General features: G+C 72.5%; 45 protein-coding genes and 1 tRNA gene (1 of these 46 running past the window's edge). 17 read left to right on the top strand and 29 right to left on the bottom strand.

The annotated features are described in order from the left end of the window. The first annotated feature begins 183 nt into the window (after positions 1-183). Positions 184-257: transfer RNA gene (locus Van01_RS10920), tRNA-Ala, on the top strand. Between the two features lie 6 nt (positions 258-263). Here Van01_RS10920 and Van01_RS10915 read toward each other — a convergent pair. After that, positions 264-881: a response regulator transcription factor gene (locus Van01_RS10915; protein WP_204005303.1), complete on the bottom strand. Its 618-nt coding sequence runs from the start codon at positions 879-881 to the stop codon at positions 264-266. A gap of 144 nt (positions 882-1,025) precedes the next feature. Here Van01_RS10915 and Van01_RS10910 point away from each other — a divergent pair, with 144 nt between their 5' ends. The 4 genes from Van01_RS10910 to Van01_RS10895 all read left to right on the top strand — a co-directional run bounded on the left by Van01_RS10910 (position 1,026) and on the right by Van01_RS10895 (position 7,105). Beyond that, positions 1,026-2,903, top strand: coding sequence for an ABC transporter ATP-binding protein (locus Van01_RS10910; RefSeq protein ID WP_239098992.1), 1,878 nt, complete (start codon positions 1,026-1,028; stop codon positions 2,901-2,903). Then, positions 2,890-4,695: an ABC transporter ATP-binding protein gene (locus tag Van01_RS10905; RefSeq protein WP_204005299.1), complete on the top strand. Its 1,806-nt coding sequence runs from the start codon at positions 2,890-2,892 to the stop codon at positions 4,693-4,695. Before Van01_RS10910 ends, Van01_RS10905 begins: the two co-directional genes overlap by 14 nt. Positions 4,696-4,783: 88 nt before the next feature. Continuing rightward, the gene (locus Van01_RS10900; protein WP_204005297.1) at positions 4,784-5,920 is read left to right on the top strand and encodes an acyl-CoA dehydrogenase family protein; all 1,137 of its coding nucleotides are present in this window, start codon (positions 4,784-4,786) and stop codon (positions 5,918-5,920) included. Positions 5,921-6,034: 114 nt separating this feature from the next. Continuing rightward, the gene (locus Van01_RS10895; protein ID WP_204005295.1) at positions 6,035-7,105 is read left to right on the top strand and encodes an acyl-CoA dehydrogenase family protein; all 1,071 of its coding nucleotides are present in this window, start codon (positions 6,035-6,037) and stop codon (positions 7,103-7,105) included. Here Van01_RS10895 and Van01_RS10890 read toward each other — a convergent pair. Continuing rightward, positions 7,086-7,484, bottom strand: coding sequence for a VOC family protein (locus Van01_RS10890; protein ID WP_204005292.1), 399 nt, complete (start codon positions 7,482-7,484; stop codon positions 7,086-7,088). The two genes, Van01_RS10895 and Van01_RS10890, sit on opposite strands and share 20 nt — an antisense overlap. Before the next feature lie 179 nt (positions 7,485-7,663). Between Van01_RS10890 and Van01_RS10885 the strand changes: the two genes are divergently transcribed. Genes Van01_RS10885 through Van01_RS10870 form a run of 4 tightly spaced genes read left to right on the top strand, consistent with a single transcriptional unit; the run spans position 7,664 to position 10,586 of the window. Continuing rightward, positions 7,664-8,599, top strand: coding sequence for an ABC transporter ATP-binding protein (locus tag Van01_RS10885; protein WP_204005290.1), 936 nt, complete (start codon positions 7,664-7,666; stop codon positions 8,597-8,599). Next, the gene (locus Van01_RS10880; protein ID WP_204005288.1) at positions 8,600-9,376 is read left to right on the top strand and encodes an ABC transporter permease; all 777 of its coding nucleotides are present in this window, start codon (positions 8,600-8,602) and stop codon (positions 9,374-9,376) included. Further along, positions 9,376-10,161: an ABC transporter permease gene (locus Van01_RS10875; RefSeq protein WP_204005333.1), complete on the top strand. Its 786-nt coding sequence runs from the start codon at positions 9,376-9,378 to the stop codon at positions 10,159-10,161. The genes Van01_RS10880 and Van01_RS10875 overlap by 1 nt, the downstream gene beginning before the upstream one ends. Positions 10,162-10,196: 35 nt before the next feature. Continuing rightward, positions 10,197-10,586 carry a VOC family protein gene (locus tag Van01_RS10870; RefSeq protein WP_204005285.1) on the top strand — a complete coding sequence of 130 codons (390 nt, stop codon included), beginning with the start codon at positions 10,197-10,199 and terminating at the stop codon, positions 10,584-10,586. A gap of 4 nt (positions 10,587-10,590) precedes the next feature. Here Van01_RS10870 and Van01_RS10865 read toward each other — a convergent pair whose 3' ends face one another. Continuing rightward, positions 10,591-11,676, bottom strand: a complete 1,086-nt coding sequence (locus Van01_RS10865) for a class I SAM-dependent methyltransferase (RefSeq protein ID WP_204005283.1) — start codon at positions 11,674-11,676, stop codon at positions 10,591-10,593. Between the two features lie 79 nt (positions 11,677-11,755). Between Van01_RS10865 and Van01_RS10860 the strand changes: the two genes are divergently transcribed. The 6 genes from Van01_RS10860 to Van01_RS10835 are packed head-to-tail and all read left to right on the top strand — an operon-like array spanning position 11,756 to position 15,900. Continuing rightward, positions 11,756-12,736, top strand: a complete 981-nt coding sequence (locus Van01_RS10860) for a TauD/TfdA family dioxygenase (RefSeq protein ID WP_204005281.1) — start codon at positions 11,756-11,758, stop codon at positions 12,734-12,736. A gap of 31 nt (positions 12,737-12,767) precedes the next feature. Next, positions 12,768-13,163 carry an MmcQ/YjbR family DNA-binding protein gene (locus tag Van01_RS10855; RefSeq protein WP_204005272.1) on the top strand — a complete coding sequence of 132 codons (396 nt, stop codon included), beginning with the start codon at positions 12,768-12,770 and terminating at the stop codon, positions 13,161-13,163. A gap of 4 nt (positions 13,164-13,167) precedes the next feature. Continuing rightward, the gene (locus tag Van01_RS10850; RefSeq protein ID WP_204005270.1) at positions 13,168-13,926 is read left to right on the top strand and encodes a thioesterase II family protein; all 759 of its coding nucleotides are present in this window, start codon (positions 13,168-13,170) and stop codon (positions 13,924-13,926) included. Beyond that, positions 13,923-14,195 (top strand): acyl carrier protein, encoded by a 273-nt coding sequence (locus Van01_RS10845; RefSeq protein WP_204005268.1) that lies wholly within the window; start codon positions 13,923-13,925, stop codon positions 14,193-14,195. Before Van01_RS10850 ends, Van01_RS10845 begins: the two co-directional genes overlap by 4 nt. Continuing rightward, positions 14,195-15,298 (top strand): LLM class flavin-dependent oxidoreductase, encoded by a 1,104-nt coding sequence (locus Van01_RS10840; RefSeq protein WP_204005266.1) that lies wholly within the window; start codon positions 14,195-14,197, stop codon positions 15,296-15,298. The genes Van01_RS10845 and Van01_RS10840 overlap by 1 nt, the downstream gene beginning before the upstream one ends. Then, positions 15,295-15,900, top strand: a complete 606-nt coding sequence (locus Van01_RS10835; RefSeq protein WP_204005257.1) for an NADPH-dependent FMN reductase — start codon at positions 15,295-15,297, stop codon at positions 15,898-15,900. Before Van01_RS10840 ends, Van01_RS10835 begins: the two co-directional genes overlap by 4 nt. 32 nt (positions 15,901-15,932) lie before the next feature. Here Van01_RS10835 and Van01_RS10830 read toward each other — a convergent pair whose 3' ends face one another. From Van01_RS10830 to Van01_RS10820, 3 genes are read right to left on the bottom strand one after another with little or no spacing between them, the layout of a single operon-like run. Continuing rightward, positions 15,933-17,534 (bottom strand): (2,3-dihydroxybenzoyl)adenylate synthase, encoded by a 1,602-nt coding sequence (locus tag Van01_RS10830; protein WP_204005254.1) that lies wholly within the window; start codon positions 17,532-17,534, stop codon positions 15,933-15,935. Further along, on the bottom strand, positions 17,518-24,384 hold the full coding sequence (locus Van01_RS10825; protein WP_204005252.1) for a non-ribosomal peptide synthetase: 6,867 nt from the start codon (positions 24,382-24,384) through the stop codon (positions 17,518-17,520). Before Van01_RS10825 ends, Van01_RS10830 begins: the two co-directional genes overlap by 17 nt. Then, on the bottom strand, positions 24,381-25,736 hold the full coding sequence (locus Van01_RS10820) for an LLM class flavin-dependent oxidoreductase (protein WP_204005250.1): 1,356 nt from the start codon (positions 25,734-25,736) through the stop codon (positions 24,381-24,383). Before Van01_RS10820 ends, Van01_RS10825 begins: the two co-directional genes overlap by 4 nt. Before the next feature lie 122 nt (positions 25,737-25,858). Between Van01_RS10820 and Van01_RS10815 the strand changes: the two genes are divergently transcribed. Continuing rightward, the gene (locus tag Van01_RS10815; RefSeq protein WP_239098991.1) at positions 25,859-27,328 is read left to right on the top strand and encodes an aldehyde dehydrogenase family protein; all 1,470 of its coding nucleotides are present in this window, start codon (positions 25,859-25,861) and stop codon (positions 27,326-27,328) included. Here the strand turns inward: Van01_RS10815 and Van01_RS10810 are convergent. The 21 genes from Van01_RS10810 to Van01_RS10710 all read right to left on the bottom strand — a co-directional run bounded on the left by Van01_RS10810 (position 27,325) and on the right by Van01_RS10710 (position 46,255). Continuing rightward, entirely contained in the window at positions 27,325-28,548 is a 1,224-nt protein-coding gene (locus tag Van01_RS10810; protein ID WP_204005246.1) for a cytochrome P450, read from the bottom strand. The genes Van01_RS10815 and Van01_RS10810 overlap by 4 nt on opposite strands. A gap of 60 nt (positions 28,549-28,608) precedes the next feature. Continuing rightward, positions 28,609-29,751 carry an acyl-CoA dehydrogenase family protein gene (locus Van01_RS10805; protein WP_204005244.1) on the bottom strand — a complete coding sequence of 381 codons (1,143 nt, stop codon included), beginning with the start codon at positions 29,749-29,751 and terminating at the stop codon, positions 28,609-28,611. Positions 29,752-29,757: 6 nt separating this feature from the next. After that, entirely contained in the window at positions 29,758-30,048 is a 291-nt protein-coding gene (locus tag Van01_RS10800) for a phosphopantetheine-binding protein (protein WP_204005242.1), read from the bottom strand. After that, complete coding sequence (locus tag Van01_RS10795; RefSeq protein WP_204005240.1) at positions 30,048-31,379, bottom strand: condensation domain-containing protein; 1,332 nt, start codon at positions 31,377-31,379, stop codon at positions 30,048-30,050. Before Van01_RS10795 ends, Van01_RS10800 begins: the two co-directional genes overlap by 1 nt. A 59-nt stretch (positions 31,380-31,438) precedes the next feature. Then, complete coding sequence (locus Van01_RS10790; RefSeq protein ID WP_204005331.1) at positions 31,439-31,657, bottom strand: MbtH family protein; 219 nt, start codon at positions 31,655-31,657, stop codon at positions 31,439-31,441. Further along, complete coding sequence (locus tag Van01_RS10785; protein ID WP_239098990.1) at positions 31,657-32,922, bottom strand: cytochrome P450; 1,266 nt, start codon at positions 32,920-32,922, stop codon at positions 31,657-31,659. The genes Van01_RS10790 and Van01_RS10785 overlap by 1 nt, the downstream gene beginning before the upstream one ends. Continuing rightward, positions 32,919-34,436, bottom strand: coding sequence for an AMP-binding protein (locus tag Van01_RS10780; protein WP_204005237.1), 1,518 nt, complete (start codon positions 34,434-34,436; stop codon positions 32,919-32,921). The genes Van01_RS10785 and Van01_RS10780 overlap by 4 nt, the downstream gene beginning before the upstream one ends. Positions 34,437-34,446: 10 nt before the next feature. Beyond that, positions 34,447-35,193, bottom strand: a complete 747-nt coding sequence (locus tag Van01_RS10775; protein WP_204005235.1) for a class II aldolase/adducin family protein — start codon at positions 35,191-35,193, stop codon at positions 34,447-34,449. Then, positions 35,186-35,863: a 2-hydroxychromene-2-carboxylate isomerase gene (locus Van01_RS10770; RefSeq protein WP_204005233.1), complete on the bottom strand. Its 678-nt coding sequence runs from the start codon at positions 35,861-35,863 to the stop codon at positions 35,186-35,188. The genes Van01_RS10775 and Van01_RS10770 overlap by 8 nt, the downstream gene beginning before the upstream one ends. Beyond that, the gene (locus tag Van01_RS10765; RefSeq protein ID WP_239098989.1) at positions 35,863-36,774 is read right to left on the bottom strand and encodes an acyl-CoA thioesterase family protein; all 912 of its coding nucleotides are present in this window, start codon (positions 36,772-36,774) and stop codon (positions 35,863-35,865) included. Before Van01_RS10765 ends, Van01_RS10770 begins: the two co-directional genes overlap by 1 nt. Then, positions 36,771-37,553, bottom strand: a complete 783-nt coding sequence (locus Van01_RS10760; protein ID WP_204005224.1) for an alpha/beta fold hydrolase — start codon at positions 37,551-37,553, stop codon at positions 36,771-36,773. Before Van01_RS10760 ends, Van01_RS10765 begins: the two co-directional genes overlap by 4 nt. Next, positions 37,550-38,329, bottom strand: coding sequence for a beta-ketoacyl synthase N-terminal-like domain-containing protein (locus Van01_RS10755; protein WP_204005222.1), 780 nt, complete (start codon positions 38,327-38,329; stop codon positions 37,550-37,552). The genes Van01_RS10760 and Van01_RS10755 overlap by 4 nt, the downstream gene beginning before the upstream one ends. After that, entirely contained in the window at positions 38,323-39,438 is a 1,116-nt protein-coding gene (locus tag Van01_RS10750) for a beta-ketoacyl synthase N-terminal-like domain-containing protein (protein WP_204005221.1), read from the bottom strand. The genes Van01_RS10755 and Van01_RS10750 overlap by 7 nt, the downstream gene beginning before the upstream one ends. Beyond that, positions 39,429-40,454: a beta-ketoacyl synthase N-terminal-like domain-containing protein gene (locus tag Van01_RS10745; RefSeq protein WP_204005219.1), complete on the bottom strand. Its 1,026-nt coding sequence runs from the start codon at positions 40,452-40,454 to the stop codon at positions 39,429-39,431. The genes Van01_RS10750 and Van01_RS10745 overlap by 10 nt, the downstream gene beginning before the upstream one ends. After that, on the bottom strand, positions 40,451-41,659 hold the full coding sequence (locus Van01_RS10740; protein ID WP_204005217.1) for a beta-ketoacyl-[acyl-carrier-protein] synthase family protein: 1,209 nt from the start codon (positions 41,657-41,659) through the stop codon (positions 40,451-40,453). The genes Van01_RS10745 and Van01_RS10740 overlap by 4 nt, the downstream gene beginning before the upstream one ends. Before the next feature lie 3 nt (positions 41,660-41,662). Beyond that, the gene (locus tag Van01_RS10735; protein WP_204005215.1) at positions 41,663-41,935 is read right to left on the bottom strand and encodes an acyl carrier protein; all 273 of its coding nucleotides are present in this window, start codon (positions 41,933-41,935) and stop codon (positions 41,663-41,665) included. Positions 41,936-41,972: 37 nt separating this feature from the next. Continuing rightward, entirely contained in the window at positions 41,973-42,863 is an 891-nt protein-coding gene (locus Van01_RS10730) for a 3-hydroxyacyl-ACP dehydratase FabZ family protein (protein WP_204005213.1), read from the bottom strand. Next, on the bottom strand, positions 42,860-43,597 hold the full coding sequence (fabG, locus tag Van01_RS10725; RefSeq protein ID WP_204005211.1) for a 3-oxoacyl-ACP reductase FabG: 738 nt from the start codon (positions 43,595-43,597) through the stop codon (positions 42,860-42,862). The genes Van01_RS10730 and fabG overlap by 4 nt, the downstream gene beginning before the upstream one ends. A 116-nt stretch (positions 43,598-43,713) precedes the next feature. Further along, positions 43,714-44,898, bottom strand: coding sequence for a CaiB/BaiF CoA transferase family protein (locus tag Van01_RS10720; protein ID WP_204005209.1), 1,185 nt, complete (start codon positions 44,896-44,898; stop codon positions 43,714-43,716). Positions 44,899-44,900: 2 nt separating this feature from the next. Continuing rightward, positions 44,901-46,097: a steroid 3-ketoacyl-CoA thiolase gene (locus Van01_RS10715; protein WP_204005207.1), complete on the bottom strand. Its 1,197-nt coding sequence runs from the start codon at positions 46,095-46,097 to the stop codon at positions 44,901-44,903. Next, entirely contained in the window at positions 46,061-46,255 is a 195-nt protein-coding gene (locus tag Van01_RS10710) for a ferredoxin (protein WP_204005198.1), read from the bottom strand. The genes Van01_RS10715 and Van01_RS10710 overlap by 37 nt, the downstream gene beginning before the upstream one ends. 48 nt (positions 46,256-46,303) lie before the next feature. On the opposite strand from Van01_RS10710, the gene Van01_RS10705 reads away from it, so the two are divergent. Beyond that, a complete protein-coding gene (locus tag Van01_RS10705) occupies positions 46,304-47,929 on the top strand; it encodes an AMP-binding protein (protein WP_239098988.1) in 1,626 nt (541 codons plus the stop codon). Here Van01_RS10705 and Van01_RS10700 read toward each other — a convergent pair. Continuing rightward, positions 47,863-48,615 carry a thioesterase II family protein gene (locus Van01_RS10700; protein WP_204005196.1) on the bottom strand — a complete coding sequence of 251 codons (753 nt, stop codon included), beginning with the start codon at positions 48,613-48,615 and terminating at the stop codon, positions 47,863-47,865. The genes Van01_RS10705 and Van01_RS10700 overlap by 67 nt on opposite strands. After that, positions 48,608-49,138, bottom strand: the 3' portion of a protein-coding gene (locus Van01_RS10695) for a Gfo/Idh/MocA family oxidoreductase (RefSeq protein WP_204005194.1). The gene runs 588 nt beyond the window's last position; the window shows 531 of its 1,119 coding nt (coding positions 589-1,119); its start codon lies beyond the right edge, outside the window; it ends in the stop codon at positions 48,608-48,610. Before Van01_RS10695 ends, Van01_RS10700 begins: the two co-directional genes overlap by 8 nt.

Below are 49,138 nucleotides of genomic sequence, written 5' to 3'. Positions count from 1 at the left end.
CGACAACATCCCCGATGTTGCTGCATCGGGCCGCGCCGGAGGCAGCAACATCGGGGAAACTGCGCGGATCTTGTGGGGCCGGGGTGGCGGGGTGGTTCGCGGCGGGAGCGCTCGACCTGTTAGCCTTGTCGCCGGCCCGCCCGGTGAAAGCCGGGTGGGACCGACGCCGGTTTGACCGGCGGAGGGGCTGTGGCGCAGACCGGTAGCGCACCTCGTTCGCATCGAGGGGGTCAGGGGTTCAAATCCCCTCAGCTCCACCCGGTTCAAAGGCCGTTCCCGTAAGTCGGGGACGGCCTTTCGTGATCTTGCACTGTGGGGCTGGGCAGTGGTCGGCCGAGCAGGGCGGCACGGGTCAGCTCGGCCTTGTTGCCCACGCCGAGTTTGGCCCGGATGCGTTTGACGTAGGTGTCGACAGTGTTCGGGCTGAGGCCGAGCCGGGTGGCGATCTGCCAGTGGGTCAGCCCCTGGGAGATCTGCGTGAGGACCTGATTTTCCCGTTCGGACAGGGTGAGGCCGGGGCCGGGTGGCATCTCTCGGACCTGGGTGACCTGGCCGAGCGCGCGTACCGCGTCGACGATGTGGCCTGTCGGTGCGTGCCTGTTGATCACCTTGTGCGCGCCGGCGCGGAGGTAGGCGCCGGTGTCGGCGGCGCCGTCGTCGAGTACGAGGACGAGCATCCGGCGGGCGGTGTCGGTGATCGCGCCGAGGTCGTCCGGGGCAGGGAGTCCGTCGACGTCGACGATTGCGGCCTCGGCGGTAGCGGCCGGTTCCTCGTCGGGTGACCGGCGTACGCCGACGACCTCGACTCCGGCGGCGGCCAGCGTGTGGACGAGACCCACTGTGTAGATGGGCGAGCGGACGAGCAGATCGGTCCGGATCACGTATCACCTGCCTCGATGCCTGCTCCGGCTTATCTGGGATACAGGTGTGGGGTGGTCGCGGGCAAGCCGTTCGAGCGGTGGCGGGTCGCGGGTACACGCCGGCGTGGCCTGACGGTCCGGCTGATCGGTGGCATCATCCCCATCGTGACCCTCTCTGCACGGCAGAATGCGGGCCGGCTGCGCCAGCGGCAGGAGTGGCAGTTCTTCGCCACCACGTTCCGGGCCCGGCCGGGGCTCGCCGGGCTGTGGTGGGGGATCGTTGTACTGCGCGGCGTGCTACCGGCAGGCTTCGCCGTGGCGATGGGCGTGCTGATCGGGGCGATCGACGACGGAGCGCCGCTCGTCGCCCCGCTGGCCCTCACTGGTGTGATTTTCCTGGGCATGCAGGTGCTCGGTCCGATCCACATGGCACTGAGCCGCAACATGGGCGACCAGACCGCTGCCTGGCTCTACGACCGACTTACCGACTACTGCCTGGAGCCGGCCGGCCTCGGGCACCTGGAGAACCCTGGGTTGGCCGCTGACCAGGCGGCTGCCCGCGACTTCGACCTCGGCCAGAGCGCGCCGCCGCTGCGGCTGTCGATGGGGTTCATCGCGGACGGCATAGTCTCGTTCGTCAGCGGCGTCGCGTGTGCGCTCGTGCTCTTCGGTTACGTCTGGTGGGCACCGCCGATCCTGGCCGGCTGCTGGTTGGCCACGCACTGGTTGTTGCGGGAGAGCGGGATCTGGCGGGACCGCAACACCGACGAGGTACGGCGGGCGCAGCAGGACGCCGAGTACCACTACCGGTTGGCAGTTGATCCGGCCCCGGCCAAGGAGATCCGGCTCTTCGGTCTGGCCGACTGGGTGCTGAATCGTTTCGTACTGCGTCGGCGCCGGCTTCATGAGCTTCAGTTCGAGGCGACCCGGCTGCGTGAGCGGTCGGTGCTGCTGAGCCTAGCCGTCGTGCTGACCGGCAACCTGGCCGTGTTCGGGGCGATCGGCCGTGATCTGGTCGGCGGCGGGCTGGCGCTCGGCGCGGCTGTGACATTCACCCAGGCGGCGATCGGGGCTGTCGCGATCGCGTTCGGTGGACTCAACTGGTCGCTCGACTCGGCTGCCGCCCCGGTCGCCGCCGTGCTGCGGTTGCGCGAGCCGATGGCCACCGCGGGTGCGCTGCCCGCCCCGTCAGGCCCGTCATGCCCGTCAGGCCCGACGGGCTCGTCCGGTCGGCCCGGCTCGGCCGGTCCGCTGACTGCGCAGACCGGCTCCGGTGCCGGAGAGTTGCGGCTGCGCGGCGTCACCTTCGGCTACCCGGGTACCGGCACGACGGTGCTGCGGTCGTTGGACCTGACGGTGCCGGCCGGCTCGTCGGTGGCGATCGTCGGCCGCAACGGTGCCGGCAAGACGACACTGGCGAAGCTGATCTGCCGCCTCTACGACCCCGACGAGGGCAGCATCGAGTTCGACGGCGTCGACATCCGGCGGTTCGAGGTCGAGGCATGGCGCGCGCACATATCCGCCGTGTTCCAGGACTACATCCGGTTCGAGTGGCCGCTGCGCGACAACGTCGCCCCGACCGGTGCCCCCGACGACATGGTGCTGGCCGCGCTGGAGGCGGCTGGTGCGCACGGTCTGGCCGATCTCGACACCGTGTTGGCCAAGGGTTATCCGGGCGGCATCGACCTCTCCGGTGGCCAGTGGCAGCGCGTCGCGTTGGCTCGTACGTTGGTTGCGGTTCGTGGTGGCGCCGGGGTGGTCCTGCTCGACGAGCCGACCGCGCAACTCGACGCGCGCGGCGAGTTGGAGATCTTTTCGCGGGTGTTGGCCGAGACCCGCGGCCGTACGACAGTGTTGATCTCCCACCGGTTCTCCACGGTCCGGATGGCCGACCTGATCTGCGTGGTCGAGGACGGCGCGGTGGTCGAGGCGGGCAGTCACGACCAGCTCATGCGCGCGAATGGGCGGTACCGCACGATGTTCGATCTCCAGGCCCAGCGCTTCGACGAACCGCAGGAGGTCGGTGGCGATGTCCTCGCCTGAGCGGGAGGTCCCGCTGCCGCCGCCGCTGCGGTCGATGTGGCGACTGTGCCGGTTCGGCCTGCGCCACGAGCCCCGGCTGATGCTCGCCGCGCTGGCCATCGCGCTGGTGGCGGCGGTGCCGGATGCACTGTTCGCGCTCTGGCTGAAACTGCTGAGCGACGGCGTGCAGACGGGTGACGATCGGCTGATCTACGCCGCACTGGCCGGGCTCGGTGTGTCGGCGGCGCTTACCTGGTTCCTGTCGGTGATCTCGGCCCGGGTGCAGCGTCGGTTCCGCGACCGGGTGACCATCGCGCTGGAATCGCACGTCGCCCGGTTGCAGGCCCGGGTGGCCACCATCGCGCATCACGAGCGACCGGACTACCTCGACCGCCTGGCGGTGCTGCGCGACCAGGTCTTCGTCCTCGATCACATGTACCTGTCGGTGTTCACCACGCTGGGCTGGATACTGCGGCTGACGATCACGCTCGTGCTGCTCGCCACCATCAGCCCGGTGCTGATCCTGCTGGCGTTGTTCGCCATACCGACGCTGGCCATGGCGGGTTGGCGTCCGGCGGTCGAGCAGGCCGCCCACGAGCGGGCGGCCGCCGCCGGTCGGCTGGCCCGCCACCTCTATGTCACCGCGACCACCGCCGAGCCGGCCAAGGAGGTACGGGTAGGCGGCGTCGGTCCGCGACTGCGGCGAGAGCGTCGCGCGGCCTGGGATGAGTGGTACGCGATCGTCGCCCGCCCCCGTAACCGGTCGGCGGTGTGGCACTCGCTCGCCTGGATCGTCTTCGGGCTGGGCTACGTGGGCGCCATCGCCTACGTCGCGGAGGTGCTACGGGCACCGGCGGGTGACGTGCTGCTGGTGCTGGCGGCAGGTGCCCGGCTGTCGGCCTACGTCAGCGCCACCGTGGGGGAGATCGGCTTCCTGCGGGGCATGTGGATCGACGGGGCCCGCCGGTTCACCTGGCTGGAGGACTACGTGGCGTCCTTCGACAGGTCCGCCGACGCTCCCGCTCCCGATCGACTTGTCGACGGGATCCGATTGGAGCACGTCTCGTTCGCGTACCCCAACAGCGACCGGCTGGCGCTCGACGACGTGACGTTGCGGCTGCCCGCCGGGTCGGTGGTGGCGCTCGTCGGGGAGAACGGTGCCGGCAAGAGCACGCTCATCAAGTTGCTGTCGAAGTTCTACCGGCCGACAAGCGGTCGCATCCTGGTCGACGACCGTGACCTGGCGACCGTGTCGGCGGAGTCCTGGCGTACCCGCCTGGCCGGCGCGTACCAGGACTTCTACCGGTTCGAGTTACGGGCCGGACAGTCGATCGGCGTGGGTGACCTGCCGCGGGTCGAGCAGGAGCCGGCGATCGTCGGCGCGGTGACGCGGGCCGGTGCCGACGCGGTGGTCTCCGCGCTGCCCAGGGGCCTGGACACCCAACTGGGCAGGTCGTGGCCGGAGGGCGTCGAGGTCTCGTTCGGACAGTGGCAGAAGGTCGCCCTTGCGCGGGGGTTCATGCGGGATCATCCGTTGCTGCTGGTGCTCGACGAGCCGACCGCGGCGCTGGACGCGGAGACCGAGCACGCCCTGTTCGAACGGTACGCGGCCGGCGCGCGCCGGGACACCACGTCCGGTCGGGTCACCGTCCTCGTCTCGCACCGGTTCTCGACGGCGCGGATGGCCGATCTGATCGTGGTCCTGAACGGGGCCCGGGTGGTGGAGGTCGGCAGCCATGAGGAGCTGATGGCTGCCGGTGGCCGTTACGCCGAGTTGTACACGATCCAGGCCGCCGGCTACCGCAGCGGCTGACCCGGGCCGGCCAGACCGAACCGGCCGGTGACCGTGCGTACCCGAACGGATTCCCGCACACCTGGGGGTTCGCCTAGCATCGGCCGCCATGCGGCTGCACGACGACGAGCAGGAGGCGGAGTTCCGGGCGAGCCTGCGGGTCTGGCTGCGCGAGCACCTGCCGCCGGTGCCGGAGGTGGGGGCGCGCCGATGGACCCCTGCGGAGCTGCGTGGGTGGAACCGGACGCTCTGGACGGGCGGGTACGCCGGGATGTCCTGGCCGGTCTCGTACGGTGGCTGTGGTGCGCCGCCGGCCGTGCAGGAGATCTTCGTCGCGGAGTCGGCCCGGGCCGGCGCGCCCGACCACGCCAACCTCATCGGGCTCAACATGGTGGGGCCGACGGTGATCCGCCACGGCACGGCGGTCCAGCGCGACACCTACCTGCCGGGGATCCTGCGTGGCGACACGTTGTTCTGTCAGGGCTTCTCGGAACCGGAGGCCGGCTCGGACCTGGCCGCCATCCGCACCCGAGCGGTTCCGGCGCCCGACGGCGGCTACCGCATCACCGGCGAGAAGATCTGGTCCTCGTACGCCGACACCGCCGACGCCTGCCTGCTGCTGGCCCGCACCGACGGCCCGCCGGGCCGGCACGACGGGCTCACCTGCTTCCTCGTCGACATGTCGACCCCGGGGGTGACGGTCCAGCCGCTACGTCAGATGTCAGGTGACGCCGACTTCAGTCGGATCACCCTCACTGACGTGGCGGTGCCCGAGTCGGCGGTGGTCGGCCCGGCGGGCAGCGGCTGGCGGGTGGCGATGACCACCCTCGCCCACGAGCGCGGCACTCTCGCCGTGACCCTCGTCGCGCGGCTGGCCGTCCAGTTCGACCGGCTGCGGCGAACCGTCGTCGCGGCGGGTGCCGACCGGGACCGGTCCGTCCGCGACCAGCTGGCGACCCTGCACGTCGAGGTGGAGGCGCTACGGTGCACGGCGCACCGGGCGGTGGCCACCGCGCAGGGCGGCGATCCGGCCCCTGAGGCGACGGTGCTCAAGCTCCGCTGGTCCGAGGTGGACCAGCGGGTGTGCGCCCTCGGCTTCGACGTGGCCACCCCGCGGTCGCCGTGGCGGGCCTACTGGGAGCGGGAGCGGCTGCGCAGCCGAACGTCGACGATCGAGGGAGGAACGTCCGAGATCCTGCGCGGCATCGTGGCCGAGCGGGTGCTCGGCCTGCCTCGATCGCGCTAGCGCGGTGTCCGGAAACCGTGCCGGCGCGGCCCGGTGCGGGTTTCTGCACATCGTCAGGTCGCCAGCATCGTGCGACATTCCTGGACACGGCAATGAGCAGCCGGAGGTGGACTCGTGGACCTGACTCTCACCCGCGATCAGCTCGACCTGCGGGAGGCGGCACGCCGGTTCCTCGGTGCGGTCTGCCCGCCCGCAACCGTCGCCGAACTGGCCGACCGCCGGGAGTGGGCCAGCGGCACCTGGCCGGAACTGATCCGGCAGGGCTGGGCGGATCCCGACCTTTCGGCTGTGGAGTTGGCCCTGCTCGCCGGTGAACTCGGCTACGCGCTGCTGCCGGTGCCATGGTGGACGACTGTCGGGCTGGCCCTGCCTGTGTACCAGGCGGCGGGTGAGCCACTGCCCGGGCCGGCGACCCTGGTGGACCGGCCGGACGGTTCGGACACCCCGCTGCTGGCCGCGAGGCGGGGCGCCGCCGGCTGGCGGATCGACGGGGTGGCGTCAGCCGTCGACGCCGGTCCGGCGGCCGAGTTCGTCGTCGCCGCCAGTACCGACGGCGAGGTCGGGCTCTTCGCGGTGCCGGCCGGCCCGGTGCACGTGCCGACCGAGGGCATCGACCCGCTCCGGGTGCTCGGCAGCCTCACCTTCGACAGTGTGCCGGCGCGGCTGCTCGTCGGTCCGCCCAACGCCGCCGGACTGCTGGCGCGGGTCCGGGACCGGGCGGCCATGCTGCTCGCGGCGGAGGCGGTGGGGGTGGCCGAGCGGGCGCTCGGGTTCGCCGTCGAGCACGCCAAGCTCCGCGCCCAGTTCGGTAGGCCGATCGGCTCCTACCAGGCGGTCAGTCACCTGTTGGCCGAGTGCTATGCCGAGGTGGAACTCGCGCGGTCACTTGTCTGGCGTGCCGCCGCAGCCCACGACGGGCCGGCGGGTGGGCCGGCGGACGCCACCGCCAGCGCGGTCCTCGCTGGCCGCCGAGCGGCGGTGCAGAGCTGTGAGGCGGCCGTCCAGGTCTGCGGCGGCATGGGCGTGACCTGGGACTTTCCCGTGCACCGCTGGTATCGCCGTGCCCTGTGGCTGGACGGGTCCACCGAGACGTTGGCCGCGATCGCCGACGTCGTGTTCGCGGTGGGAGAGTCCGGTGGCCCGCCCGGCCGGGTGGTGCGGGAGGTCAGGAGAGAGCTTTCATGAACGACCAGAGGTGGCCCTCCGGATCCCGCGCGCTGTACTCGCGGTAGCCGTACTCCTGGTCGACCGGCTCGTGTTCGATCATGGCGCCCTTCTCGCGGGCGTGCCGGAAGTGAGCGTCGACGTCGTCGACGAGGATGGCCATGCTCGCCGTCGCCGCGCCCACTTCGTTGGGCGGGGCCAGCTTCATGTCCTCCTGCACCGGGTGCAGCCAGATGACGCCGTCGCCGGCGGTCACCTCGCCGTGGTCGACCCGGTCCTGGTCGTCACGGATCACCACACCGGCCTGGAGTCCGAAGACCTCGACCAGGTAGTCGTGGGCTGCCGCGATGTCGGCGTACATCATCAGCATGATCCGGCCGCGTACGATCGTGTCCGGCATGGTCGATCCTTCCCAGTCGGGGCGGTGACAGGCCGCCACGGTACGGCCGCCCACCGGGCACCCCGCAAGCGTCGGTGCCGAACGCGCGAGCGGCCGGGACGGGGTGTTCGACTGCGCCGGCTACGCAGTCGAACGTTCACCTTGACCACCGGTACCGGTTCCGGTTGAGCATGGATGCCATGAGCATCGAGTCACCTCTGGTCAGATCCCGCGGACTCGTGAAGCGGTACGGCGACCGGGTAGCCGTGGCCGGTATCGACCTCGATGTCGCCCGAGGCGAGGCCGTCGGGATCCTCGGACCCAACGGTGCCGGCAAGTCGTCCACCATGCGCATGATCGGCTGCGTCACCGACGTCACTGAGGGCGAGCTGAGTGTCCTCGGGCTCGATCCGCGCCGCGACGGACCGGCGATCCGGGAACGTCTGGGGGTCTGTCCGCAGGAGGACAGCCTCGACATGGACCTGTCGGCTCGTGACAATCTCGTCACGTACGCGCGCTACTTCGGCTACCCGCGATCGGTGGCCCGTGAGCGGGCGGACGCGCAGCTCGAATTCATGCAGCTCGCCGACCGGGCCGACAGCCGGATGGACCAGCTCTCCGGCGGCATGCGTCGCCGACTGGCGATCGCCCGCGCGTTGGTCAACGACCCCGAACTGCTGATGCTCGACGAGCCGACAAGTGGTCTGGATCCGCAGGCCCGGCACCTGCTGTGGGAGCGGCTGTTCAGGCTGCGGCGACGCGGCGTGACGCTGCTGCTGACGACCCACTACCTCGATGAGGCGGAGCAGCTGTGCGACCGGGTGGTGGTCATCGACGAGGGACGCATCGTGGCCGAAGGCCCACCAGCGGCCCTGGTCGCGGAGCATGCCCCACGGGAGGTGGTCGAGCTGCGCTTCGACAGCGACGACCTCGACGCCCACGCCGACAAGCTGGACCAGGTCGGCCACCGGATCGAGGTGCTGCCCGACCGCATCCTGCTCTACGTCGACGACGGCGACGCCGCCGTGCCGGCCGTCTACGCCCGTGGGGTGTCCCCGACCGGGGTGCTGGTCCGTCGGGCCAGCCTTGAGGACGTCTTCCTCAAGTTGACCGGCCGCACTCTGGTGGAGGCGTAGATGGCGACAACCGCCGTGGTCCGCAGCCGAGCGGTGTTCGAGTACCACCTCGCGTGCTACCGGCAGACCTGGCGCGGCACGCTTGCCAGTTCCTTTCTCACTCCGGTGCTCTTCCTGCTGGGGCTCGGCGTCGTCCTCGGCGGGTACGTCGACCGCACGCCGGTGCTCGGCCTGCCGTACGCCGAGTTCGTCGCGCCCGGTCTGCTGGCCCACACCGCGATGCAGGTGGCCATGATGGACTCGGCCACCCCGGTGATGAACAACTTCCGGTGGCAGCGGATGTACCACGTCATCGCCGCCGCTCCGCCCGGACCATCCGACCTGGTGCTGGGCCACCTGGTGTACGCGGCGCTGCGGGTGCTCGCCGCGACTGTGGCGTTTCTCGTGGTGATGGTGGTGTTCGGCACCGTCTCGTCCTGGGGCGCGTTGCTGGCCCCGCTGGTCGGGCTGCTGGTCGGCCTGGCGACAGCCGCGCCGATGTGCGCGTTCTCCGCCACCGCCGAGGATCCGGGCGTGATGGCCATGGTCAACCGGTTCGTGCTGCTGCCCATGATGCTGTTCGCGGGGATCTTCTTTCCGGTCGGCGAGATACCCGGGGTGTTGCAGCCGTTGATCTTCGCGACGCCGCTGTGGCACGGAGTCGAGCTGGCCCGGGCCGCGACAGCGGCCGCCGGCACCGCCTGGCCGGTGCCGGTGCACGTGGGCTATCTGCTGCTCTGGGCGGTCGGCGGGTTCCTGCTGGCCCGGCGCCAGTTCGCCGAACGCTTGGGGGCGTGATGCTGTCGACAGCGATCCTGGCCCGGTCCGCCGCGGTGACCGGGCGCAATGTCCGGGTGCTGCGTACGAAGCAGGGCTACTGGCTCCTGGTGGCCTCGGCGTTCGTCGAGCCGCTGCTCTACTTCGTGGCGCTCGGGTGGGGGGTCGGTTCCCTCGTGGCGACAGTGCCGCTCGGTGACCGCTCCGTCTCCTACCTGACGTTCATCGCCCCGGCGATGCTCGCCGCGTCGGCGATGAACGGCGCGGTCGCCGAGGCGACCACGAACTTCTTCACCAAGGCCAAGTACGCGCGACTCTACGAGGCGGCCCTCAACACGCCGCTACGGCCGGTGGAGGTCGCCTGGGGCGAGCTGGGGTGGGCGACCGTCCGGGGCACTCTCTACAGCGTGGCGTTCCTGGTCGTGATGACCGCCCTCGGGGTGACCACACCGCTGCGGGCCCTGGTGGCGCTGCCGGCCGCGCTGCTGGTCGGCGTGACCTTCGGTGCCGTCGGGCTCGCCCTGGCCACCTACATGAAGAGCTGGCAGCACTTCGACTACGTGACGCTGGCCCAGATCGCGCTGTTGCTCTTCTCCGGCGCGTACGTGCCGGTGAGCACCTATCCGAAGGTGTTCGAGGTCGTGGTCGCGTGCACCCCGCTCTACCATGGCATCGAACTCCTGCGCGGCGTCACCGTCGGCTCCGTGGGTTTGTCGACAGCGCTCAGCGTCCTCTATCTGCTCGTGCTCGCGCTGGTGGCGGTCGGCGTGGCCGGCCGCCGGACGGCTCAGTTGCTCCGGCGCTGAGCCGCGGCGAAGTCAACCGCGGTAAGGAGAGAAGAATGTCCTCGACAGTCATCCACGTGCTGGCCTACCACGACGCACCGAAGGCGATCGACTGGTTGGTGGAGGCGTTCGGCTTCGAACGACGCCTGGTGATCGACGCCGGTCCGGGCAAGGTGGCGCACGCCGAGCTGACCTACGGCCCCGGCATGTTGATGATCGATTCCACCACCGACGAGGCCGCACCACTCGACGCCGACCAGAACAGGCCGGGCGGGGTCTATGTGATCGTCGACGACGTCGACGCGCACGCGGCGCGGGCGTCGGCAGCCGGCGCACGCATCGTCGACGAGCCGGCCGACCAGCCGCACGGTGGTCGGGCCTACTCGTGCGCCGACATTGAGGGCTACGTGTGGGGGTTCGGTTCCTACGACCCCTGGAAGGTCTGACGGCTCAGGCCATCAGCCGGTAGAGGCGGTGGAAGCGGTCCGGGACCGGCACGACCACGGCAGCGGCGTAGCCGGCCCGGGCCGCCATCGCCCGTACGTCGTTGGGACGCAGCACCGTGCCGTGCCCACCGCCGTCGGCCAACCTGGCCGCCGGCAGGCAGTGCAGCACACTCGTCGCGTACTGGAACTGCTCCACGTCGTCGCCCGGCGCGGTGAAGACCGTGGCCACCTTCGCGTCCATCACCAGCACAGTGCCGCCGTCAGCACTCAGCTCACGGCAGGCGGCCAGCACCCCCACCGGGTCGGTCAGCTCGTGCAGCGCGTCGAAGAGGCAGACCAGGTCGTACCCCTGCGCGTCGGCCCGGCCGGCGGCGTCGCCGACAGTGAAGCGCACCCGGTCGGCGACGCCGGCTTGGGTGGCGTTCTCGCCGGCCAGGGCGATCGCACTGTCGTTGATGTCGATCCCCACCACGCGTAGCCCGGGGTAGGCCCGGGCGAGGGCGATGCTCGACCAGCCGACCCCGCAGGCCACGTCGGCCACCCGCCGGCCCGGCTCGGAAAGCCGCGCGTGCAGGTCGGGGAGGTACGTCTCGATCCAGCCGGCCAGCTGGTGCCGGTAGAGGGCGCGGTTGGCGCCGGAGTGGCCGTGCAGCCAGTCGTCGCCGAAGACCTCGTCGGCGACCCGGGCACCGGTGCGGTAGGCGTCGAGCAGGTGGGGCAGCGCCGTGGCGATACCGCCAACCGGCAGCACGGCCAGCGCCGCCATGGACGCCGGGTCGTCCGACTCGGTGAGCACCGTGGCGTGGGCTGCCGGTAGCGCGTACCGCCGGTCCTCGGGGTCGTCACCGGAAGCTGCGGATGCGACCAGAATGCCCGCTGTGGCCTGCTGCTCCAGCCACTCCCGGGCGTAGCGCGTGTCGACCCGCGCGGCCGAGGCCAACTGCCCGGGGGTACGGGGCTCACCGTCGCGCAGGGCGTCGTACAGCCCTAGCCGGACACCGAGATAGACGGTGAACATCTCCTGGGTGGCGAGCATCGTGCGGAACAGCCGCAGCGAGAACGTCAGGGTGCGGGGATCGGGTTGCGTCATCACGGCCTCACGGAATCCCGGACTAGGGTGTCCACCGTGCACCAGCGCCGTCGATACGACCAGGGTAGCGAGGTGGACGATGACCTACCGGCCCGTCACTGTCGATGTCCCGCGGGGCTCGGGCGGCGTGGACTGGGTACGACACCGGCGTCCGGAACTGCTGGCACTGCTGCACACCGGCGGAGCGCTGTGGTTGCGCGGACTGCCGCTGCGCGACGCCGCCGACGTGGCTGCGGCACGCGCCGCGCTCGTCGATGTCCCGGCCGGATCGCACGAGCCGTTCGCGCCGCGTCCCGCCCGTGGCGACGGCATCCACTGCGAGTTCCAGTGGCCGCCCGACCGGGAGCTGTGCCCGCAGCACGAGCAGAGCTACCGGCTCACAGTTCCCCGGGTGGTGCTGCTCGCCTGTCTGCGCCCCGCCGACTCCGGTGGGCAGACGGTGCTGGCCGACGCCCGCCGGGTGCTCGCCCGGATCCCGGCCGAGGTCCGGCACCGGCTGCGTACCCACGGCTGGCTGCTGACGCGCACGTTCCGGGAGCGGATCGGGGTCAGCTGGCGGGAGGCGTTCGGCGTCGACACGCCAGCGGAACTGACCGCCGCGCTACGCCGGGAACTCATCACCCACCGCTGGCTCGACGACACGACCCTGCGGACCGTACGGCGACGGACCGCCGTCGTGCATCACCCCGACACCGGTGAGCAGTGCTGGTTCAACCACGCGGGGTTCCTCAACGAGTGGGGGCTCGACCCGATCGAGCGACGGGTGATGCGCCAGGCGTTCGGGGAGGACCTGGCGTTCAACACCCGGGCCGGTGACGGGTCGCCGCTCACCGCCGACGAGGTCGCCGGCATCGAAGCCGCCTACGCCGAGGTCTCCGTCGACGTACCGCTGGCCGCCGGTGACGTGCTCGTGCTCGACAACATCCTCATCGCGCACGGCCGGCGCGCCTACCGGGGACCCCGGGACGTGGTGTGTGCCTGGGGTGAACCTGTGGACATCGCCGACTGCCGGCCCACCACAGTGGTGTCATCGGCGATGGTCTGCTTCGATACCGAGTGACCAGGGCGGCGAGACGACTCGAGGTGCAGACGTGACCCTCCCCGTGCCCAATCCCTCCCAGAACCTGCGGCGACTCGCCGAGATCGCGGCCGAGTTGCCGGAGTCCGAATGCGTCGTCGTCGAGGGCTGGGGCGGCGAGCCCACCTTCCGGGTACGGGGCAAGGTGTTCGTGTTCGTGTCGCCGCCGGGCACCACGATCTGCGTCAAGCTGCCGCGCGACGAGGCGGAGGCGGTGGTCGCGAGCGACGAGTCAGTGGTGCCGATGCGCTTCGGCCTCGGCCGGCACGGCTGGATCCAGGCGAGCGTGCGTGCCGACGAGGACGACGAGAGGCGCTGGCAGGAACTCACCGAGTGGGTGCGGATCTCCTACACCCTTGTCGCTCCCAAGAGCCTGGCCAGGCGCGTCGACGACACGCCGCCCCGGTGACGGCATGTCGGTAGCCCAGTTCACCGCCGAATCGCCCTACGTGCGCCGGGCCCGGCGGGACGCACCCAGCCACCGGCTGTTCTGCCTGCCGTTCGCCGGTGCCGGCGCGTCGGCCTACCGGGACTGGCCGGATGCCCTACCCGCCCACATCGAGGTCGTGGCGATCCAGCTACCGGGGCGCGAGGACCGGCTCCGGGACCGGCCGTTCACCCGGATCGAGCCGCTGGCGCGGGCGGTCGCCCAGGTCGTGCGCCCCTACCTCGACCTGCCGGCGGTGTTCTTCGGGCACAGCAGCGGCGGGCTGCTCGCGTACGAGGTGATGCGGGTGCTCGCCGGTCGGTTGCCGGCCGACGGTCCGGACCTGCGCCTCATCGTCTCCGGCTGCCCGCACCCGCGCCGTCGGTCACTCGGCCGTCCGGTGGCCGACCTGCCCGAGGACGAACTGGTGGCGGAGATCGCCGCGCTCAACGGCACCGCCGTCGAGGTCGTCGACAACCCGCAGTTGCTCGCTCTCGTGGTGCCGGCGCTGCGCGCCGACGCGGCGATGGCCGAGTCGTACCGGTTCCGGGCCGGTACGCCGTTGCCGTGGCCGGTCACCGTGTTCGGCGGCGAGTCGGACCCGCACGTCGACCCGGCAGACCTGGCGGGCTGGGACGACTACACGAGCGCGCCCTCGCAGGTGCGGCTCTTTCCCGGGGGCCACTTCTTCCTGAACGAATCCGCCGCGGCGGTGCACGCCGCTATCGCATCGGAGTTGACGTGAGCGAATCGCCGTCCGAGCCGGAGTCGGTGACCGTCGACGAGGTCGCCGCCGAGATCGTGTGCCCCGTGCTGGGCGTGCCGAGCGTCGCGCCGGACGAGGACTTCTTCGACCATGACGCCACAAGCCTGCACCTGGTGCGGATGGCGGCCGACGCGTACCAGCGCTACGGGGTGGAGCTGCCACTTCCCGAACTGTTCGACGAGCCGACCGCGCGCGGCCTGTGCCGGCTGATCCGCGAAGAGCTCGGAGCGGCTGCCGGGGCGCCGTGATGAGCCTCGCCATCTACTGGTTCATCCCCGCCCACGGCGATGGCCGCGACGTGGCCAAGTCGGCGGCCGGCGAGACACTGACCCGGCCGCCGCGACGGGACCCGAACGTGGCCTATCTGGCCCAGGTGGCTCGGGCTGCCGACGGGCTGGGGTTCACTGGTGCGTTGGTGCCGTTCGGCATGTTCTGCGAGGACCCCTGGCTGGTCAGCGCCGCACTGGCCGCACAGACGGCCCGGCTGCGGTTCATGCTGGCGCTGCGGACCGGGCTGATCTCGCCGCCGCTTGTCGCCCAGATGGCCGCGACCCTGCAACGGATCAGCGGCGGCCGGCTGCTGTTCAACGTGGTGACCGGCGGGGACCACGACGAGCAGCGGCGCTACGGCGACGCGCTGCCACACGACGAGCGCTACGCGCGGACGGCCGAGCTGCTCGAGGTGCTCGACCGCGCGTGGGCCGGGGACGAGTTCGACTTCCGGGGCGAGCACTACCAGGTCGACAGGGGTCGGGTGGTGCGTCCATACCCGCTGCGTACCCCCGTCTTTGTCGGCGGTTCCTCGCCGGCCGCGCAGGCGGTGGCCGCCCGTTACGCCGACGTCTACCTGGTCTGGGGAGAGTCACCAGCCGGCCTGGCCGAGCTGATCGGCGCGGCCCGTCGGCTCGCCGAGGAACACGGCCGCGCGCTGGCCTTCGGCACCCGCTACCACGTCATCGCCCGGGACACCGCCGCCGAGGCGTGGCAGGTCGCGCGGGAACTGCTCGACGGGATGGAGCCGAGCCGGATCAGGGAGGCGCAGGCCCGGTTCCGGCGCTCGGAGTCGGTGGGCCAACGCCGGATGAGCGCGTTGACCGAGGGCGCTGCGGGTCTCGAGACCTACCCCAACATCTGGGCCGGCTACGGCCTGGTCCGGCCGGGGGCCGGCGCGGCGCTTGTCGGCAGCCACGACGAGGTCGCCGACCGGATCGCCGAACTGCACGGGATGGGCATCGACCATCTGATCCTGTCGGGGCAGCCGCACCTGGAAGAGGTCTACCGGTTCGGCGAGGGAGTCCTGCCCCGGCTGCGGACCCGTGGCCTGCTCGCCGAGCTGGAGCCCGCGCGATGACCGCCGTCCGCGCCGAGGTGACCACCGCCGCGTCCACCACGGTGGCGTCGCCATTCCGGCTGGCGGTGTTGGTGGGCAGCGCCCGGCCAGGATCGCGTACCCGTGCGGTGGCCCTCTCGCTCGCCGCCGCGATCCGCGCGGGCCTGACGCCGGCGAACGCCGGTGCGCTCGACGAGCGTGACGTCATCGACCTGTCCGAGCTGCTGCCCGTGCTCGGTGTCCACGTCCCCGGGGTCGACCCGACCGCCGCCGACCCGGTCACCCGGGCGCTCGCCCGCACCCGGGCCCCGGAGCTATTGGTCGTCGCCAGTCCCACGCTCAAGGGCAGCTACTCCGGAGTCCTCAAGCACTTCCTCGACCTGTTGCCCCGGACCGGGCTCGCCGGCACGGTCGCGGTCCCGATGATGACGGCCGCCAGCGCCGAGCACCGCTTCGCCGTCGACCTGCACCTGCGGGCGCTGCTCGTCGAACTGGGTGCCCGGGTGCCGACCCGGGGCCTGTCCGTGCTGGAACGTGACTTCGAAAGCCTCCACACCCACCTGGAGCGGTGGCTGACCGAGAACCTGCCGACATTGTCGGCAGTGCTCACCGCGCCGCGCTGACGCAGCATCGGGGCCCACCGCTCTGGAGTGCGTCAGACGTCCCGGTCGGTGACCGTGGCGACCAGGGCGGCCTTGTCGATTTTGCCCACCCCGGTGCGGGGCAGCCCGGTGACGACGACCAGGCGATCCGGCAACTTGTAGTCGGCGACCCCGCGTCCGGTGAGCCAGTCACGTAGCTCCGCGAGCGTCGGCGGCTCACCGGCGGCCACCACGACAGCGCAGGTCTTCTCGCCTAGAACGGCGTCGGCGACTCCGATCACCGCCGCCTCCCGCACCTGCCCGTGGGTCAACAGGTGCCCCTCGACCTCCTCGGGCGGCACCTTCTCGCCGCCCCGATTGACCACGTCCTTGATGCGCCCCAGCACCACCAGCCGGCCGTTCTCGTCGAGGCGGACCCGGTCACCGGTGCGCAGGAACCCGTCGGTGGTGAACGCGCGGACGTTGTAGTCGGCGGCCCGGTAGTAGCCACGCAGCACTGTTGGCCCGCGGGCGAGCAACTCGCCGCTCGTGCCGGGGGGTACCGGGCGGTCCTCGTCGTCGACCACGAGGATCTCGTCACCGGCGGACAGCGGAAGACCCTCGGTGCCGGTACGCACCTCTAGCGGTTCGTCACGCCGGGTGAAGACCAGCAGCCCCTCGGCCATGCCGAACCACCTGGTGATCGTGCAGCCGAGCGCCGCCTCGGCCCGCTGGGCGACGGCCGGGGCCAGTGGCGCGCCACCCACCTCGATGGTCACCGCCGACAGGTCGGCGCGGAAGATCCCGGCCAGGTCGGCCCAGAGTGGGAGGTACGCGGGCATGAGCGTGGTCAGGGTGACCTGTTCCCGGGCGACAAGCGGGAACACCTCGTCGGGGCTGGGGCTCGACGCCAGCACGACCCGCCCGCCGGCGCGCAGCGCACCGAGCAGGCCCGGGCAGCCGAGGGCCGCGTTGTGGCTCACCGGCAGGGCGGCCAGGTAGACGCCGTCCGCGTCGAAGCCCATCTCGGCCGCCGTCGCACGGATCTGGAAGTCGTAGTCGCGGTGAGTACGCGGGATCAGCTTCGGTGTCCCGGTAGTGCCTCCGGAGAGCAGGAAGAAGGCCACCTCGGCCGGGTCGACCTCGGCCGGTACCGGTGGACCGTCCACAACCGACAGCGGCGTGAACTCCCCGGCGTCATCGTCGGCGATCAGGACATGACGCAGGCCGGGCACCTCCCGCCGTACCTCGGCGGCGAGCTGCCGGTGGTCGAAGCCGGCCGCCGTCCCGGTGGTCAGGTAGGCGACGGCGTCGGTGTGCGCGCAGAGGTAGGTGATCTCGCTGCGGCGGTGGGCCGGCAACGCGAACACCGGAAGGGCGCCGAGCCGGAACGCGGCGATGGCGACCGCCGCGAACTCCGGGACGTTCGGCAGTTGCACCACGATCCGGTCGCCGCGCCGGATGCCCAGCCGGTACAGGCCACCCGCCAGGCGGTCGGCCCACGCGTCCAGGTGGGCGTAGCTGACCGTCCGGGAACCACAGACCAGCGCCACTCGGTCGCCGTCGGTGGCGGCCACCTCGCGGAGCAGGCTGGCCAGCGTCTCATCACCCCAGTAGCCCGATCGTCGGTAGCGCTCGACCGCCTCCGGCGGCCACGGCTCACAGCCTTCCAGCACCCTGCACCCCCTCCGCCGGTTGCCGGGCGTCGGTCGACAGCACCCAGGTGAGAGCGTCGGGCAGGTGGTCCTGCCAGGTGGCGAAGGTGTGGCCGCCGGGCCCGGCGACGTAACGGGCCGGGTTGCCGGCGGCGGTAAGTTCGTCGGCCAGCCGCACGCTCCAGGCGCGGATGCGCGGATCGTCACCTTCGGCCGCGTACACGTGGAACCGGGTGCCGTGGGCGGCGTCCGCCCGGCGCAACAGCCAGCCGGGCTCCTCCCCGGGCGGTGACCACCACAGTGGACCGGACAGGGCCACCACGCCGTCGACGGTCAGCGGGTGCCGCAGGGCGGCGGTGACGGCGGCGACGGCACCGAGGCTGGCGCCGGCCGCGACGACCCGTACCCGATCCGGATCGAGCCCGAGCCATTCGCAGGCCAGCGGCACCGCCTCGGCCACCAGCGCGTCGACGAACCCGACCCCCTCCGACAGCTCGGCCTGGCGGGTCGACCAGTCCGGGTGGGAGACGAACAGTGCCGGAGTCGGCGGTATCCGGCCGCTGTGGATGAGGTCGTCGAGGACACCCGGTGCCCGCATCACGTCGACGAAGTCCGACCCGTCCGGGGCGACAAGCAGGGTGTCGGTGTCCGACGGCGTGAAGCCGGCCGGCACGTACAGGTCGACCCGCCGGTTGCTGCCCAGCAGCTCGCTGTGCCACCGCCGTTGGTGGACGACGCCTGCGGGCCGGTCACCGGCGTGTCGCAGGCGGTCCAGCGCGGCGGCGTACCGGGCCACCGACGGGTGGTCGAAGAGCAGCCGTAGCGGCACCTCCCACCCCAGGTCGGCGCGGAGCCGGTCGGTGGCGTGCACGACGAGCAGCGAGTGGCCGCCAGCGGCGAAGAAGTCGTCGTGGACCCCGATCCGCCGGCCGAGTACCGCCGACCACACGTCCGCCACCTCGCCCTCCAGCGAGGTACGGGGTGGGCCGGAGTCCGGTGCCGCCTCGATCCGTGGCTCGGGGAGGGCGTCCCGGTCGAGCTTGCCGTGAATCGACAGCGGCAGCGCAGGCACCGTCTCCACCACAGCTGGCACCGCGTACGGCGGCAGCAGGTCGGCGAGGTGCCTGCGGATCTCCTCCGGCTCCGTGGCGGCGGTCCCCTCCTCCGGCACGTAGTAGCCGACGAGGACCGGTCCGGTCTCCGCGCGGTGCACCTTCGCGGCGGCGAACCGCACGCTCGGGTGTGCCCGTATCGCGTGCTCGATCTCCTCCAACTCGATCCGGTACCCCCGGATCTTCACCTGGGTGTCCGCCCGCCCGCCGAACTCCATCACCCCGTCCGGGCGTTGCCGGCCCAGGTCACCGGTGCGGTACATGCGGGAGCCGGGCGGGCCGAAGGGATCGGGCAGGAAACGGTCGGCAGTCAGGTCGGGCCGGCCCAGGTAGCCGCGCGCGACGCCCGCGCCGCCGATGAAGATCTCGCCCCGGGTACCACGGGGAACCGGACGGAACCGGGAGTCCAGGACGTACCAGTGGACGTTGGCGACCGGCCGGCCGATCGGCACCGGCCCGGTCAGCTCCCGGTCGTCGAGGTCGTCGCCGGTGAGGACGGAGGCGATCACCGAGGTCTCGGTCGGGCCGTAGACGGGCATGAGCCGCCGTGGTGGCTGGCCGCAGTGCAGGGTGTTGAAACTCGACGTGGCGATGACGTCGCCGCCGGAGACGATCCGGCGCAGCGGGGCCAGCTCCGCCACGCCCCTGTCGATAGCCAGATCCAGCAGGGGCGGGACGAGGAAGACGACTGTCACCTGGTACCTGCGGACCAGGGTGCCGAGGTCGTCGGCGAGCACGTCGACAGGCGCGCTGACGGTGGCCGCACCAGCGCACAACGGTGCCAGCAGCTCCAGCGTCGCGACGTCGAATGTGTGCGGCGCGAGCTGGAGCATCCGGTCGCCCGGTTCCAGGGCGAGCCAGTGCCGGGACCCGTGGAAGAAGTTGGCGAGGGCACCGTGCGGTACGGCCACCCCCTTCGGCGTACCTGTCGAACCGGACGTGAACAGCACGTTGGCCAGGTCGTCCGGGCCCAGCTCGACAGCGGGTGGCGTGGCCGGCTGACCGGCCATGGCCGGGTCGTCGGGGTGGTAGTCCCGGACCGGCACCGGACCGGTGGCGAGCTGGGTGCCGAGATCATCGGCGACCAGCAGCACCGGACGGGCCTGATCGAGCGCGTGCTGAATCCGGCGCGGCGGATGCGTGGGGTCCAGCGGAAGATACGCGGCACCCGCCTTGAGGATGCCCAGCAGCACGACGACCCGGTCGGCGTCGCGCCGCCGGCACACGGCGACCACGTCGCCCCGGCGGATCCCCGTCGCGCACAGGTGCCGGGCGTAACGGTTGGCCCGCGTGACCAGCTCGGCGTACGAGAGGTGACCGGACTCGTCGACGACGGCCACCGCGTCGGGCCGCCGTGCCGCCTGATCATCGATCATGGCAACCGGCGAGTGGAACGGGACGGGCTCGGTCGGCCCGGCGGACAGCCGTGGCTCCGGCCGCTCCGCTGGACGAACGTCGGACAGGGGCTTGTCGGGTTGGTGGACGACCGTGGCGGCGAGCGCACCCAGCCGATCGAGCAGCGCCCGCATGTCGGCGGTGTCGTAGCTGGCCGACCGGAAGATGACGACGAGCGCGAAGGTGTCGTCGAGCAGGGTGGCGTGCACCTCCACCCCGAACCGGGGCCCCACCGCCATCGGCGGCTCGTCGCCGGGTCGGTCGAGAGCCGCCGCCAACTCGTCGCCGGAGTGCGCGGTGTACACCAGCAGGACGTCGGAGAGCGGGTTGCGGCCCCCGTCGGACTGCCCGCCCATCGCCGGGACGACCAGCTCGTAGGGGGTGTCCTGGTGCTGCTGGGCGGTCATCGTCTCGGCGCGCATCCGGCGCAGCAGCGTGCGGAACGACGGGTCGTCGGTCGCGTCCGCCCGCAGCATCACCGTGTTGGTGAGCAGACCGACCAGGTCGGTCATCTCGGCCAGCAACCGGCCGGTCAGACTCGACCCGAAGACCACGTCACCGCCGGTGGTGTAGGGCGCCAGGCAAGCTGCCAGGAGGCTGGCGACTGTCGCGTACGGGCTTACCTGTTCGGCGGCGGCCAGCCGGAGCAGGCCGGCGGTGACCTCGGGCTCCCACCGGGCCGTCACCATCCCCGCCGGTGCCGAGGGCCGCCCGGACGCCCGCCGGGTACCTGTCGGCAGCTCCAGCGGCGGGGCGCCGGCCAACCGTTCCCGCCAGTACCGCAGCTTCTGGTCGAGCACCTCACCGGTCAGCTGACGCCGCTGCCAGTGCGCGACGTCGGCCATCTGCGCCGCCGGTTCGGGCAGGACCTCGCTTTCGTACGCGGCCCGCAGCTCGCGGGTCAGCACGGCCCGCGACCACGCGTCGACAGCGATGTGGTGGCAGACCAGCAGCACGGTGCAGGCGGCCCGGTCGACCACCACGATGCCGCGCAGCACCTCGCCCCGGGTCAGGTCGAAGGGTTCGGTGTAGACGGCGGCGAACAGCTCGGCCGTCCGTCGTCGCGCCGCGTCGTCGGCCAGGCCGCGCAGGTCGTGCCAGACCAGTTCGGGAGGGTACGGGGCGATGACGACCTGGTACGGGATACCGTCCGGGGCCGCCTCGTACCGGGTGCGCAACGACTCGTGGCGGCGGATCAGCGTCGCCACGGCGTTCTCCACCCGGTCGCGGTCGGCGTCGGTGGCCAGCCGTACGCTCATCGGCACGTTGAACGCGTGCCGCGCCTCGCCCATCCGGTCGAGGATCCACAGCGCCTCCTGCCCGTGCGTCAGCGGCGCCGGGGCGTCCCGGTCGGCGTCCGGCCGGCGCAGCGGTGCCGGCCCGTCGTCGCGGTCGGCCAGATGGCGGGCCAGATCACGCACGGTCGGGAAGTCGAAGAGCGACGCCAGCGGCAGCGCGATCCCGGTGGCGTCCTGGACACCGCGCAGCACCGGCAGGGCCAGCAGGGAGTGGCCACCGATGTCGAAGAAGCTGTCGGTGCCGGTGAAGGTGTCGGTGCCGAGTACCTGCCGCCAGACGTCGGTGACCAGGCGCTCGTAGCCGGCGACCCGTTCCGGATCGGGCGATGCGTCGGCCCGGCCCAGACGGACCAGCAGGGCGCTGTGATCAGGTTGGTCCGGCAGGTCCGGCGTGACCTCGGCGTGCTCGGGCAGCGCGGCCCCGCCCACCTCGCGGGCGGCCCCGGCCAGCACACCGGTGAGTTGCTCGGGCGCGGTGTCGATGAAGGCGGCGAGCCGGGTGCGGCCGCCGGAGCGGTGGCTCAGCACCGCCGCTCGGCGTACCCGTGGGTCGGCCGTCAGCACCCGCTCGACCGCAGCGGGGTCGACAGGGGTGCCGCCGACCGTAACCCGGCGATCCCGACGGTCGAACCAGCGCAGGTTGCCCTCGGTGTCGACGAAAGCCAGGTCGCCGGTGTCGAACAGGCGTCCGCCCGGCGGTCCGAACGGGTCGGGCCGGTACCGCTCGGCGGTCAGGGCCGCCCGCCCGTGGTATCCGGCCGTGACACCTGTGCCTCCGATGTGGAGCCGACCCACCATGCCCGGTGGCACCTGGCGCATCCGCTCGTCCAGCACATAGGCCGTCGCGCCGTCGACCGGGGCACCGATCGTCCGCGGTTCGCCGGCCGGGCCGGTGTGCGCGGCGGCGACCCCTGTCGTCTCGGCGCGGCCGTGGGTACGCCGGACCGGCCGGGGTGCCGGCAGTTCGGCGAGCGCCACCGGGTCACCGGCGACCACGACGGCGTCCACCGGATCCAACGCGTGTGGGTCGGCGTCGAGGACGTCGGCCAACTGCTCGGCGGTCAGCAGCACTGTCGACGGGGCGTGCCGGGACACCTCGCCCACCACGTCGGCGCCGTCGGGCAGGACGCAGGTCCCGCCGGCCCGCAGCACAGCCCAGAGGGCCAGCGGAAATCCGTCCAGCAGCAGCACCGGCTCGTCCGGCCCCAGGTCGAGGCCGGCCGACACGCCCGCGAGGTTGCGATGGCTGACCAGCACCGGACCGTCCGGGGTGTGCTGGAGGACCGCGACGTCCTGAGGCATCGGCGGGTCGTCGACCGGATCGGCGTCAGCCGGGACCACGTCTCCGGCGTGGAACGTGACCCCGGGCGTCGGCGGATCACCCGGCTCGATGAGCGTGTAGGCCGCGCCGCAGCGCAGCACGGCGAGCGCGTCGACGACCGCCTCGGGGCGAACCGGTCCGGACACCGCGACGATGTCGCCACGGCCGACGCCGGCCCGCCGCAATCCGGCGGCCTTCCGGGCCGCTGCGTGCAGGAGGTCGGCGTAACTGAGCGAATCGGTGCCGGTGGCGACCGCGTCGGTGTCGGGGCGTTGCCGCGCGTGCTCTTCGATGGCCGCGAGCAGCGCGACCGCCTGGGCGGGCGGCGGAGCGGCGGGCGGCGGAGCGGCGGGCGGCGGAGCGGCGGGCGGCGGAGCGGCGGGCGGCGGAGCGGTGGGCGGTGTGGCGGCGGGTCCACCGGTCAGCGGCAGGTCGAACAGCGCGGTGTCCGGGTCCCGGGCCACCTGTCGAGCCAACAGCACCAAGTGGTCACGCAGCCGTTCGATGGTCGGCGCGGCGAACAGGTCGGACCGGTAGATCAGGAGGCAGGAGAGCCTACCGTCGACCACCGCGGTCTCCGCGTCGAGGTCGAAGTGACTGGCCACGACGGCGGCCGTCTCCTGAGGTTCGAGCCGGATCGCCGCGTCGTCGTCGGCTGCCGCGCCGGTGAACTCCTGGTGCGCGATCACCACGTTGAACACCGGCTGCCGGTGCAGGTCGCGCCGGGGCGCGAGGTCGGCGACGACATGGTGGAACGGGGCGTCCGCGTGCCGCATCGCCTGGAGCACCTTGGTGCGTACCCGCCCCAGCAGGTCCCGGAACGACGGGTCGTCGGTCAGGTCGACCCGCAGGGCGACGGTGTTGACGAAGTTGCCCACCACGTCGGTCAGCGCGGCCATGGTGCGCCCGGCCATCGCCGTGCCCAGGAGCAGGTCGCGTTCGGACGTCCAACGGGCCAGCAGCGCGGCGACAAGCGCGGTGGTGGCGACGAACCCGGTCGCCCGGGCCGATCGCGCCACGGCGAGCAGGTCGGCGGTGACGTCGGCAGGCAGCGTCATGGTGGCCACGGCCGCCGTCGCGGTCGTCATCGGACCGGCCGCGAAGTCGGTCGGCAGGACCAACGGGGTCGAGGTCGCGAGTTCCTCCCGCCAGTAGGCCACCTCGGCGGCGAGCGTCTCGCCCCGCAGCCAGCCGCGCTGCCAGGCGGCGAAGTCGGCGTAGGTCACCGCTAGCGGGGGCAGCTCGGCTCCGGCGTGCAGCGCGGCGAGGTCGCGCGCGATCAGCCGCACCGACCAGCCGTCGGCGACGATGTGCGGGATGGCCAGGCACACGCGGTGTCCACCACCGGGCGCGAGCGCGCCGACCCCGCGTACCAGGCGACCGCTCGTCAGATCGAAGGGCTCGCGCATGATCTCGGCGACCAGCTCGTGCCACAGGTCGTCGTCGGCCGTCTCGTGCCAGCGCAACTCCGGCGGGTAGCCGGGGCCGGTCCGGAGGGTCGGCGCGCCGTTGCCTTCGGACTGGAACCGTAGCCGCAGCGCGTCGTGCCGGCCCACGAGTGCGGTGAGAGCCGCCTCGAAGCTCGTCCTGCTGACCTCGGGGGCCAGCCGCAGCGACAACGGGACGGTGTAGGCGGTGTTTGCCGCGTCGAGCTGCTGGAGGAACCAGAGCCCCTCCTGCGAGTACGCCAGCGGGGCGCTCTCTGTCGCCGGGTCGGCCGGTAGCAGCGGCGGTTTCCGCGTCATCGCACACCCTTCGGATAGTGGTGGACCCCGGCACCGAAGTAGCGCTCCCGCTGGGTACCTTCGGCCGGGTCGTAGGCGGTACGGAACATCCCGCGACGCTGCAACTCCGGCACCAGCAGGTCGCAGATGTCGTCGATCGCGACCGAGGGGGGACAGGGCACCAGGTTGAACCCGTCGACGTCGGCGATCTCCAGCCACTGCTCCATCCGGTCGGCCACCTCCTCGGCCGTGCCGAACAGCATCATCGGCGCGTCACGGCGGGCCCGGCGGGGCCGGGAGGCGATGTAGCGGATGTCCCCGACGGTCCACTCCCGGTCCGGGCTCAACCGGCGCAGGAAGTCGAGGAACGAGTGACTGGCCTGCCCCCGGATATCGCTGACCGGGGCGTCGTCGGGGTAGGCGGCGATGTCGAAGTCCATCCAGCCACACCACTTGGCCAGCTGCCCCTCGCCGCTCCACAACTGGGAGTAGAGCCGGGCCCGGGCGCGAGCCTGGTCGCGGTCGGCGCCGACCATCGTCATCGAGCCCTGCAACGCCTTGATCGACTGTGGATCACGGCCGGCGCGGGCCGCCGCCTCGCGCAGCTCGGCGACCTTCTTCGCACCGGTCTCCGGGTCGGCCAGAGTGAGGAACACGACCTCCGCGTGGCGGGCCGCGAAGTCGATGCCGCGGGCGGACGCGCCGGCCTGGAACAGCAGCGGTGTCCGCTGCGGTGACGGTTCGCACTGGTGCGGGCCTCGGACGGCGAACCACTTCCCGGCGTGGCCGATCTCGTGCACCCGGTCCGGGTCGGTGAACGTGTCGCTGGCCGCGTCCCGGACGACCGCGTCGTCCTCCCAGCTGTCCTCCCACAGTGCCCGCACGACCTCGACGTACTCGTCGGCCCGGTCGTAGCGCACGTCGTGGTCGAGGAACTCGCCCATCCCGTTCTCGGCCGCCGACCGCAGGTAGGAGGTGACCATGTTCCAGCCGACCCGGCCACCGGTCAGGTGGTCCAGTGACGAGAACAGCCGGGCTGCGTGGTAGGGCTGGTGGTACGTGGTGGAGTAGGTGACCGCGAAGCCAAGGTGCTCGGTCACCGCGGCCATCGCCGGCAGCAGCAGCGTCGGATCGATCATCGGCACCTGCACGCCGTGCCGCACGGCCGGCGCCCAGGAGCCCTGGTAGACGTCGTAGAGACCGAAGACGTCGGCGAAGAACAACGTGTCGACGCAGGCGGCTTCCAACCGCTGGGCGAGCGCGGTCCAGTGGGCGAGGCGCTTGTAACCCTCCGCGCTGCGGTCCTGCGGATCCCGCCACATGCCCTTGAACTGTGGTGAGGGCGAGCACTGGGTGAACACGGCGAGATGCATGCGTGTTGTCCCCTCGTCGGGCCGAAGATCGAGCGAAGTCTACGGTCGAGACCCGGATGAGACACCGGTGTGCGAGGTGCGGCCGACCGCACTGGGCAGGTGCGACGGTTAGCATCCGGGCTGTGGCCGTCCTCGATCCACCGCTCGATCGAATTCCCACCAGCGCCGTCCTGATCGGCGGGGAACACCTCCCGCCGGCAGCCGGCGACATCCACAGACATCACTATGCGGCCACCGGCCGACCCACAGTGGACGTGGTCCTCGGCGGTGCTGCCGAGATGTCGGCGGCGGCCGCGGCCGCCCGCTCGGCCCTGCCGCGCTGGTGGGCGACGCCGCCCGCCGGCCGGCGTGACGCGCTGCTGCGGCTGGCCGACCTGATCGCCGGGGACGCCGAGACGCTCACCGGGCTACAGGTGCTGGAGATCGGCCTGCCGCGTCAGTTCGCCGCCGCCACGCCCCAGGTGGCGGCCGAATTCCTACGCTACAACGCCGGCTGGGTAGACAAACTCGGCGGCGAGGTGGCGGCCGGCGCGACAAGCCACGGCTGGAGCCACACCCTCGACGAGCCGTACGGCGTGGTGGCCGCTCTGCTGCCCTACAACGGCGCGGTGGCCATGCTCGGGCAGGTGCTCGGGCCGGTGCTGGCGGCCGGCAACGCGGTGGTGGTGAAGCCGTCCGAGCTGGCCCCGTTCACCGCGGTGCGGATCGGCGAGCTGTGCCAGCAGGCCGGCCTGCCGACCGGCCTGGTCAACGTGGTCACCTCCGACGCCGCCGGGGGAGAGGCACTTGTGCGTACCCCAGGTGTCGACAAGGTCCATTTGACCGGCGGCGTCTCGACCGCCCGCCGGATCCTGGCCGCCACCGCCGACCGGCTGACCCCGGCCAGCCTCGAACTCGGCGGCAGCTCAGCCCACCTGATCTTCGCCGACGCCGATCTGCGGGCGGCCGCCCGGCAGGCGCTGGCCGGCGCGGTCATCCTCAACGGGCAGGCCTGTGCGCGGGGCAGCCGGATCCTGGTCGAGGACGCCGTCTACGACCGGGTCCTCGACCTGGTCCTGGCCCGGCTGTCGCAACTGGTGGTCGGCGACCCGCAGCGCCCGGGCACGGTGCTCGGCCCGCTGGTGTCCCGGGCGGCCGCCGACCGGATCGTCGGGGTCGTCGACCGGGCGCGCCGTGACCCGGCCGCGGGCACCCTGGTCGCCGGCGGTGAGCGCCCGGACGGTGACCTGGCCGGCGGATTCTTCGTCACGCCCACCGTCTTCTCCGGCGTCGAACCGACAGCCGAGCTGGCGCAGGAGGAGGTGCTGGGGCCGGTACTCGCGTTCTCCCGGTTCTCCGCCGAGGACGAGGCGGTCACCCTGGCCAACGGCACCCGCTACGGGCTGGCGGCCTACCTGCACACCACCGACCTGCGTCGGGCGCACCGCCTGGTCCGGGCGCTGGACGCCGGGGCGGTGTGGGTGAACGGCTTTCCGGGGCTCTCCCCGGCCACGCCGTTCGGGGGGACCGGGCACAGCGGATACGGCCGGCTCGGCGGCCGGGCCGGCGTCGAGGAGTTCCGGCGCCCGAAGACCGTCTGGTTCGGCCGCTAGCGAGCAGTGACCGCGAGCGGAACCTGGTGGTGTCCGCGCAGGTTGAAATGCGGGCGGAGCACCGGTTCGCCGGCCGGTTCGAGCGAGTCGACTCGACTGGCCAGCCGATCGAGGACCACGGCGCCCAGGGCCCGCGCCAGCACCGTACCCAGACAGGTGTGCGGGCCCCCGCCGAAGCTCAGGTGCGGGTTGGGCCGGCGGGTCAGGTCGAGGCGGTCCGGGTCGGCGAAGCTCCGTGGGTCACGGTTGGCCGACGCGAGCAGCAGCAGTACCGCACGGTCCTTGCGGATCGTCCGGTCGGCGATCCGCACCGGTGCCGACGTGAGGCGGGCGACCCACTGGATCGGCGCGTCGTAGCGCAGCACCTCCTCGACCGCGTTGGCCGCGAGGCCCGGTCGGCCACTGAGCTGCTGCCAGGCATGCTGCTGCCCGGCCAGTGCCGCGCAGCCACCGGCGACCAGATGGATCGTGGTCTCGAAGCCGGCGAAGAGCAGGAACACCGCGTTGTCGACGATCTCGTCGTCGGAGAGCGCGGTGCCCTGGTGGCGTACCCGGGTGAGACGGGAGAGCAGGTCGTCGCCGGGGGCGCGACGTCGGGCGGCCACCAGATCGGCCACGTAGTCGCGTAGCCAACCGATCGTCTCGCGTTGCGCGGCGAGCCCGCCCTGGGCGACGTACGGGATGAGGATGAACGCGCGGCCGACGTCGACCGCGCGGCTGACGATGTCGGGCCGGTCGGCGACAGGTGCGCTGAGCAGCTCGCACGCGACAGCGGTCTGGAGCGGGAGGGCCAGATCGGTCATCGCGTCGAACCCGCCGCGATCCACGGCGTCGTCGAGGAACCGGTCCATCCACCCGGTGACCTCGGCGGTGATGGCCCGTACGGCGGCCGGGTTGAGGGCCTGGGCCATCAGCCGGCGGACGCGAGCGTGGTCCTCGCCGGGCAGCCGGGGCACGATGCGGGTGAGCGCGGTATCCGCCCGGCCGCCGGCCACCGAGTAGGCCAGCCGCAGCAGGTTGGACTCGCCGGTGGCGGCGAAGCCGTGGCCGAGTCGTGGGTCGCGTAACAGGCCGGCCACCTCCGTCCATCGCGGCACCACCCAGGTGCCGGGGCCGCCACGGCACACGGCACCCTGTTCGCGCAGGCGGGCGTAGGTCGGATACGGATCGACGAGCAGCGCCGGATCCAGCGGGTCGAACCTGGCCGGGGGAACGGGCACCTTGGCCTCCAGATGAGTTCGCTGATCGAGGCCGGTCCACGCTGGGAGGACCGAGCCGCCTCACAACCCGCCGTCGTCAGGTGTCTCGCCGACAAGCGCCGCCCCGAGCGTGGCGAACGACTGGCGACCGGCCACGAAGTGCTGGGCGGCGGTCCGCATGTCACGAAGCCGGCGCTGGAGCGGGCAGGAGTCGTAGACGGCGGTGCCACCGGCGAGCCGGTAGGCCGTGTCGACGACGGCCGTCGCCTCGGCGATGAGATGGGCGGCGGTGGCCCGGGCCCGGGCTCGACCGCGTGGGGTCGCGGCGTCGGTCCGGTCCTCGGCGGTCCGGGCGGTGTCGAGCAGGACTGTCCGGGCCGCCCGGCAGCGAACGTCCGCCTCGCCCAGTTGGTCATGCAGGTGCGGCGACCGCGACAGCGGGAGTCGGCTCAGCGCCGGGCGTTTGCCACCGACGACCAGCTTGATCAGCTCGGCGGTGGCGCCCTCGGCGATGCCCAGCGCGACGGCGGCGATGATGAGACTGGAAGCGGCGACCCGATCGGCGATCATTTCGGCCGCCGGGTCGGCCTGCGCCCCGGTGAAGCCACGGTGCCCTGGGCAGATCGCCCGGGCGACAGTGACGTCGTGGCTGCCGGTGCCGCGCAGACCGAGTGCCTGCCAGGAGGACTCGATCGTGACGTCGGCCGCGGGGAGCACGACCATCCGGCTCAGCATCCCGCCGTCCGGCCCACGGGCCAGGCTCCGGCCGTCCTGGACGGCGCAGTTGAGATAGAACCAGGACGCGTGCTGGCAGCCGGAGACGAACGGCCAACGACCGCTGACCCGCCATCCGTCAGCCGTCTGCGCGGCACGCCCCTTGATCGCCACCGCGCCGGCCGCGACGACGTCGGGCCCGCCCGCGTAGACCTCCGCAGTCGTCCCGTCACCGGCACAACCGATGATGAGCTGCGACAACGCTACCTGACCGACCACCCAGCCGACCGCCGGATCGGTACGGGCCAGGGCGGCGAGCACCGGCAGTACGGTGCTCATGGGCAGTTCGTCGCCCCCGTACCGGGCCGGCACGACCATCCGGAACAGCCCGGCCGTGCGGAGGGCGGTCACGGTGCCGGCCGGCAGCTGGGCTGTGTGTTCGGCCTCGTCGGCACCGGCGGCGACCGCGTCGACCACGGTGTCGACGCGGTCGAGGGCATCGGTCCGCACGCCGGATCAGGCCCGGTCCGTCACCGGGGTCGAGGGGGCGCCGTCTCGCTCCGCGACCCGCTCCAGCACGGTCTCGACGACCAGGCCGACGGTGGTGATCCGCCTGGCGGTCTGTTCGTCGATCGGCTCCAGGTCGAACTCGTCCTCCAGGGCGAAGGCCAGTTCGAGCAGGGCCAGTGAGTGGTATCCGAGGTCCTCGACCAGTCGGGTGTCGGGTCCGAGGTCGTCATTGGGCGCGGGGGCCAGATCGCGCACGATCGCCGTGATCTGGTCGGCCGTCACGGTCGGTTGGCTCATCACTGCTCCTCGGTCTGGGTGGGGAATGGTGGTGGTGCTCCGGTTCGGGCGAGTTGGCTGATCGCGTCCCGGACGGGATCGTCGGGCCGCCGTCCGAGCCGGTCCGCGAGGTAGCCGAAGTCGCGGACGAAGGCCCGCGCTGTCGGGTCGTCGAAGATCCGGTCGGTGTAGCGGAGCTGGGTCACCAGCGCCTCGCCGATCGGCACCACGAGCAGTTCGAGGTCGAAGCGGGCGTTGCGGGTCTGCGGCTCCAGGTCGGCCAGGTGGGCGCCGCGCATGTCGCCGCGGGTCGTGCCGGGGTCGAGCATCTGGAAGACCACCTGATCGGCGCGGCCACCGGGTGACCGCACGATCCCCGGCGGCAGCATGTGGAAGGGCAGGTCCTGGTGCGGGAGGGCCCGGATCGTGGTGCCCCGGACCCGCCGGACGAGTGCGGTGAAGGCTTCGTCGCCGTCCAGCTGACTGCGCAGCGCCACCTGGTTGACGAAGAAGCCGAGGGTGTGTGCCACCTCGGACCGCGCGCGGTTGGCGAACAGCGAGGTCACGGTGAGGTCCACCTGACCGGTTCGCTGGTGCAGCAGGGTGTAGAAGACCGCCAGCAGGACGGCGAACAGGCTCGTCCGGTGTGCCCGGGCGAGGGCGCGCAGGGACCGGACGACCGGCTCAGAGAGGTGTACCCGGGCCGATCCGGAACTGACCGGCTCCGGGTTCCGGACCGGCAGCATCGGCAGGCTGGCACCGTCGAGGGTGTCCCGCCAGAACGCGTCGAGCCGGCGGCGGCTCTCGCCGGCGAGCCGTTCCCGCTGCCACTGCGCCCAGGTCGCGTACTGCCAGGTGACGTCGGGCAGCTCGGGTGGCGAGTTGCTCGCGAGAGCCTCGTAGATCGTGCGCAAGTCGCGCAGGACCAGACCGTTCGACGAGTGGTCGGTGATCAGGTGGTGCATGCTCAGGCAGAAGACCGCCCTACCGGGCAGGCGGTACAGCGTCGTGCGGACCGGCCACTGTTCGACGGGCACCCGTTGGCGAAGGTCGGCGGCGAGAGCGTCGCGCAGGGCGTCGACCGGTTGCCGGACGCCGGTCAGGTCGACGACGTCGAGCTCCGGCTCGCGGCTCGGGCAGACCTGCTGGATCAACTGGCGGCGGCGCTCGACCAACCGGGTCCGCAGCGATTCGTGACGTTCGCCGAGCAGGTTCAGCGCGTCCCGGAGTCGACAGGCGTCCACCGTGTCGCGCTGTAACAGCACCTGCTGGGTGAGGCTCCGGTGGCCGCCCTGGTAGTGGTCCATCAACCAGAGGAGTCGTTGGCCCACCGAGGCCGGCGATTCACGCATGGCCGGAGCGTAGGTCGGCGTCGGCCGGGTCCGCACCGCTCGCGTGGCCGTACACCATCTCAGCGTCCCGCGGCGTCGCGGTCGAGCGCCGCGCGGAGGCTGCGCGGCGTGATGTCGGTCCAGATCCCGCCGATGTGGTCCAGGCACTGTTGCCGCGAGCCGGCCGTGCCCTCCCGCCGCCAGCCCGGCGGCGGTTCCTGGTCGTCGGGCCAGATCGAGTACTGGTCCTCGTCGTTGTGCACGACGGCGAACCGGTACCGCGCGCTGCTCTCATCCATCATGGACACTCCTTTTGTCTCCCGGCCGTCCTGGGCGCGGGCACCAGCGCGGCCGGCATCGTCTTGATCCCGTTGACGAAGTTGGACTGGAGCCGGACCACCGGGCCGGTGAGTCGCAGCCGGGGCAGGTAGGGGCGGATGGCGGTGAGCAGTTCGGCCAGCTCCAGTCGGGCCAGATGGGCACCGAGGCAGAAGTGCGGCCCGATGCCGAACGCCAGGTGCGGGTTGTCGGGCCGGTCCGGCCGGAACCGGTGCGGCTCGGCGAACACCCGCTCGTCCCGGTTCGCCGAGGTGAAGTAAAGGACCACCTTGTCGCCCTCGGCGATCCGGGTGCCGGCCAGCGTGGTGTCGCGGGTCGCGGTCCGACGGAACTGGAGGATCGGACTCACCAGGCGCAGCAACTCCTCGACGGCACCCGGGCCGTGGGCGTCGACGGTCCCGCCGATCAGGATGGCCAGCGAGCCGGAGATCAGGTGCCGGGTCGTCTCGTTGCCGGCGACGATCAGCAGCAACCAGATCTGGCAGAGTTGGGCGTCGGTCAGCCGGCGTCCCTCGACCTCCGCCGCGACAAGCGCCGAGACGAGGTCCTCCCGGGGCCGTCGCCGGCGGTCGCGGACCAGCGCCGCGGCGTAGGCCATCGCCTCGCCCAGCGCCTGCCGGTAGGCCTCGATGTCGCCGCCGCCGAACTCGGGGTCGTCGAAACCGACGAGGTGGTTGCTCCAGCGCAGCAGCAGACCCCGGTCGGCCGGTGGCAGGCCCAGCAGGTCGGCCAGCACCAGCAGCGGCAGCTCGGCAGCGAGATCGCGGACCAGGTCGACGTCGTCACCGGCCATCGCCCGCGCCACTGTGGACCGGGCGTGCTCCGCCACGTCGGCGGCCAGCCGCTGGACCGCCCGTGGGGTGAACGCGGGGGAGACCGCCCGCCGGATCCAGGTGTGCTGCGGCGCGTCCATGTTGACCAGGAGCTGCCGGGCCCGTTCCAGGTCGGCGCGGGTACGCGGGTCGACCAGGAACGCTCCTCGGCGACTCGACGAGAACTCGTCCCGACGTCGGGAGACCTCGACAACCTCCGCGTGGGTCGTCACGGCCCAGAAGCCGGTGCCCCGTTGCACTGTCGACCCGGCGGTGGACCGGCGGACGAGTTCCGGTTCGGTGACCCAGCCGACGGGCTCGTCCCGACGGCGTCGGGCGAACTCGTCGTGCGGAACCCCACGGGCGTAGGTGGCCGGGTGTGCGATGTCGGCGATCGGCGGGCCGGCGTTCACGCGCCACCGCCGGGCAGTTCGGCGAGCATCCGCCGGACGAGCTGTTTGCGGAGCTTGCCGGTGTCGTCGCGGGGCAGCGCGTCCACCAACCGGTAGGCGCGGGGTGCCTTGAATCCGGCGAGCGTCTCCCGGGTGTGCCGGTCGAGCCGGCCCGGCAGTTCGTCGGCGCGGTCCGGCTCGGCGGCCACCACCACCGCGACGACCCGTTCGCCGTACTCCTCGTCGGGCACGCCGACCACGGCGGCGTCCCGGACCTCCGGGTGACGCAGCAGCACCGCCTCGACCTCGGCCGCGTGTACGTTGACCCCGCCGGTGACCACGACGTCGCGGGCACGTCCGGTGAGGAACAGGTACCCGGCGTCGTCGAGGTGACCGACCTCCCCGACGGTGAACAGGTCAGGCTCGCGGTGTGCGGCGGCCGTCGCGGCGGGAGCGTTGTGGTAGTGGAACCCGCTTCCCCCGGTGCGCCGCACGTAGACGGTGCCGGTCCGCCCGGCCGGCAGCGGCCGGCCGGCGGGGTCGAGGATGACGATCTCGTGCGGGGGCACCGCCCGGCCGACACTGCCCGGCCGCTGGCCGGCCTCGATCGAGTCGATGACGGTGATCGCCCCCGACTCGGTGGCGCCGTAGTACTCCAGCAGCACCGGACCCCACCAGGCGATCATCCGATCCTTCACGTCGACCGGGCAGGGACCGCCACCGTGCCAGACCAGCCGCAGGTCCGCAGGGGTGAGTTGGTCGCGCACCGCCGGGTCGAGCGCCAGCAGCCGGACGAAGTGGGTGGGCACCAGGTGGGCCGTGGTGACCCGGTGCCGGGCCATCGTGGACAGCGTGCGGACCGGGTCGAACCTTTCCTCGATCACCAGGGTGCTGCCGCGCAGCAGGGGGAGCAGCGCGAAGAAGAGCTGCGCGGAGTGGTACCAGGGGGCGACGACGAGCGTCCGGCCCTCCGCCGGCAGGCGCAGGGTCCGCGCGGCGTAGTCACCCAGGCGGCCGACGCGGGAGAACGGCGCACCGGCGACGAAGAGTCTGTTGGCCACGCCACGGGGTCGACCGGTGCTGCCCGATGTGTAGAGCAGCAGGGCGCCGCACAGTTGGTCGGTCGGTTCAGCGGCGTCCGGCACCGGCGCCAGGTCGTCGATCGTCAGTGGGGGCGGGCCGCCGCACCGGGCCACCGCGTCGGCGGCCACTGCGGCTCGCTGCGCGTCGACGACGAGCAGACGACATCCGGCATCGGTCAGGATGTACGCCACCTCGGCTGCGGTGAGGTGCCAGTTGACCGGCACCACTGTCATTCCGGCGTGCAGGCCGGCCAGCACCATCTCGAAGGTTTCCCGGCGGTTGCCGGCCATCACGGCCACCGCGTCGCCGGCTGCCACACCGTGTCCGCGTAGCACCTCGATCCACCCGTTGACCCGGTCGTTCAGCTCCCGCCAGGTGGTCGAGCCACGCTCGTCGACGAGCGCCGTCGCGGCTGGCGTACGGGACGCGAGGTCGATAAACAACTCCGCCATGTCATCCCCATCACTGAAGAAGGTCGGGCTGCGCACGCACGATGTCGGCGTACAACGGCTTGAAGTTGAGGCGGGCGATCGCGGGGCTGCCGATCATGTCGCGGGTGGACCTGGCGGTCGCCGGGTCCAGCGGCACCGGTGTGCCGGCTGCCTCGGCCAGCAACTGCACCTGGCAGGAGCGGTCCATCGAGATGAACCACCAGGCCGCCTCCTCCACCGAACCGCCGACCGTGAGCAGGCCGTGATTGCGCATGATGACGGCCTTGCCGCCGCCCAGGCAGTCGGCGATCTGCCCGGCCTCCTCGGCGGCGAGGACGACGCCCCCGTACCGGCCGTAGACGGTGTGCTCCTCGAAGAACGCGCAGGCGTCCTGGGTGATCGGGTCGAGCGGGCGGCCAAGCGTCGACCATGCTCGCCCGTAGGTGGAGTGCAGGTGCACCGCTGCCACGGCGTCCGGGCGCTGATGGTGTACGGCGGTGTGGATGACCAGGCCGGCCGGGTTGACCCGGCCGTCACCCGAGACCACCGAACCGGTCTGGTCGACCAGGAGCAGGTCACTCGCCCGGATGTGCCCGAAGTGGACACCGAACGGGTTTATCCAGAAGTGATCGGGATGTTCCGGATCCCGGGCGGTCATGTGCCCGCCGACCCCCTCGTCGAACCCGAGCCGGGCGAACAGCCGGAACGCCCCGGCGAGGCGCTCGCGTCGGTGCCGCCGTTCCTCTTCGACGGTGCGCCGCCGGTCGCCGCTAGCCACAGCCGCCTGCCGTGTCGGCGTCGTAGGCCTCGGTCACCGGCGGTCCGACCGGATCGCCCGCCGGTCGCGGCCAGACCGAGAGGAACGCGTCGAGCCGGTCGTAGCCCCAGAACCGGTGGTGCCCCAGCTTGAGGTAGGGCACCCCGAACACGTCGTCGTGGTAGGCCCGGTACAGGCAGTCCACGCCCTCCGCGCGTAGTCCAGGGTCGTCGGCGCAGGCCGTGGCGACCTGCGGGTCGAGCCCCGCCCGGGCGGCGCAGTCGGCCACCACCGCCGGATCGGAGATGTTCTCGCCGCGCTCCCAGCGGGCGGCCGTGACGGCGTCGTAGAAGGGCTCGGCGCGCCCGGACCGGCAGGCCCAGAGCCAGGCCAGGTGCGCGGGCTCCCACCATGGCTCGACGTCGACCGGCCAGGCCATGGTGGCGCCGTCGGCGGTGGCCAGGCGTTTGGTGTCCATCAGGATGTAGCGGTGTTTGGACCGGCTCATCTGGCCGTAGTGCAGGTCGACGCCGCGTTCGTCGAGCAACCGGGTGGTCGCCTCGTCGGGGTCCCAGTATGGCAGCCAGTCGAGCGCCTCGAACGCGTCAGGCACGGCGGCCCGCAGCCGGCGGACGGTGAGCCAGCTGTAGGGGCTGCGGAACGAGAAGTACAACCTGGCGCGCCGGGCCATCACGCACCCCCGGTCAGCGCGGCGACGATGTCCGGATCAAGCTGGGCCACCTCGCCCGCCCGGTCGCCCCGGCCGACCGCGTAACCGTGCAGGACGCGGCCCTCGGCCACGGTTACCAGCCGATCGCCGCGCACCACGTGGCAGGAGAGCCGGACCTCGAACAACTGCTGGCGCAGCACCGAGTCGACGTCGACCACCGTGTGCACCGTCTCCTCCAGGTGCGCGGCCGCGTGGATCCGCACGCGGGCCCGCGACACCACCGGAATCCAGGCGCGCTCGGCCAGTAGCCGGCCGACCGAGATGCCGCGGGCTTCCAGTAGCCTGTCGACTGCCGACTCGACGCAGCGTACGTAGGCCGAATGCTGGACCCGGTCGGAGTAGTGGCAGTAGAAGTAACGGGCCCGCCAGGGCCAGTGCAGGGCCGACGATCCGGGATCGACGAGCTGGTCACGCACTGGCCGTCGTGGGTCGTAGCGGCGCGATCCGGGGGCGGCGGCAGGGCCACCCAGGTCGTCGACCACCCAGGCGGCGAGGTCGGTGGGTGCCGGCGCGGCTGCCTCGGCAGCCCGCTCGCGTACCAGGGCCAGCCGCACCGAGCCACGGGCCACCGTCACGTCCCGATCGTCGCGGCGGACCCGGAGCGTGACGTCGAGCCGGTCGCCGCGCCCCCGGTCCACGTGCGCGACCACCTCGTCGTCGAGGTCGAGTACGGCGGGGAGCTGCACCGAGCAGTCGACGATCTCCACGCCCAGTCCGTGCCTGTGGAACAGCTGCCCGGGTGGGTGGCCCTGGTCGCGCAACCACTGCAGCACGGCCTCCTCGACCAGGTACATGAAGTGCTTGAACCCGATCCAGGTGCGGATGTTGGCGCCTTCGAAGCGGGGGCGGCCCGCCACGACGGTCGGGGTCACGGAACCTCCTCAAGTTTCGGACTGGCGGCGAAATCGCACAGCCGGGCCGCGACCTCGGCCGGGTGCCGCAGGTGGCAGAAGTGGTCGTAGCGGTCGTCGATGATCAGCCGGGCATCGGGCAGTGCCCCGGCGAGGGCACCGGCGGCTGCCGGAGTGAGGGTCGGATCGTCACCGCCGCCGAGCACCAGCACCGGCGGGCGGACCCGGTCCAGTGGCAGCGCCGCGCTCGTGACGTACTGCTCGAAGACCGCGAGGAAGCCGGCCGGTCCGGCCCGGTCGATCGCCTTGCGGGTCATCGTCGCCAGCACGTCGTCGGGAGTACGGGCCAGCCGGTCGCCCTGACGGCTGCGCAGCGACTCGTGGATGTGCCGCTCGAACGCGGTCCGGGCCCGGTCGAACAGCGTCCACGTCACGGGCCGGCCGGGTGGCCGGTAGAGCGGGCAGATCAGGGCCACCCGTCGAGCCGGTAGTGCGTCCCGGCAGAGCAGGTGCAGGGTGGCGTTCGCTCCGTAGGAGTGGGCGACCAGCAGGCTGATGTCCGCGCCGATCCCGACGATCGCGTCAGCCAGCGCGTCGGCTGCCGGCCGCTGCCGCCACCGGTAATCGGTGCCCGGCTGCCACGGCAGGTCGAGTGCGGCCACCCGCCACCGCTGACCGAGGTCGGCGGCCAGCGGCAACCAGGTCCGCCAGGAATCCTCCAGCCCGTGGGCGAGCACGGCGAGGGGTGCCCCCGGCGGTCCGTCGGCCAGCCAGCGGATTCCCTCCGCCGCCGGGCTCATCTGGTTACCGCCGATGCGGGGTGCACGGTCAGCGACCGGTAGCCGTCGACCTCGTCGCCGCAGGACACCTCGACCGGGAACCGGCCGGCGCTGACCCGGTCGGCCGCGAGGGCGACACCGACGAGTCCCTGCGCGCCGTAACAGTCGCCCCACGACGCTGTGGCGGCCGGTGCGGCAACCCTGCCGTTGAGTCGGACCTGCACCCCGTCCGGGTCGGACTCGACGATCACACACGCCGCCCCGCTGGTGAGTGGTCGACCGTAGAGCGCCGTCGCCGTGCCGGTCGCGGCCTCGGCGCCCACCACGACCACGCGGCGGGCGCGACCGGCACGCAGCAGCAGCGCCGCGGCGGCCAGCGCGTCGTAGCTCGCGGTGGCGCCCGAGCAGATCATGAGATTGGGGCCGGCGAAGCGGAACCAGATCGCGATCACGCTGGCGATCACGTTGCTCGACGCGTTCGGGGCCGCGAGCGGGCTGACCGCCCGCACCCCGTCGGTGGTCGCGACGCGGGCCAGGTCGGCGACGGTGTCGACGTTGCCGAGATTTCCGCAGGCGACCACTGCGACATCGGCGTGCGCGTCGCCCCGGGGCCGTTCACCGGCGTCAAGCCCGAGCGTGCGGTGCACCGCGCACAGCGCCAGCCGGGTCGCGTCGTCCCGGTTGAGCAGGCCCTTGCGGCCCAGCAGGCCAGCGGCGGCTTCCGGGCGGCAGGCCGCCTTGTCGCTCTCCGGCAGGTGGGCGCCCCACGCGCGCAGCGCCAGCGTCGTGGTCAGCATGCCGGCTCCAGCAGCGTGACGGCGTTGACCCCGCCGAAGCCGAACGAGTTGACCTGGGTAAGCGAGCCGGGCACCGCGACCGGGCGGTCCCGGACCAGCCGTACGCCGTCGGCCTCGGCGAGCGGAACGCCCAGCCCGACGACCGGTGGTACGGCACCGACGCGCAGGCCGCGCAGGGCGACATCGACCCCGCACAGCGCGGCGGCCCCGGAGGTGTGCCCGATCGCGCCCTTGAGCGCTGTCACCCACGGGTCACCCCGGTCAGCGAGGATCACCTCGTGGATCGCCCGGCACTCGGCCGGGTCGTTGAGCGCGGTGCCGGTGCCGTGCGCCACCACGACCCGGACGTCACGGGCCTCCCGGTCGGCCCGGTGCAGCGCGTCGCGCATCGCTCGGGTCATCCCGCCGACGTCGGGCGCGGTCTCGTGCACCGCGTCGCAGGACAGCCCGGTGGCCAGCAGGCGGGCCAGCCGTGGACCCGCGCGCCCGGCCGGCGCGACCACCACGGCGGCGGCACCGTCGCCGAGCAGGACGCCGGTGCGGTCGCGGTCGAAGGGGCGCACCCGTTCGGTGGGCCGGTCGGCCACCCGGCCGATCATCGCCTGCATCGACAACGTGGTGGTGTCCGCAGCGGCGGCGACAGCCACGTCGGCCTCCCCGGCGTCGACCAGGTCCTGGGCCATCGCCAGCGCGTGCCCACCCGCACTGCACGCGTTGGCGAGGGTCACGATGTCCCGTACGCCGGGCAGGGCGGCCCGGACCGCCGATCCGAAATGGAGCTTGTCGACCGGGCACGGGGTGGCCGTCAGGGCCCAGTGCTCGACGTCCGCCAACTGGCGCAGGCCAGTGCCGACCACCACCACGACACGCTCCCGGTGTGCGTCGACGCCCGCCTGCGCCACGGCGGCCCGCAACACCGTGACGAGCCAGCCGGCTGCTCGCCCCGGGTCGCTGCCGCCGGCGATCGGATAGCCGGCCCCGACGTTCAGGCGGGCGGCCGTCGTCGGGTCGAACGGGCGGGCGCCACACCGGCCCTGGGTCAGGGCGTCCCAGGTTCGCGACCCATCGCCGAAGCAGGTCAGCTGGGTGCTCGCCGCGATCACCGGCACTGCGGGCTCCTCACCAGCGCCGCCGCTGCGGCGCCGTCGACGCCCTCGGCGACCAGGAGGGCGGTGCTGCCGGGCTCCTCCGGGTGGGCGCGACGGTCCAGCATCAACTGGGCCAGGCCGGCCGCGGAGGTCGCGGCGTCGCAGTCACCGAACAACGCGGTGACCTGCCGGTGCTTGGGGTGGTGCCCGAGCACGCGCGTGGCGACCTCGAACTGCCCGTTATCGTCTGTCGCGGTCTCGACGGTGACGACCAGATCGACCTGGGCCGCCGCGACGCCGGCCCGGTCGAGCGCCCGGCGTACGCAGCCGGACAGCGCGTCGGCCCGGCGGCCGTCGGGGCCATATCCGGCCGCGGTGGCCAGGATCCGCACGCTGGTCCCGTCGGTCCCGTCGGTCCCGTCGTCCCGGACGACAACGAACGCGGCGGCCGACTCACCGCAGTCCGCGCCGGCGCCGCCCCGGGCCAACGCCTGCGACCACGCCCGGTGCGGCGACAGTTCCTCGGCCGCGCCGACCACCATCAGGTCGGCGTAGCCCCGGGCGAGGACGTCGGCGGCGTAGCGCAGCGCGTGCAGGAACGCCACAGGTCCACCCGCCACCGTGGCGTTCACCCCGCGCAGGCCGAGCCGGATCGCGGACTGCCCGGCGGCGCAGTTCATCACCGTGTTGGGGAAGAGCACCGGGTTGACCAGGTAGGGCCGCTCCTGTACCAGGGTCTCCCGGGTGAAGTCGCTCGTGGAACGAAAGCTGCCGAGCGTGGTCGCGAGCACCACACCGATGCGATCCTGCGGTTGCCGGGGATCGGCCTCGACGCCGGCATCGCGCAGCGCGTCGGCGCAGACGGCGACGGCGAGGGCGGTGGTCCGGTCGAAGAAGCTGGTGCCTCTACGGCCGAGGCGCTCCCGTACGTCGAACCCGTCGACCGCGTGCACCTGCCGGTCCGGAAACGAGGTGTCGCCCGGCGCGGCCACCGACGGCAGCAGCACGCCGAGCCCTCGTACCCGCAGCGCGGTCACCTGACCGCTCCGAAGATGACTATCGAGTTGTTGCCACCGAAGGCGAACCCGTTGTTCTGCACCACCCGCACCGCCGCTGGTCGGGCCACGTTGGGTACCGGGTCGATTCCGGCGAGGTCGGGATCGGCAGTGGACCAGTTCACCGTCGGCGGTAGGAAGCCCTTGTCGATGGCGAGCACGCTGGCTATGGCCCCGAAACCCGACGCGGCACCCATGGTGTGCCCGATCAACGACTTGATCGAGCTGACCGGCGGTGGGTGCTCGCCGAACACCTCGACGATGGCGCGCGCCTCGACCGCGTCGTTGGCCGGCGTGCCGGTGCCGTGCGCGCAGATGTAGTCGATGTCGGCCGGAGTCACGCCCGCGTTGCCGTGGGCGATGCGGATACAGCGGGCGATGCTTGTCCACTCAGGGGCCACCGGATGCTTGGCGTCGCAGTTGAGCCCGTGCCCGAGCAACTCGGCGTAGATCCGCGCGCCCCGGGCCCGTGCGTGGTCGAAGGTCTCCAGCACCAGCACGGCCCCGCCCTCGGCGGTGAGAATGCCGTCGCGGTCACTGTCGAACGGTGCGCAGTCCTGCGCGGCCAGCGCGCCGAGCCGGAAGAAACCGGCGTGCGCCCACCGGCAGACCGAGTCGGCGCCGCCGGCGAACACCACGTCCGCCTCGCCGCTGACCAGCAGATCGAAGCCGTACCCGATGGCGTAGTTGCTGGCCGCGCAGGCGGTCGCGAGCGTCACCGACTCCCCGGCCAGCCCCAGTTCCTCGCTGACCCCGTGCGCCAGCCGGCCGGCCGGGAGTTGGGCCACCAGGTCCGGATCCACGGCGGCGAAACCGTCGGCGACGAGCGCCGCGGTGAACGCCTCGACCGCCACCGACTCCCCGCTCGTCGTACCGATCACCGCGTGCGCCCGTTCCGGGCCACCGGGCAGGCGGTCCACGTCGAGCCTGGCGTCCTGGGCCGCGAGCCGGGCGGCGGCCGCCGCGAACTGGCTCGACCGCCCCCAGTGCTCCGGCTTCAGCCGCCGCAGCGACCGGTGCGGGTCGAATCCGCGGACCTCGCCGGCCCGGCGGCGCGGGAATCCGCTCGCGTCGAAGCTGGTGATCTCCGAGATGCCGGACCGGCCGGCTCGCAGGCCCTCGGCGAACGGGGCCGGACCGATCCCGATGCTGGAGACCGGGCCGAGCCCGGTGACCGCGACGCGCACCTGTCAGTCCCGCCAGCCCGCGTGCCGGCTGAGGCTCTCGTGGACGGCCTTGAGATTTGTCAGCTCGGGAAGCTCCGACTGGGGGATCTCGACGTGGTACCGCTTGTCCAGCCGGGCGAGGATCTCGATGGCGCGCAGCGAGTCGGCCTCATGGTCCTCCATGAAGTCGCTGTCGTCGGTCAGCTCCTCGGGCTCGATCTCCAGGACCTCGGCGATGATGCCGCGCAGCTCCTCCAGCCGCTCGCGCGGGTCGCCGGCCTCGTCCGTGTTGCTCATGGGCGTCCTCTCGGCTCGTTGGGTGTGCAGGTGGTGCTCAGCGCAGCTGCTCGTCCGGCCGCTGCGCCGCCATCAGGGTCTCCACCCGGGCGATCCGCCGGTCGCCGACCCAGCTCTCGCCGTGGCAGAAGCCGGTGTCGGCGACCACCTGGTCCAGCCGTACGACGTGCCGGACGACATCGCCGGGGTGCGCCTCGCCCGACACCTCGTAGCCCCGGGCGGTCAGGAACAACAGGTGGCGGTGCGGGCCACGCTTCTCGGCCGGCTGCTCGCTGTGCTGCCACAGCAGCGCGGCGCTCTGCCCGAGCGACTCGACGAGCAGCGACACCGGGTACGCGAAACAGGACGGGTCGGCGTCGTCCGGCAGGTCGGCGTAGCACGGCTCGTTCGCGGTGATCGCCTTGATGGTGGTGATGGACTCGCCCGCCCGTAGCTCCAGCACCCGGTCGACGAGCAGCATCGGGAAACGCTGGGGCAGCAGGGCGCGGACCTGGGGGTGCTCCAGCACGCCGGCACCGGCCGGTGCCGAACGGCCGTCGGTGGTGCAGGTGACCCGCATCGTCGCGCAGACGCTTCCGTCGCGCCGGGTACCGGTCGCCGACACCTCCCAGGTAGACCCGTCCTGTGGTCGGGCGGTCGCCTCGATCGACAGTTCGTCCCCGACAAGCAGCGGGGCGACCAGCCGCAGTGACGAGACCCGGCACAGCCGTGCCGTCCCGCCAGGTAGGCCGGCGCGGACCAGCTGACTGAGCGTCTCCAGCACGAAGACGCCCGGATAGATCGGAAAGCGGGGAAAGTGGCCGCGCAGCGACGGCTCGGTGGCGTCGACAGTCTTGCGGGCGTGCAGGACCAGCGGTTCGGTGGTGGTATCCGGCCACCACCTGTCGTACGCCGCCAGTGGGGCGGCCGTCGGAATCTGGATCGTCACAGCGCGATACCTCCGTCCACCCGGAAGACCTGGCCGGTGATGTAGCTGGCGTCGTCGGAGAGCAGGAACGAGACGAGCGGAGCGACGTCCCCGGTGGCGCCGAACCGGCGGAGCGGCACCCGGCGCAGGGCGTCGTCGCGCAGCCGGCCGCTCAGCCCCGCCGTCATGTCGGTCTCGATGAAACCGGGAGCGACCACGTTTACCCGTACCCCGTAGGCGCCGACCTCCTTGGCCAGCGACCGGCTGAGTCCGATCACGCCGGCCTTGGTGGCGGCGTAGGTGGTCTGGCCGGTGTTGCCGGTGACCCCGGCGACCGACGACATGTTCACGATCGCGCCGGAGCGGCGCTTCATGAAGCGGAACGCGGCCCCCCGACACACATTGCGGGTACCTGTCAGGTTTATCGCGATCGTCGTGTCCCAGTCCGCCGAGGACGAGAGCACAAGCGGGGCGTCGCGGGCGATGCCGGCGTTGTTGACGACCGCGTCGAGGCCGCCGAGTTCCGTCTCCACCGCGGCGAGCAGATCGTCGACCGCCTCCGAGTCGCCCACGTCACAGGCCCGCATCATCGCCGGTACGCCGAGTGCCGCCAGGTCGGCTGCGGTGCGGTCCGCTCCGTCGGTGTCCCGGGCGTAACAACCGGCGACCGCGTAGCCGCGGCGGGCCAGGTCGAGCGCGACGGCCCGGCCGATTCCTCGTGAGGCGCCGGTTACCAGCGCGACGCGCCGAGTCATCTCGCCTCCCGACTGGGCGGACTGTGGGGGTGCTGCCCGACGGCTCGGGCTGGGTGCACCATCGCCCAGGAATTCCGCCGGTGGCAACGCGTTCGGGCACCGGCGGCCACACGCGGTCAGGCGTCGGCGGTCCACTCCCGGAGGACCTCGGCGGTGTCCGCGCCCGCCGCCGGGGCGGGCCGGCGGATCCGGGTGGGAGTGCGGGAGAACTTGGCGGCGGGACCTGTCAGCTCGGCCTCCGTGCCGTTGTGCAGCCGGATCCGTTGCAGCATCTGCCGGGCCCGCACCTGCGGGTCGTCGGCGACCTGGCACAGCTCCCGCACGGCCGACACCGCTAGGCCGGCCTCGGCGAGCGCGGCAACCGCCTCGGCCACGGTCACCGTCGCGCACCAGCCGGCCACCACCGCGTCGACCAGGCTCCGGTGGGCAAGGCGGTCCCGGTTCGTGGCGAACGTGGGGTCGCGGGCCAGTTCCGGGTGGCCCATCAGCGCGGTCAGCCGTCGCCAGTGCCGGTCGAGCGAGACGGCCAGGTAGATGTCCCCGTCACGGCAGTGGTAGACGTTGGCGGGCACCACGAAGTCGGTCTGGTTGCCCATCCGTTGCGGCGGGGCGCCGGCTGCGGCCAGCGACAGCAGTCCGCTGCTGCTGAACAGCAACGAGTCGAGCATGGCGACGTCGACGTGCTGCCCCTCGCCGGTACGGGACCGGTGCGCCAGCGCACCGAGCGCCGCGATGGCGGCGTGCAGCCCGGCCAGCTCGTCGGCGAGGAACGTCGGTGCGCGTACCGGCTGCCCGTCGGGCGGTCCGTTGAGCGCCATCCACCCGCCGGCGGCCTGCACCACCGGGTCGTAGGCCGACCTGTCCACGCCCGGTCCGTACTGACCCCAGCCGGACACCGAAACGTAGACCAGCTCCGGTCGGACGGCCCGGCACTGCGGGTAGCCGACCCCCCATCGCGCCAGTACCCCGGGGCGGTAGTTCTCGACGAGCACGTCGGCGACCCGTACCAGGGACAGCAGGGTGCGCCGGCCCTCGTCGGTACGCAGGTCGGCACCGACGCTGCGCTTGTTCCGGTTGACGCTCTGCCGGAACCAGGACAGGCCGGTGCCCGGAATCGTGGGCGGCACCTCGCCGTCGCGCCCGTCGGGCAGCTCGACCCGCACGACGTCGGCGCCGAGGTCAGCGAGTACGCAGGTGGCCAGCGGCCCGGACCACACCTTCGTCACGTCGAGGACCCGGACGCCGTGCAGCGGCCCGTTCAGGTCGTCGCGGGCGTCGCGGAAGAACTGCTCGTTCTCCATCGTCAGACCCGTTCGAGCAGGCTCGCGGTGCCGAGGGAACCACCGCAGCACATGGTCACCAGGGCGGTGGCCGCGTCGCGCCGCTCCAGTTCGTGCAGTGCGGTGACCAGCAGGCGGGTGCCGCTGGCACCGAGCGGGTGACCGAGCGCGATGGCGCCGCCGTTGACGTTCACCCGGTCCGGGTCGACGGGAAAGGCGGACAGCCAGTTGAGGACGACAGCGGCGAACGCCTCGTTCACCTCGAACAGGTCGATGTCGTCGGGCCGGATGCCGGCCCGGTCGAGCAGCCTGGTGGTGGCCGCCACCGGCCCGTCGAGCAGAAAGTACGGGTCGGCGCCGGTCACCACCTGCTGCGCCAGCCGGGCCCGGGGGGTGCGGCCGAGCGCGCGGGCCCGGTCCGCAGACATCCACAGGATCGCGGCCGCGCCGTCGGAGAGCTGGGAGGTGGTGCCGGCGGTGTGCAGCCCGCCGTCGATGACCGGGCGCAGCGCGGCCAGCCCGGCCTGGGTGGTCGCCCGCAGTCCCTCGTCGCGGTCGACGCGGCGGGTGCCGTCGGCGGTCGGGGCCTCGAGGGCCACCAGTTCGGCGTCGAATCGGCCGGCGGCCCGCGCCGCGGCGGCCCGGGTCTGGGATCGCACTCCGTACCCGTCGAGGTCGGCGCGGGTCAGCCGCTGACGTCGCGCGATACGTTCGGCCCCGCCGAACTGCGCGTTTGGTGGGTCGTCCCACGGATAGTCGCGGGTCTTGTAGTGCCCGGGTCCGAGGTGCAGGTTCGCGCCGATCGGCACCCGGCTCATCGACTCCACCCCGCAGGCGATGCCGACGTCTATCGCGCCCGCCGCGATGAGCGCGGCGACCAGGTGGTTGGCCTGTTGGGCCGACCCGCAGGAGACGTCAACAGTGGTGCAGCCCACCGCAGGGCTGAAACCGGTGCTGAGCCAGGCGTTGCGGGTGACATTGAGGCTCTGTTCGCCGATCTGCGTCACGCAGCCGCCGACGATCTGGTCGACCTCCTCCGGCGCCACACCGGCCCGGTCGAGGACCTCGCGCTGCACGATCCGCAGCAGCTCGACCGCCTTGAGGCCGGACAGCCAGCCGTCACGGCGGCCGATCGGAGTGCGGGCGGCGGCGACGATCACGGCCTCCCGGCCGCCGACTTGCCTCACCGCTCCACCAGTTCGATCGCCAGCTTCGGGCATGCCCGCACGGCGGCCTCCGCCACCGGCACCTGCGCCGGGTCAACCGTCGGTGACCGTACGACCAGCATGTCGTCGGTGCCGAGAGCGAAGATCTCCGGTGCGACCGCTGCGCACAACCCGGTGCTGTCGCACTGGTCGGTGTCCACCCGAACCCGCATTCTCCGCACGCTACCCGCGCCCTCCGAGCCGACCTAGTGTGCTCGACAGTGGATGCGTACACCGAGGTGGGGCGGGCCATGGACATCGATCTGCTTGGCTGGACGCGGCGCCCCCGCCGGGGCGGGTGGGTGCGGTTCGCGACCACTGAGAGCTGGGACGAGTGGCCCTACGACGTCCTCGCCGCGTTGACGCGCCGGTCGGCGTGCGCGCTCGTCGCCGCCGGTGTGCGTCCCGGCGACGTGGTGGCTCTCGGGCTGGCGGGCGGCCCGCGCTTCGTCGCGATGTTCTTCGGGGCGCTGCTCGCCGGTGCGACACCAGCCCCACTACCGCCGCCCGCGGCCTTCGCCCGCGCCGACAGTTACGACGCGCATGTCGACAGGCTGCTCGGCTGGTCGACGCCGACCCTCGTCGTGCATGACGCTGACTTCGTCCGCACGGGCGAGCTGGCGGCCGCCCGGGGCGTCGACGCGGCCCCGCTGGACGAACTCCTCGCCACGGTCCCCGACGCCGATCGTGAGCCCGGCCGGGCGGTGCCGGCCGTGGCGGTCGTCCAGTTCACCTCGGGCACCACCGGCCCCGCCCGGGGCGTACGGGTAGGCGTCGGCGCGCTGACCGCCAACCTCGGCGCGATCGCCCGCTGGCTGCGGATGACACCGACTGATCCGACCGCGTCCTGGCTGCCCGTGCACCACGACATGGGACTGATCGGCTGTCTGCTGCTGCCGGTGACGGTCGGCGGTGACCTGTGGTCCCTGCCGACAGTCGAGTTCCTCCGTCGACCGATGCGCTACCTGGAGTGCTTCGGACGACACGGCGCCCGGCTGACCGCGATGCCGGCCTTCGGCCTCGACTACGTGACCCGACGGGTACGCCCGGAGAGCCTCGCCGGCCTCGACTTCAGCGCCTGGCGGTCGGTGATCGTGGGCGCGGAGCGGATCCCGCCGGCCACCCTGCACCGGTTCGTGGAGCTGCTCGGACCGTTCGGTCTGCGCCCGACGGCGGTGCGGCCGGCGTACGGCCTGGCGGAGGCGACCCTGGCGGTCACCGGGGTGGCGTCGGGCGAACCCTGGCGTGTGGTCAGCAGCCCCACCGAGGGTGCGGTGGTGGGGTGTGGCAAACCGCTGTCCGGGGTCAGCGTGTCGGTCCTGGACGGTGACGGCTGCTCGGTGGCACCGGGTCAGCTCGGTGAGATCGTGGTCGGTGGTGCCGGCGTCGGGGCGGACCCGGTGCACACCGGCGACGCGGGCTTCCTCCACGACGGGGAACTGTTCGTCGTCGGCCGGCTCGGCGACGGGGTGAAGGTCCACGGCCGCTTCGTCTTCGCGGCCGACGTGGAGACCGCTATCGCCGCCGCCGACGCGATCCCGCCGGGTCGGGTGGCCGTGCTCGCCGGCAGCCGCGCCGGCCGACCGACAGTGGTGGTCCTGCTGGAACGTCCGCAGCCCGACTGGTGGCGGCTCGCCGCCGAGGCGCTGGCCGGCCGGTTCGTCGGCGCCGACCTGCTGGCCGTGACCGCCACCGCCGGCGGCATCGCCCGCACGACGAGCGGCAAGCCGCGCCGTCGGGTGATGTGGGAGGCGTTCCTCGACGGCCGGTTGGGTCCGGCTCAGCAGTTGTCGCCGAGTCCGTGTCCGAGTGCGGCGACGACGGCGTCGAGGTCCTCGACGAGATAGAAGTGACCACCGGGGCGCACCAGTCGCCGGTACGGGCCGGTGGTGAATCTCGCCCAGTCCGTCAGCTCGGCCGGAGCGACGTCGGGGTCGTCGCGCCCGCCGAGGGCGGTGACCGGGCAGGACAGCGGGGGAGCCAGTGCCGGCTGCCAGGTCTCGATCAGCCGGTAGTCGCTGCGCAGCGCCGGCATGATCAGCGCCCGTAACTGGGGGTGGGCCAGGGTTTCCGCGCTCGTCGCGTCCTGCCGACGCAACTCGTCCCAGAGCGCGTCGTCGGAGTCGAGGTGCAGGTTGCCGATCCGGTGCAGGGCGGGCGACGGATGAGCGGAGACGAACAGGTGCCGAACGGCGATGCCGAGCCGGTGCTCCAGCCGACGGGTCACCTCGTAGGCGACAGCGGCGCCCATGCTGTGCCCGAACAGCGCCACGCCACCGGTCCGGGTGAACGGCAACAGTGCCTCGGTAACCCGGTCGGCCAACTCCGCCATATCCGTGACGCAGGGTTCGGACAGACGGTCCAGCCGGCCCGGGTACTGCACCGCCCACGTTTCGACACCGCCCGGCAGCAGGGCTCCCCAGTCGCGGTAGAACAACGCGTTCCCGCTGGCGTGTGGAAAGCAGACCAGACGTACGCGCGCGGCCGGCCGGGTGTGGAAGCACCGCAGCCAGCGGTCGAGGTCGTCAGCCATCGCCGGCCGCGGCCTCCCCGGCGCGCGCCAGCGCCTCGACGTCGGCCGCGCCCAGTGGATCCAGCTCACCACCGGCGATCAGGTCCGGTGGCCCCAGCAGCGCGCTGACGTCCTGCCACAGTCGGCACAGGGTGAGCTGGTACTGGCCGTCGGCCCGCACCGGGCCGACGGCAATGTCGCGCCGCAGCTCGTCGACGGCGGCGGCCACGCCCGCCGGCCACATCGTGGCGAACAGTTCCTCGTAGGACGCCGACGCGGCCGGTCCGAGCACCACGGTGCTGGGCGCGGCGCGGAGGTCGACGCCCTTGTCGAAGTGGGCGGGCGCGGCCGGGTCGGCAACGGTACGAGGGAAGACGGGCCGGGCCGACCAGACGACCGGGCCGTGGGTGCCGACGAGCGTGAGGTTGCCGGCGTCGGTGCCGATGGTGACCCGGTGCAGCAGGTGGGCGTAGTTGTCCGGGTCGGCGGGGTCCAGTTCGTTCTGGATGCGGATCGTCGCGGGCACGCCGGCCAGTACGCCCTC

It is taken from the genome of Micromonospora andamanensis (genome assembly GCF_016863495.1).
In the GTDB taxonomy this organism is placed as follows: Bacteria; Actinomycetota; Actinomycetes; order Mycobacteriales; family Micromonosporaceae; genus Micromonospora; species Micromonospora andamanensis.
The sequence above is the reverse complement of the archived record's forward strand: the minus strand, read 5'-3'. Positions and strand labels throughout refer to the sequence as shown.

Bases quoted from the DNA above. Each gene is read 5' to 3' on its own strand.
- Van01_RS10905 (WP_204005299.1), top strand. From the start codon at position 2,890: ATGTCCTCGCCTGAGCGGGAGGTCCCGCTGCCGCCGCCGCTGCGGTCG.
- Van01_RS10900 (WP_204005297.1), top strand. From the start codon at position 4,784: ATGCGGCTGCACGACGACGAGCAGGAGGCGGAGTTCCGGGCGAGCCTG.
- Van01_RS10890 (WP_204005292.1), bottom strand. From the start codon at position 7,484: ATGCCGGACACGATCGTACGCGGCCGGATCATGCTGATGATGTACGCC.
- Van01_RS10885 (WP_204005290.1), top strand. From the start codon at position 7,664: ATGAGCATCGAGTCACCTCTGGTCAGATCCCGCGGACTCGTGAAGCGG.
- Van01_RS10880 (WP_204005288.1), top strand. From the start codon at position 8,600: ATGGCGACAACCGCCGTGGTCCGCAGCCGAGCGGTGTTCGAGTACCAC.
- Van01_RS10875 (WP_204005333.1), top strand. From the start codon at position 9,376: ATGCTGTCGACAGCGATCCTGGCCCGGTCCGCCGCGGTGACCGGGCGC.
- Van01_RS10870 (WP_204005285.1), top strand. From the start codon at position 10,197: ATGTCCTCGACAGTCATCCACGTGCTGGCCTACCACGACGCACCGAAG.
- Van01_RS10865 (WP_204005283.1), bottom strand. From the start codon at position 11,676: ATGACGCAACCCGATCCCCGCACCCTGACGTTCTCGCTGCGGCTGTTC.
- Van01_RS10860 (WP_204005281.1), top strand. From the start codon at position 11,756: ATGACCTACCGGCCCGTCACTGTCGATGTCCCGCGGGGCTCGGGCGGC.
- Van01_RS10850 (WP_204005270.1), top strand. From the start codon at position 13,168: ATGTCGGTAGCCCAGTTCACCGCCGAATCGCCCTACGTGCGCCGGGCC.
- Van01_RS10840 (WP_204005266.1), top strand. From the start codon at position 14,195: ATGAGCCTCGCCATCTACTGGTTCATCCCCGCCCACGGCGATGGCCGC.
- Van01_RS10835 (WP_204005257.1), top strand. From the start codon at position 15,295: ATGACCGCCGTCCGCGCCGAGGTGACCACCGCCGCGTCCACCACGGTG.
- Van01_RS10825 (WP_204005252.1), bottom strand. From the start codon at position 24,384: ATGACGCGGAAACCGCCGCTGCTACCGGCCGACCCGGCGACAGAGAGC.
- Van01_RS10820 (WP_204005250.1), bottom strand. From the start codon at position 25,736: ATGCATCTCGCCGTGTTCACCCAGTGCTCGCCCTCACCACAGTTCAAG.
- Van01_RS10800 (WP_204005242.1), bottom strand. From the start codon at position 30,048: ATGAGCCAACCGACCGTGACGGCCGACCAGATCACGGCGATCGTGCGC.
- Van01_RS10795 (WP_204005240.1), bottom strand. From the start codon at position 31,379: ATGCGTGAATCGCCGGCCTCGGTGGGCCAACGACTCCTCTGGTTGATG.
- Van01_RS10790 (WP_204005331.1), bottom strand. From the start codon at position 31,657: ATGGATGAGAGCAGCGCGCGGTACCGGTTCGCCGTCGTGCACAACGAC.
- Van01_RS10780 (WP_204005237.1), bottom strand. From the start codon at position 34,436: ATGGCGGAGTTGTTTATCGACCTCGCGTCCCGTACGCCAGCCGCGACG.
- Van01_RS10770 (WP_204005233.1), bottom strand. From the start codon at position 35,863: ATGGCCCGGCGCGCCAGGTTGTACTTCTCGTTCCGCAGCCCCTACAGC.
- Van01_RS10760 (WP_204005224.1), bottom strand. From the start codon at position 37,553: ATGAGCCCGGCGGCGGAGGGAATCCGCTGGCTGGCCGACGGACCGCCG.
- Van01_RS10755 (WP_204005222.1), bottom strand. From the start codon at position 38,329: ATGCTGACCACGACGCTGGCGCTGCGCGCGTGGGGCGCCCACCTGCCG.
- Van01_RS10735 (WP_204005215.1), bottom strand. From the start codon at position 41,935: ATGAGCAACACGGACGAGGCCGGCGACCCGCGCGAGCGGCTGGAGGAG.
- fabG (WP_204005211.1), bottom strand. From the start codon at position 43,597: ATGACTCGGCGCGTCGCGCTGGTAACCGGCGCCTCACGAGGAATCGGC.
- Van01_RS10720 (WP_204005209.1), bottom strand. From the start codon at position 44,898: ATGGAGAACGAGCAGTTCTTCCGCGACGCCCGCGACGACCTGAACGGG.
- Van01_RS10715 (WP_204005207.1), bottom strand. From the start codon at position 46,097: ATGCCCGAAGCTGGCGATCGAACTGGTGGAGCGGTGAGGCAAGTCGGC.
- Van01_RS10710 (WP_204005198.1), bottom strand. From the start codon at position 46,255: ATGCGGGTTCGGGTGGACACCGACCAGTGCGACAGCACCGGGTTGTGC.
- Van01_RS10700 (WP_204005196.1), bottom strand. From the start codon at position 48,615: ATGGCTGACGACCTCGACCGCTGGCTGCGGTGCTTCCACACCCGGCCG.